This window comes from Mesorhizobium sp. WSM4836 (assembly GCF_055811815.1).
The window spans coordinates 185,975-239,809 of record NZ_JBVVQF010000001.1 but is presented as its reverse complement, the minus strand read 5'-3'; the positions used below and the strand labels follow the sequence as shown (position 1 = coordinate 239,809).

58 protein-coding genes and 3 pseudogenes are annotated in these 53,835 nt (G+C 62.6%); 21 read left to right on the top strand and 40 right to left on the bottom strand.

Annotated elements, in window-relative coordinates; genetic code table 11:
* Positions 1–15: 15 nt before the first annotated feature.
* From corA to AC0L2P_RS01255, 6 genes are all read right to left on the bottom strand, one after another.
* Positions 16–990 (bottom strand): magnesium/cobalt transporter CorA, encoded by a 975-nt coding sequence (corA, locus tag AC0L2P_RS01280; RefSeq protein WP_473499410.1) that lies wholly within the window; start codon positions 988–990, stop codon positions 16–18.
* Between the two features lie 214 nt (positions 991–1,204).
* A complete protein-coding gene (gene ychF / locus AC0L2P_RS01275; protein ID WP_473499408.1) occupies positions 1,205–2,308 on the bottom strand; it encodes a redox-regulated ATPase YchF in 1,104 nt (367 codons plus the stop codon).
* Between the two features lie 110 nt (positions 2,309–2,418).
* A complete protein-coding gene (gene pth, locus AC0L2P_RS01270; protein WP_473499406.1) occupies positions 2,419–3,144 on the bottom strand; it encodes an aminoacyl-tRNA hydrolase in 726 nt (241 codons plus the stop codon).
* 23 nt (positions 3,145–3,167) lie between these two features.
* Positions 3,168–3,812 (bottom strand): 50S ribosomal protein L25/general stress protein Ctc, encoded by a 645-nt coding sequence (locus tag AC0L2P_RS01265; RefSeq protein WP_473499404.1) that lies wholly within the window; start codon positions 3,810–3,812, stop codon positions 3,168–3,170.
* A gap of 266 nt (positions 3,813–4,078) precedes the next feature.
* Positions 4,079–4,828, bottom strand: coding sequence for an SDR family oxidoreductase (locus AC0L2P_RS01260; RefSeq protein ID WP_473499402.1), 750 nt, complete (start codon positions 4,826–4,828; stop codon positions 4,079–4,081).
* Between the two features lie 202 nt (positions 4,829–5,030).
* Positions 5,031–6,275: an MFS transporter gene (locus AC0L2P_RS01255; protein WP_473499400.1), complete on the bottom strand. Its 1,245-nt coding sequence runs from the start codon at positions 6,273–6,275 to the stop codon at positions 5,031–5,033.
* A 128-nt stretch (positions 6,276–6,403) separates the two neighbouring features.
* Here AC0L2P_RS01255 and AC0L2P_RS01250 point away from each other — a divergent pair.
* Positions 6,404–7,284: pseudogene (locus AC0L2P_RS01250) on the top strand (AraC family transcriptional regulator).
* A 5-nt stretch (positions 7,285–7,289) separates the two neighbouring features.
* Here AC0L2P_RS01250 and AC0L2P_RS01245 read toward each other — a convergent pair.
* From AC0L2P_RS01245 to AC0L2P_RS01215, 7 genes are all read right to left on the bottom strand, one after another.
* Positions 7,290–8,225, bottom strand: a complete 936-nt coding sequence (locus AC0L2P_RS01245) for a ribose-phosphate pyrophosphokinase (protein ID WP_254819191.1) — start codon at positions 8,223–8,225, stop codon at positions 7,290–7,292.
* Positions 8,226–8,477: 252 nt separating this feature from the next.
* Positions 8,478–9,098, bottom strand: a complete 621-nt coding sequence (locus AC0L2P_RS01240) for a hypothetical protein (RefSeq protein WP_473499398.1) — start codon at positions 9,096–9,098, stop codon at positions 8,478–8,480.
* Between the two features lie 54 nt (positions 9,099–9,152).
* The gene (locus AC0L2P_RS01235) at positions 9,153–10,304 is read right to left on the bottom strand and encodes a M24 family metallopeptidase (RefSeq protein ID WP_473499397.1); all 1,152 of its coding nucleotides are present in this window, start codon (positions 10,302–10,304) and stop codon (positions 9,153–9,155) included.
* Positions 10,304–11,092, bottom strand: coding sequence for a peptidoglycan editing factor PgeF (gene pgeF / locus AC0L2P_RS01230; RefSeq protein ID WP_473499395.1), 789 nt, complete (start codon positions 11,090–11,092; stop codon positions 10,304–10,306). The genes AC0L2P_RS01235 and pgeF overlap by 1 nt, the downstream gene beginning before the upstream one ends.
* Before the next feature lie 168 nt (positions 11,093–11,260).
* Positions 11,261–12,349 carry a class I SAM-dependent methyltransferase gene (locus tag AC0L2P_RS01225; RefSeq protein WP_473499393.1) on the bottom strand — a complete coding sequence of 363 codons (1,089 nt, stop codon included), beginning with the start codon at positions 12,347–12,349 and terminating at the stop codon, positions 11,261–11,263.
* The gene (gene lgt, locus AC0L2P_RS01220; protein ID WP_473499391.1) at positions 12,346–13,197 is read right to left on the bottom strand and encodes a prolipoprotein diacylglyceryl transferase; all 852 of its coding nucleotides are present in this window, start codon (positions 13,195–13,197) and stop codon (positions 12,346–12,348) included. The genes AC0L2P_RS01225 and lgt overlap by 4 nt, the downstream gene beginning before the upstream one ends.
* A gap of 184 nt (positions 13,198–13,381) precedes the next feature.
* Entirely contained in the window at positions 13,382–13,642 is a 261-nt protein-coding gene (locus AC0L2P_RS01215; protein WP_473499389.1) for a type II toxin-antitoxin system ParD family antitoxin, read from the bottom strand.
* 166 nt (positions 13,643–13,808) lie between these two features.
* On the opposite strand from AC0L2P_RS01215, the gene AC0L2P_RS01210 reads away from it, so the two are divergent.
* From AC0L2P_RS01210 to AC0L2P_RS01200, 3 genes are all read left to right on the top strand, one after another.
* A complete protein-coding gene (locus AC0L2P_RS01210) occupies positions 13,809–14,111 on the top strand; it encodes an accessory factor UbiK family protein (protein WP_473499387.1) in 303 nt (100 codons plus the stop codon).
* Positions 14,112–14,440: 329 nt separating this feature from the next.
* Positions 14,441–14,941, top strand: a complete 501-nt coding sequence (locus AC0L2P_RS01205) for a type III secretion system chaperone family protein (RefSeq protein WP_023678420.1) — start codon at positions 14,441–14,443, stop codon at positions 14,939–14,941.
* Positions 14,942–14,947: 6 nt separating this feature from the next.
* Positions 14,948–15,307 (top strand): tRNA-binding protein, encoded by a 360-nt coding sequence (locus tag AC0L2P_RS01200; protein ID WP_473499385.1) that lies wholly within the window; start codon positions 14,948–14,950, stop codon positions 15,305–15,307.
* Between the two features lie 13 nt (positions 15,308–15,320).
* Here the strand turns inward: AC0L2P_RS01200 and AC0L2P_RS01195 are convergent, their stop codons facing one another.
* From AC0L2P_RS01195 to AC0L2P_RS01180, 4 genes are all read right to left on the bottom strand, one after another.
* Positions 15,321–16,343 carry a glycosyltransferase family 4 protein gene (locus AC0L2P_RS01195; protein WP_473499383.1) on the bottom strand — a complete coding sequence of 341 codons (1,023 nt, stop codon included), beginning with the start codon at positions 16,341–16,343 and terminating at the stop codon, positions 15,321–15,323.
* Between the two features lie 203 nt (positions 16,344–16,546).
* A complete protein-coding gene (locus AC0L2P_RS01190; RefSeq protein WP_473499381.1) occupies positions 16,547–17,962 on the bottom strand; it encodes an ATP-binding protein in 1,416 nt (471 codons plus the stop codon).
* A gap of 51 nt (positions 17,963–18,013) precedes the next feature.
* A complete protein-coding gene (locus AC0L2P_RS01185; protein ID WP_473499379.1) occupies positions 18,014–18,733 on the bottom strand; it encodes a response regulator in 720 nt (239 codons plus the stop codon).
* Positions 18,720–19,247, bottom strand: coding sequence for a MarR family winged helix-turn-helix transcriptional regulator (locus AC0L2P_RS01180; protein ID WP_023719182.1), 528 nt, complete (start codon positions 19,245–19,247; stop codon positions 18,720–18,722). Before AC0L2P_RS01180 ends, AC0L2P_RS01185 begins: the two co-directional genes overlap by 14 nt.
* Positions 19,248–19,488: 241 nt before the next feature.
* Between AC0L2P_RS01180 and AC0L2P_RS01175 the strand changes: the two genes are divergently transcribed.
* From AC0L2P_RS01175 to AC0L2P_RS01165, 3 genes are all read left to right on the top strand, one after another.
* Complete coding sequence (locus tag AC0L2P_RS01175) at positions 19,489–20,382, top strand: branched-chain amino acid aminotransferase (protein WP_473499377.1); 894 nt, start codon at positions 19,489–19,491, stop codon at positions 20,380–20,382.
* A 145-nt stretch (positions 20,383–20,527) separates the two neighbouring features.
* Positions 20,528–20,839 (top strand): hypothetical protein, encoded by a 312-nt coding sequence (locus tag AC0L2P_RS01170; protein ID WP_473499375.1) that lies wholly within the window; start codon positions 20,528–20,530, stop codon positions 20,837–20,839.
* Between the two features lie 188 nt (positions 20,840–21,027).
* Positions 21,028–21,669 (top strand): MBL fold metallo-hydrolase, encoded by a 642-nt coding sequence (locus AC0L2P_RS01165; protein WP_473499373.1) that lies wholly within the window; start codon positions 21,028–21,030, stop codon positions 21,667–21,669.
* Between the two features lie 70 nt (positions 21,670–21,739).
* Here the strand turns inward: AC0L2P_RS01165 and AC0L2P_RS01160 are convergent, their stop codons facing one another.
* The 3 genes from AC0L2P_RS01160 to AC0L2P_RS01150 all read right to left on the bottom strand — a co-directional run bounded on the left by AC0L2P_RS01160 (position 21,740) and on the right by AC0L2P_RS01150 (position 22,984).
* Positions 21,740–22,147, bottom strand: coding sequence for a BA14K family protein (locus AC0L2P_RS01160; RefSeq protein ID WP_473499371.1), 408 nt, complete (start codon positions 22,145–22,147; stop codon positions 21,740–21,742).
* Between the two features lie 182 nt (positions 22,148–22,329).
* Entirely contained in the window at positions 22,330–22,542 is a 213-nt protein-coding gene (locus AC0L2P_RS01155) for a cold-shock protein (RefSeq protein WP_006202521.1), read from the bottom strand.
* A gap of 229 nt (positions 22,543–22,771) precedes the next feature.
* On the bottom strand, positions 22,772–22,984 hold the full coding sequence (locus AC0L2P_RS01150; protein ID WP_006202520.1) for a cold-shock protein: 213 nt from the start codon (positions 22,982–22,984) through the stop codon (positions 22,772–22,774).
* A gap of 490 nt (positions 22,985–23,474) precedes the next feature.
* Between AC0L2P_RS01150 and AC0L2P_RS01145 the strand changes: the two genes are divergently transcribed.
* Positions 23,475–23,867, top strand: a complete 393-nt coding sequence (locus AC0L2P_RS01145; RefSeq protein WP_473499369.1) for a Kazal-type serine protease inhibitor family protein — start codon at positions 23,475–23,477, stop codon at positions 23,865–23,867.
* 145 nt (positions 23,868–24,012) lie between these two features.
* Here the strand turns inward: AC0L2P_RS01145 and AC0L2P_RS01140 are convergent, their stop codons facing one another.
* On the bottom strand, positions 24,013–24,258 hold the full coding sequence (locus tag AC0L2P_RS01140; protein ID WP_473499367.1) for a hypothetical protein: 246 nt from the start codon (positions 24,256–24,258) through the stop codon (positions 24,013–24,015).
* Positions 24,255–24,518, bottom strand: a complete 264-nt coding sequence (locus AC0L2P_RS01135; protein WP_473499365.1) for a hypothetical protein — start codon at positions 24,516–24,518, stop codon at positions 24,255–24,257. Before AC0L2P_RS01135 ends, AC0L2P_RS01140 begins: the two co-directional genes overlap by 4 nt.
* A 367-nt stretch (positions 24,519–24,885) precedes the next feature.
* Between AC0L2P_RS01135 and AC0L2P_RS01130 the strand changes: the two genes are divergently transcribed.
* The 3 genes from AC0L2P_RS01130 to AC0L2P_RS01120 all read left to right on the top strand — a co-directional run bounded on the left by AC0L2P_RS01130 (position 24,886) and on the right by AC0L2P_RS01120 (position 27,164).
* The gene (locus AC0L2P_RS01130; RefSeq protein WP_473499363.1) at positions 24,886–25,068 is read left to right on the top strand and encodes a hypothetical protein; all 183 of its coding nucleotides are present in this window, start codon (positions 24,886–24,888) and stop codon (positions 25,066–25,068) included.
* Positions 25,069–25,078: 10 nt separating this feature from the next.
* Positions 25,079–25,345: a DUF1488 family protein gene (locus AC0L2P_RS01125; protein WP_473499361.1), complete on the top strand. Its 267-nt coding sequence runs from the start codon at positions 25,079–25,081 to the stop codon at positions 25,343–25,345.
* A gap of 184 nt (positions 25,346–25,529) precedes the next feature.
* Entirely contained in the window at positions 25,530–27,164 is a 1,635-nt protein-coding gene (locus tag AC0L2P_RS01120; protein ID WP_473499359.1) for a tetratricopeptide repeat-containing sulfotransferase family protein, read from the top strand.
* A gap of 13 nt (positions 27,165–27,177) precedes the next feature.
* Here AC0L2P_RS01120 and AC0L2P_RS01115 read toward each other — a convergent pair whose 3' ends face one another.
* The 7 genes and pseudogenes from AC0L2P_RS01115 to AC0L2P_RS01085 form a co-directional block, all read right to left on the bottom strand.
* On the bottom strand, positions 27,178–27,531 hold the full coding sequence (locus AC0L2P_RS01115; protein ID WP_473499357.1) for a DUF1428 domain-containing protein: 354 nt from the start codon (positions 27,529–27,531) through the stop codon (positions 27,178–27,180).
* Between the two features lie 78 nt (positions 27,532–27,609).
* Entirely contained in the window at positions 27,610–28,038 is a 429-nt protein-coding gene (locus tag AC0L2P_RS01110) for a VOC family protein (RefSeq protein ID WP_473499355.1), read from the bottom strand.
* Between the two features lie 128 nt (positions 28,039–28,166).
* A complete protein-coding gene (locus AC0L2P_RS01105) occupies positions 28,167–28,340 on the bottom strand; it encodes a hypothetical protein (protein WP_473499353.1) in 174 nt (57 codons plus the stop codon).
* 102 nt (positions 28,341–28,442) lie between these two features.
* Positions 28,443–29,971: pseudogene (locus AC0L2P_RS01100) on the bottom strand (ABC-F family ATP-binding cassette domain-containing protein).
* Between the two features lie 306 nt (positions 29,972–30,277).
* Positions 30,278–30,544, bottom strand: a complete 267-nt coding sequence (locus tag AC0L2P_RS01095) for a hypothetical protein (protein WP_473499351.1) — start codon at positions 30,542–30,544, stop codon at positions 30,278–30,280.
* Positions 30,545–30,619: 75 nt separating this feature from the next.
* On the bottom strand, positions 30,620–33,649 hold the full coding sequence (gene uvrB / locus AC0L2P_RS01090; RefSeq protein ID WP_473499349.1) for an excinuclease ABC subunit UvrB: 3,030 nt from the start codon (positions 33,647–33,649) through the stop codon (positions 30,620–30,622).
* Between the two features lie 114 nt (positions 33,650–33,763).
* Positions 33,764–35,017 (bottom strand): hypothetical protein, encoded by a 1,254-nt coding sequence (locus AC0L2P_RS01085; protein ID WP_473499347.1) that lies wholly within the window; start codon positions 35,015–35,017, stop codon positions 33,764–33,766.
* A 145-nt stretch (positions 35,018–35,162) separates the two neighbouring features.
* On the opposite strand from AC0L2P_RS01085, the gene AC0L2P_RS01080 reads away from it, so the two are divergent.
* Positions 35,163–36,203: a CapA family protein gene (locus tag AC0L2P_RS01080; RefSeq protein WP_473499345.1), complete on the top strand. Its 1,041-nt coding sequence runs from the start codon at positions 35,163–35,165 to the stop codon at positions 36,201–36,203.
* A 200-nt stretch (positions 36,204–36,403) separates the two neighbouring features.
* Here the strand turns inward: AC0L2P_RS01080 and AC0L2P_RS01075 are convergent, their stop codons facing one another.
* The gene (locus AC0L2P_RS01075) at positions 36,404–36,898 is read right to left on the bottom strand and encodes a YegJ family protein (RefSeq protein ID WP_473499343.1); all 495 of its coding nucleotides are present in this window, start codon (positions 36,896–36,898) and stop codon (positions 36,404–36,406) included.
* 194 nt (positions 36,899–37,092) lie between these two features.
* On the opposite strand from AC0L2P_RS01075, the gene AC0L2P_RS01070 reads away from it, so the two are divergent.
* Together AC0L2P_RS01070 and AC0L2P_RS01065 are read left to right on the top strand one after the other, a co-directional pair.
* Positions 37,093–37,557, top strand: a complete 465-nt coding sequence (locus tag AC0L2P_RS01070; RefSeq protein ID WP_473499341.1) for a hypothetical protein — start codon at positions 37,093–37,095, stop codon at positions 37,555–37,557.
* On the top strand, positions 37,467–38,714 hold the full coding sequence (locus AC0L2P_RS01065) for an FAD-binding oxidoreductase (RefSeq protein ID WP_473499339.1): 1,248 nt from the start codon (positions 37,467–37,469) through the stop codon (positions 38,712–38,714). Before AC0L2P_RS01070 ends, AC0L2P_RS01065 begins: the two co-directional genes overlap by 91 nt.
* A gap of 7 nt (positions 38,715–38,721) precedes the next feature.
* Here the strand turns inward: AC0L2P_RS01065 and AC0L2P_RS01060 are convergent, their stop codons facing one another.
* The 3 genes from AC0L2P_RS01060 to AC0L2P_RS01050 form a co-directional block, all read right to left on the bottom strand.
* Positions 38,722–39,237 (bottom strand): hypothetical protein, encoded by a 516-nt coding sequence (locus tag AC0L2P_RS01060; protein WP_473499337.1) that lies wholly within the window; start codon positions 39,235–39,237, stop codon positions 38,722–38,724.
* 157 nt (positions 39,238–39,394) lie between these two features.
* The gene (locus AC0L2P_RS01055; protein WP_473499335.1) at positions 39,395–40,525 is read right to left on the bottom strand and encodes a hypothetical protein; all 1,131 of its coding nucleotides are present in this window, start codon (positions 40,523–40,525) and stop codon (positions 39,395–39,397) included.
* A gap of 6 nt (positions 40,526–40,531) precedes the next feature.
* Complete coding sequence (locus tag AC0L2P_RS01050) at positions 40,532–40,966, bottom strand: hypothetical protein (protein WP_473499334.1); 435 nt, start codon at positions 40,964–40,966, stop codon at positions 40,532–40,534.
* A gap of 729 nt (positions 40,967–41,695) precedes the next feature.
* Between AC0L2P_RS01050 and AC0L2P_RS01045 the strand changes: the two genes are divergently transcribed.
* Positions 41,696–42,634 carry a diacylglycerol/lipid kinase family protein gene (locus tag AC0L2P_RS01045; RefSeq protein ID WP_473499332.1) on the top strand — a complete coding sequence of 313 codons (939 nt, stop codon included), beginning with the start codon at positions 41,696–41,698 and terminating at the stop codon, positions 42,632–42,634.
* Between the two features lie 92 nt (positions 42,635–42,726).
* Here AC0L2P_RS01045 and AC0L2P_RS01040 read toward each other — a convergent pair whose 3' ends face one another.
* The 5 genes from AC0L2P_RS01040 to AC0L2P_RS01020 form a co-directional block, all read right to left on the bottom strand.
* Positions 42,727–43,650 (bottom strand): NAD(P)-dependent oxidoreductase, encoded by a 924-nt coding sequence (locus AC0L2P_RS01040; RefSeq protein ID WP_473499331.1) that lies wholly within the window; start codon positions 43,648–43,650, stop codon positions 42,727–42,729.
* Positions 43,647–44,858, bottom strand: a complete 1,212-nt coding sequence (locus tag AC0L2P_RS01035) for a mandelate racemase/muconate lactonizing enzyme family protein (RefSeq protein WP_473499329.1) — start codon at positions 44,856–44,858, stop codon at positions 43,647–43,649. Before AC0L2P_RS01035 ends, AC0L2P_RS01040 begins: the two co-directional genes overlap by 4 nt.
* Positions 44,855–46,471, bottom strand: a complete 1,617-nt coding sequence (locus AC0L2P_RS01030) for a GMC family oxidoreductase (protein ID WP_473499327.1) — start codon at positions 46,469–46,471, stop codon at positions 44,855–44,857. The genes AC0L2P_RS01035 and AC0L2P_RS01030 overlap by 4 nt, the downstream gene beginning before the upstream one ends.
* Positions 46,472–46,608: 137 nt before the next feature.
* Positions 46,609–47,166 (bottom strand): GNAT family N-acetyltransferase, encoded by a 558-nt coding sequence (locus tag AC0L2P_RS01025; protein WP_473499325.1) that lies wholly within the window; start codon positions 47,164–47,166, stop codon positions 46,609–46,611.
* 126 nt (positions 47,167–47,292) lie between these two features.
* Positions 47,293–48,084, bottom strand: coding sequence for an alpha/beta fold hydrolase (locus AC0L2P_RS01020; protein WP_473499323.1), 792 nt, complete (start codon positions 48,082–48,084; stop codon positions 47,293–47,295).
* 106 nt (positions 48,085–48,190) lie between these two features.
* Here AC0L2P_RS01020 and AC0L2P_RS01015 point away from each other — a divergent pair, with 106 nt between their 5' ends.
* The 4 genes from AC0L2P_RS01015 (at position 48,191) to AC0L2P_RS01000 (ending at position 51,397) form a co-directional block, all read left to right on the top strand.
* A complete protein-coding gene (locus AC0L2P_RS01015) occupies positions 48,191–49,117 on the top strand; it encodes a LysR family transcriptional regulator (RefSeq protein ID WP_473499321.1) in 927 nt (308 codons plus the stop codon).
* A 294-nt stretch (positions 49,118–49,411) separates the two neighbouring features.
* Positions 49,412–50,383, top strand: coding sequence for an MBL fold metallo-hydrolase (locus AC0L2P_RS01010; RefSeq protein ID WP_473499319.1), 972 nt, complete (start codon positions 49,412–49,414; stop codon positions 50,381–50,383).
* Between the two features lie 158 nt (positions 50,384–50,541).
* Positions 50,542–50,937, top strand: coding sequence for an acyl-CoA thioesterase (locus tag AC0L2P_RS01005; protein WP_473499317.1), 396 nt, complete (start codon positions 50,542–50,544; stop codon positions 50,935–50,937).
* A gap of 139 nt (positions 50,938–51,076) precedes the next feature.
* The gene (locus AC0L2P_RS01000; protein WP_473499315.1) at positions 51,077–51,397 is read left to right on the top strand and encodes a hypothetical protein; all 321 of its coding nucleotides are present in this window, start codon (positions 51,077–51,079) and stop codon (positions 51,395–51,397) included.
* A gap of 50 nt (positions 51,398–51,447) precedes the next feature.
* Here the strand turns inward: AC0L2P_RS01000 and AC0L2P_RS00995 are convergent, their stop codons facing one another.
* On the bottom strand, positions 51,448–51,816 hold the full coding sequence (locus AC0L2P_RS00995) for a winged helix-turn-helix transcriptional regulator (protein ID WP_023678378.1): 369 nt from the start codon (positions 51,814–51,816) through the stop codon (positions 51,448–51,450).
* 90 nt (positions 51,817–51,906) lie between these two features.
* Here AC0L2P_RS00995 and AC0L2P_RS00990 point away from each other — a divergent pair, with 90 nt between their 5' ends.
* Positions 51,907–52,512, top strand: coding sequence for an NADPH-dependent FMN reductase (locus AC0L2P_RS00990; protein ID WP_473499313.1), 606 nt, complete (start codon positions 51,907–51,909; stop codon positions 52,510–52,512).
* 74 nt (positions 52,513–52,586) lie between these two features.
* Here the strand turns inward: AC0L2P_RS00990 and AC0L2P_RS00985 are convergent, their stop codons facing one another.
* The gene (locus AC0L2P_RS00985) at positions 52,587–52,979 is read right to left on the bottom strand and encodes a winged helix-turn-helix transcriptional regulator (protein ID WP_473499311.1); all 393 of its coding nucleotides are present in this window, start codon (positions 52,977–52,979) and stop codon (positions 52,587–52,589) included.
* 98 nt (positions 52,980–53,077) lie between these two features.
* On the opposite strand from AC0L2P_RS00985, the pseudogene AC0L2P_RS00980 reads away from it, so the two are divergent.
* A pseudogene (locus AC0L2P_RS00980) lies at positions 53,078–53,811 on the top strand (quinone oxidoreductase family protein); the annotation flags it as partial.
* Positions 53,812–53,835 lie beyond the last annotated feature (24 nt).

Sequence of the window (53,835 nt, the reverse complement as noted above, 5' to 3'; positions counted from 1 at the left end):
CGCGTATTGACGACCCTATAGCCAGCCGCGGCGGCGGAAATACCAGAAGGGCAGGATTGCCGAAAGCACCATCATGCCGATGGCGAAGGGATAGCCAAAGTGCCATTTGAGCTCGGGGATGACGTCGAAATTCATGCCGTAAACTGAAGCGACAAGCGTCGGCGGCAGGAAGATGACAGCGGCGACTGAGAAGATCTTGATGATGGCGTTCTGCTCGATCGAGATCATGCCGAGCGTCGCGTCGAGCAGGAAGCTGATCTTCTGCGACAGGAACGTGGCGTGGTCGGCGAGCGACAGCACGTCGCGCGACAAGGTCTTGATGCGGGCGCGGGTATCCTTGCTCATCTTGGTTTGCGTGGAGGCATGGGCGAGGAAGCCGGCAAGGCGCTGCAGCGAGATCAGGCTGTCGCGGACCGAGGAGGCGAGGTCCTCTTTGCGGCCAATGCCTTTCAACAGCTCTTGGAAGTCGCGGTTGCGCTTGGAAACCTTGGTCGAGCGTGCCTCGAAGATGTCGCGCGAGATCGTCTCAACGTCGCGCCCGGCACGCTCCAGAATGTCGGCGAGGCGGTCGACGATCGCCTCCAGCAGTCCGATTAGGATGGTGTCGCCGCTGGTGCACCCGGTCGCCACCTTCTCGGCACGCAGAGGGAAGGTCTTGAACGCTTTCGGTTCGTGGTACCGCACGGTGATCAGCCTGCTGCCGGCGAGCACGAAGGTAACCGGCGACATCAACGGATCGTCCACCTCGGTCTGCGCAGGCAGAATGGCGGTCATGAAGTAGGCTCCATCCTCGACGTAGAGACGGCTCGAGATCTCGATCTCTTCCATCTCTTCGCGGGTCGGAACGGCGATGCCGAGCCAGGTCTCGATTGTCGTCTCTTCTTCCTTTGTCGGGTTGAGGAGGTCGACCCAGACGACAGTGTCGCTGTTTTGCAGGAGATCGTCGACCAGGCGCAGGCGATCATTATCGACGACGAAGGCCTTGATCATCGCCGGTCTCCCTTGTTGTTGCCAAAGAGGGTTTGTTTGGAAGGGGCGCGTCAGTCAGATCGCACGACACTGGCAGGTGAGGCGCGAGGCCGGTGCAGAGGCCACTTAGACCGCGCACGACGGCCCGTCAAGCAGCGCAGAGAGGCACTGCGACGTCTGCTGTGAAGTTTGTGATCGAGAGACGGCAATGGTAGCCGCTGGGCTCCCTCGCCGGTCAGGTGTTGAACTTGAACAGCATGATATCGCCATCCTGGACGACATACTCCTTGCCTTCGTCGCGCGCCTTGCCGGCCTCCTTGGCCGCCACTTCGCCGCCCAGCCTGACGAAGTCGTCGTAGGCGATGGTCTGGGCGCGGATGAAGCCGCGCTCGAAATCGGTGTGGATGACACCTGCCGCCTGCGGCGCCTTGGCGCCTTTGTGCACGGTCCAGGCGCGTGTCTCCTTCGGCCCGACGGTGAAATAGGTGATGAGCTGGAGCAACTCGTAGCCGGCGCGGATGACCTTGTTCAGGCCGGGTTCATCCAGACCGAGCGTCGCCAGGAATTCCATTTCCTCTTCGTCCGAGAGCTGGGCGACCTCGGCCTCGATCGCCGCGGAAATCACAACGGTGCGGGCACCTTGGGCGGCAGCCATCTTCTCGACAGCCGTAGTATGCGCGTTGCCGGTGGCCGCATCGGCCTCCGCGACGTTGCAGACATAAAGCACAGGGTGCGAGGTCAAGAGATTCAGCCCCTGCAGGATGCGCAGATCCTCAGCCGAGATGCCGTTGAGCAGGATGCGAGCGGGCTTGCCGGCCTGCAGCAGTTCAAGCGCCGCTTCCATCATCGGAAGTACGGTCGCTGCTTCCTTGTCCTTGCCGGCGGCACGCTTGCGGATCTGTACGATGCGGCGCTCGAGGCTGTCGAGGTCGGCAAGCATCAATTCGGTCTCAACGGTCTCCGCATCGGCGACAGGATCGATGCGGCCCTCGACATGGGTGATGTCGTCATCCTCGAAGCAGCGCAGCACATGGACGATGGCGTCGACCTCACGGATGTTGGCGAGGAATTGGTTGCCAAGCCCTTCGCCTTTCGAGGCGCCACGCACCAGGCCGGCAATGTCGACGAACGAGATGCGGGTCGGGATGATCTCCTTCGACTTGCCGATCGCGGCGATCTTCTGCAGGCGCGGATCGGGCACCGCCACCTCGCCGGTATTCGGTTCGATGGTGCAGAACGGATAATTGGCGGCCTGCGCCGCCGCCGTTCTGGTCAACGCATTGAAGAGCGTCGACTTGCCGACATTGGGCAAGCCAACGATGCCGCATTTGAAACCCATTTTTGTCTGGTCCTATCGGGAAATCGAAATTTGATCAGGGCTATGGGCGAAAGCGCCGACGATCGTCAAGCCCTGGGCACTCATACCCGAGGCGCTGACGGCGCCATGGCTCAGTCCTTGCCGCCAAAAAGCTTCTTCAGCATAGCCGCCATCGGGCCGGTTTCGGGCAGCTTGGCCGCCGGCTGTTGCGGCCGCGCCTGGCGGACGTGGCTTTGTGCTCTTGGCGCCTTGGGCGGCGGGCGATCGTCGTCGCCCGTCGGCGTGAGTTTGTCGCGCAAGGCCAGCGTCACGCGGTTCATGAAGGAATTGTCATCGCCCTTGGCAAGCAATCCGGCACCGTCGGCGATTGCGTCGAGCAGCACGTCCAGCCATTCGCGGTCTGCCTTGGCGAAATCGCCGAGCACGTGGCCATGCACCATTTCCTTCACGCCGGGGTGGCCGACGCCGATGCGCACACGGCGAAAATCCTTGCCGACGTGCTGGTCGAGCGAGCGGATACCGTTGTGGCCGCCTGAACCGCCACCGACCTTGACCCGCACCTTGCCGGCGGCAAGGTCGATCTCGTCATAGAAGACAGCCAGTGCCGAAGGGTCAAGCTTGTAGAAGCGCAGGGCTTCGCCGACCGCCTGGCCGGACAGGTTCATGAAGGTCTGCGGCTTGATCAGGATCACCTTTTCGCCGGCAAGCGTGCCTTCGGCGATCAGACCCTGGAATTTCTTCGACCAGGGCGAAAAGGAATGGCGGCGGGCGATCGCGTCCGCCGCCATGAAGCCGACATTGTGCCGGTTGTTGGCGTATTTCGCGCCCGGATTGCCGAGGCCTGCAAAGACAAGCATCGTCGCCTCCGGGCGGGAAGGGGTTACTTCTCTTCGGCGGCAGGAGCCGCTTCGGGCGCAGCCGCCTCAGTCGTCTCTTCCGCGGCCTCCGGCTTCATCGCCGAGGAGCCGGCAATGGTCGCGATGGTGAAGTCGCGGTCGGAGATCACCGGCTTGACACCGGCCGGCAAGGTAACGGCCGAAATGTGGATCGAATCGCCAATATCGGTACCGGTGAGATCGACGGTGATGAAATCCGGGATCGCATTGGCCGGGCAGTGGAACTCGACCTCGTGGCGCACGATGTTGAGCACGCCGCCGCGCTTGATGCCGGGCGACTTGTCTTCATTGATGAAGTGCACGGGTACGTCGACATTGACTTCGGTGTCCCTACCGATGCGCAGGAAATCGACGTGGACCGGGAAATCCTTGACCGGGTCGAGCTGGAAATCCTTGGGTAGAACCTGGATCTTGTTGCCGTCGACATCGATCGTGGCGACCGTGGTCAGAAATCCGCCGCCATGGATTTTGTAGTAAATGTCCTTATAGGTCAGCGCAATCGCCAGGGGAGGCTGCTTGTCGCCGTAAATCACTGCAGGCACTTTACCGTTGCGGCGAACTGCACGGGCGGACCCCTTACCGACCTGTTCGCGCGCTTCGGCCTTGAGCTCGTAAGTATCGTGGCTCATGGCATTTCCTTTCGCGTTGTTCTGGAGCGCTCACGGTCAGCGTGGCTGGGCCGTAAACGTCGAAAGCCGCCGGGCCTGGATATCCGAAAGCCGGCAGCCGCATAAGCAAGCGGACCTTTGTTCGGGATCACAAGGGAAGGCAGCCTTCCGCCGCGTTGCCTCCAAGGGTGTCTACGCGGGTGGCGGCTCTATAGCCGAAGCCGGGAAAGGGTGCAAGTCATGGTACCCGCATCTGGCGGGTGTTCTTGTGTCAGGTCGTGCCGATGTCAGGCGATGCTCAAGCCGCCATCGATCAGCATTTCCGCACCGATCATGAACGGGCATTCGTCCGAAGCAAGAAAGACCACTGCGTTGGCAATTTCCTCGGCGGTTCCGAAACGACGGGCAGGCACCAGGCCGACCACAGCTTTCGCGCGCGCCTTCGCCGCTTCGGGATCCAGCCCAAGTTTGTCGTTGAGTGGCGTGTCGATCGGACCCGGGCTGATCACATTGGCGCGAATACCGCGTTCTATCAGTTCGCCCGAGAGCGTCCGGGCGAGCGAAATCATGCCGGCCTTGGCCAGTGCATAGACATGTGTTCCAGCCATTCCCATATGTGCGTTGACCGAGCCGCTGAGGATGATCGACGACGGGTTCGAAAACAGCGGAACGAGCGCCTTGACCAGGAAGTACGGCCCCTTGAGGTCGACATCGATGCTCCTGTCAAACGCGGCCTCGGTCCAGTCGCCAAGCGGGCGCAGGTCGGCGATACCGGCATTGAGGAAGAGAGCGTCGAGCTTGCCGAAGGTTTCCTCGATCCGCCGCGCTATGTCGTTCTGGGCAGCAGCATCTCCGGCGTCGGCAGCAATGACAAGCACATCACTGCCGAGAATGGTGCGGGCCTCCTCGAGACGGCTCGCATTGGTTCCGGTGATAGCGACGCGCGCACCTTCCTCGATGAAACGTCGCGCCGTCACCAGGCCGATGCCGCTGGTGCCGCCAGTAATCAATGCGGCCTTGCCTTTTAGTCTGGACATAAGCGAATTGCCTTTCCTGGCGCGGAGCGCTGCGCAGCATCAGGGCTGAGCCCGGTGTGTTCAAGTTGAAGGCGTTGCTGACCAAATTTGCCTTCAGGGGTGACCTCTCTAACAGGCTTTTCACCCGGCGTATGGTGAAAGAATCATCGAGGGCGCGGCAACTGCCGCGCCCTCCTATCAATCCCGAAAGATGAACTGATTTTTAGCTGGCCGCCTCCTCCACCTTCCTCGCTTCCTTCATGTTAGGCAGGAGGACCGTGAGCAGTCCGAGCAGCGGCAAATACGAGCAGACCTGGAAGACGAAATCGATGCCCTTCATGTCGGCGACAACGCCAAGCACGGCGGCCGCGATGCCCCCCATGCCGAAGGCGAAGCCGAAGAAAATGCCAGCGATCATGCCGACCCGGCCGGGCACCAGCTCCTGGGCGAAGACGACGATGTTCGAGAAGGCCGAGGACAGGATCAGGCCGATCAGCACGGTCAACACCATCGTCCACTCGAAGTTGGCGTAAGGCAAGGCCAGCGTGAAGGGCAGCACGCCGACGATCGAGAACCAGATCATCGCCTTCTGTCCGTAGCGGTCGCCGAACGGGCCGCCGAGCAGGATGCCCAGAGCCGAGGCGCCGAGGAACAGGAACAGCATGACCTGCGACATCTGCACCGAGACGCCGAATTTATGGATGGCGTAGAAGGTGTAGTAGCTGGACAGGCTGGCGATGTAGGCGTTCTTCGTGAGCACCAGCAAGGTCAGCACCGCCAGCGCGCCCATCACCTTGCGGCGTGGGAAAGGCGAGACGAAGCTTGCCGCCTTGCGGTTGCCGAGGGCGGCGCGCAGCCGGCTGTACCAGCCGCCGACCTGCCACAGCACGATGATGCCGATCAACGAGCCGCCGGCAAACCAGGCGATGCTGGTCTGGCCGAAGGGCACGACGATGAAGGCGGCCAGCAGCGGCCCCATCGCCTGGCCGAAATTGCCGCCGACCTGGAAAAGCGACTGTGCAAGACCGAACCTGCCGCCGGAGGCGAAGCGGGCGATGCGCGAGGATTCCGGGTGGAATATCGCCGAGCCGATGCCGATCAGCGAGGCGCCGATGAGGAGCAGGAAATAATGTCCGGCATAGGCCAGCACGACCAGCCCGATCATCGAAGAGGCCATGCCGTAGGGCAGCGAATAGGGCATCGGCCGCCTGTCGGTGATCATGCCGATCACCGGCTGCAGCAGGGATGCCGTCACCTGGAAGGTGAAAGTCAAAAGGCCGATCTGCCAGAAATCGAGGCCGTAATTGTCCTTCAGCAGCGGATAGGTCGCCGACAGCAACGACTGCATGATGTCGTTGATGCAATGGCAGAAGCTCACCGCCAGGATGACGGTGAAGGCCGTCGCCTGAGCTGAAATGTGGCTGGCCGCTGCCGGCTTGGCATCGGCGGTTGCTGTGGTGTCGGTCAAGGCAGGCTCCGTGGTCTTTTTGGCGGGCGCTCCCGCAGGTGGTCTATAGGCCGGCTGCCTTATACGTTGCTTGTCACGCGACTTCTTTCGTGGTTTGGTCCAATAGTTTCGCAAGTGGGCCATAGCTGATGCCGCATGGCAGGGAAATGTTCAGAGCGGGCGACGCCGATCTCGGGCTGTTGCATGAGCGTCGCTGGCAATGGCTGGAGCAGGCCGTAGGGCCGGCAGTGGCGCTGCCGACCGAATATCCGGAGGGCTATAACGTGCCACGGCACCATCACGGCCGCAGCCAGTTGCTGCACGCGCTGGTCGGGTCGTGCTGGTGACGACGCGGCATGGGCGCTGGATGGTGCCCCCCGACCACGCGATGTGGATCCCCGCGGGCACCGAACATTCGGTCGAGATGCTAGGCGACGTCAGCATGCGGTCCGTCTACGTGATGCCGGAGGCCATTCCTGGCCTACCCGACGGGTTGCGCGTCGTCGGCATCACCGACCTGATGCACAGCTTGATCGTGGAATCGGAAAAGCTGCCGCAGGGCGCCGAGCTGGAGGGGCGGGGCGGACTGATTATGGAGCTCCTGCTGCACGAAATCCCGAACCTGCCGGAACGGCCGCTCGGACTGCCGTTCCCGTCCGACGCAAGGCTGGCGGGACTATGCCGGCGCTTCGTCTCGGCACCGTCACCGCATGCGACGATCGACGAATGGGCCGCTATCGTCGGCATGAGCCGCCGCTCTTTCACGCGCGCGTTCCACCGCCAGACCGGATTGTCGCTGTCGACCTGGCGCCAGCAGGCCTGTCTGTTCGCGGCGCTGCCACGGCTGGCCGACGGCGAGCCGATCACGAGGGTGGCGCTCGATCTCGGCTATGACAGCGTGCCGGCGTTCATCACCATGTTCAAGCGTATGCTGGGAGCCTCGCCACGCGGTTACATGCGGGGCGCCCGTGATGCTGGCGAAGGTGTACGACGAATAAGCGGTCCGGCTCGGCCTGCGTCGCAGCCCTAGCTAAATTAATCGAACAGGCTCGACACCGATTCCTCGGTCGCCGTGCGGGAGATCGCCTCGCCCATCAGTTCGGCGATTGAGATGACGCGGATATTGGCGGCGTCCAGCACTGCCTGGGTCGGCTGGATGGAATCGGTGATGACCAGTTCCTGCAGTTTCGAGGCGCCGATGCGGGCGATGGCGCCGCCGGACAAAACGCCATGGGTGGTATAGGCAGTGACACTGGTGGCGCCGTCGGCAAGCAGTGCATCGGCCGCATTGCACAGCGTGCCGCCCGAATCGATGATGTCGTCGATCAACAGGCAATCCTTGCCGCGCACGTCACCGATGACGTTCATGACTTCCGATTCGCCGGGGCGCTCGCGGCGCTTGTCGACGATGGCAAGCTGGGCATCGATGCGCTTGGCGAGCGCGCGGGCGCGGACCACGCCGCCGACGTCCGGCGACACCACCATGACATTGGCAAGCTGCTTGTATTTCGCCTTCACGTCGCGGGCCATGACCGGCACGGAAAACAGATTGTCGGTCGGAATGTCAAAGAAGCCTTGAATCTGGCCGGCATGGAGATCCAGGGTCAGCACCCGGTCGACGCCCGCCCTCGTGATCATGTTGGCGACCAGCTTGGCCGAGATCGGTGTGCGGCCGGAGGCGCGGCGGTCCTGCCTGGCATAGCCGAAATAAGGAATAACCGCAGTGATGCGCTTGGCCGAGGAGCGCATGAAGGCGTCGATCATGATGAGCAGTTCCATCAGATGATCGTTGGTCGGGAATGAGGTGGACTGCAAGATGAAGACATCCTCGCCGCGCACGTTCTCCTGGATCTCGACGAAGATTTCCTGATCGGCGAAGCGCCTGACACTGGCCTTACCCAGCGGAATGTTGAGGTAGCGGGCGACTGATTCGGCCAGCACCCTGTTGGAATTGCCCGCGAAGAGCTTCATGCACCGTTCCTGGCGAAGGATTGAGAGACTCCGATAGGACTCCAGCCTCTTAGTCGGGCTTTTAGCGGCCCGCGCCGGTATTGCAAGCGTTGTGAATGGGAATCCGCCGGCTAATCTCAATAACGCTTACGGCTTGACGATGCGCCGATACGTCCACTTCGATGCCGACGGAATCGGGGATAGCTCTATCTTTCTGTTTGAGCATGATCTTTTCCGAAACCGGATTCGACCTTTTCGGCGTCATGCTCCAGGTCAGCCAGCGCCACCGCCAAGCCAGGTGGCGAACTGGTCGATTGTCCGGTCGGCAATCGCCTGCATGGTTGCCGGCGCGACCGCCGTCCAGCCTTCGCCGCCACCGACAGAGGGCGCCTTCTGCTGGCCGTTGATGCGATGCAGCCGGTTGCCGGCCGGGTCATAGATGTCCCAGACATAGATGACGGTGGTGTCCTTGCCTTCCGTCATGGTCGAGAAATAGCCCTTGAGCACATGCGTTGGGGTCTGGTCGGTGCTGCCGGCCAAGGTGATGCCGCGCTGCCTGGCGCGTGTCTGAAGCTCGGCAGTCAGAGGTGTCGCGGCTTCTACCGAGGCGCCGACGATCGGCGCCACCTGCAGCCGGGTCCGCGCAATGGCAGCCGCGCTCTTAGCGGGCGGCACGGCCGCTGCAGCGGAAGGCTGCGCTGTACCTGCAGTTCGCGCGGTGCCGGCAGGCTGAGCCGGGGCCGCGGGGGGCGTTGCGGCACTTCCGGCTCCGGAGAGCGATTGCGTCGATTGCGGGGCAATGGCCGAGGGTTCGAGAACGTCCTTCGCATTGGTGCAGGCCGCCAGTGCCAGCGCCACGAGCAATGACACGGTCGTCACGTGCGATCGTCTCATTAGCCTGAAAACTCCTTGGCGACGAACGGCCCTCACACTCTCTCCATTATGGATTCACTGCACGATCAAGTCGAGATCATGGCGGGACAGCGGCTTCGGCTGCGATTCGGTCGTCAGATAGGTGCGGCCAAGCGTCATCGCGGTTTCGGTTTCGGAGTCCATGATGATCATATGGGCGAACAGCGTCATGTTCGGCGCAATCGGTTCGGGATTGCCCTGATAGAACATCGGCATATCCATCCAGGATGGGGTGAAGCGGGCGCCGAGCGAATAGCCGCAGGCATTGAGCCGGTGCTTGGTCAGATTGTGGGCCTCGAGCGTGCGGGCGTGGGCGTCGAATACGTCGCCGAACGTGTTACCAGGTGTCATCGCCTTCTCGACTGCAAGTAGCGCGGCGCGGGCGGCATCGAACAATTCCTGATGTCGTTTCGATACCTTGCCGGTCAACACCGTGCGCATCATTGCCGCATGGTAGTGGTGGAAGACACCGGCCCATTCGAGCGTCAGCTGGTCGTTCTTGGTGAGCTTGCGGCGACCGGCCTTGTAGCGGCAAAGCAGGGCGTCGACGCCGGAGCCGATGATGAACTCGTTGGCCGGATAATCGCCGCCGCCGGCAAAGATCGCACCTTGCATGGCGGCCAGGATCAGCCCCTCATCGCCGCCCTGCTTGATCAGCGGCAGTGCTGCGTCCAGCGCGTCGTCGGCCAGATTTGCGGCTTTTTCCGCCTTGGCGATTTCTACCGGGCTCTTGAACAGCCGCAGCCGGCTGACAATGCCGGAGGCATCCGCGATCTGCCCGAAGGTTTGCAACTGCTCGTCGAGGCGCCGGCCATTATAGGCGGTCAGGCCGTGAGTGTCGTATTCGACGCCGATGCGGGCGCCGAGCAGGTCAAGCTCATTGAGCAGATTGCGCAAGTCGACCGCCGGATTGGCGCCGTTACGGTCTGTCCACAAAACGATGTTGTCGATGATCGAGGTGTGGCGCGCCTGGCGCAAGTCGGCCGAACGCGTCAGCAGCACCATCGAGCCGTCGGCCTTGACCACCAGGCACTGGAAAAAGCAGAAGCCGAAGGTGTCGTAGCCGGTTAGCCAATACATGCTTTCCTGGGCAAACAGCAGGACGGCGTCGAGCTTCTTTTCGGCGATCTCGATCATCAGTCGATCGCGCCGCGCGTCGAATTCCGAGCGTTCGAAATGCAGCGCCATCAGTCAGCCTCCAAAACGATTGCCGAAACCTGCCGCCCGTAGTCGGGCTCGTTGCGATGCGTGCTGCGTCGATAGGAGTAGAAAAGCTCTTCCTCGGCATAGGTGCAGCGATTGAGCCCCTCGGCGTTGACGCCAGCCTTGGTCAGCCGGTCGACCGTGTAGCGGTTGAGATCGAACATCGCGTGTCCGGCATTTGCGGAGGGCGCGAAATAGCGGGCATTGCCGGCATCGGCGTCGGCGAAGCGGGCGACGAATTCCGGTCCGACTTCGTAATTCCGCGGGCCGATCGAAGGACCGAGCACCGCGATGATGCGGCCGCGCCGGGCGCCGAGGCTTTCCATTGCCGCGATGGTGTTGTCCAGCACTCCGGTGAAAGTGCCTTTCCAGCCCGCATGGGCAGCTCCGATAATGCGGGCCTCGGCGTCGGCGAAGAGGACTGGCCCGCAGTCGGCGGTCGACGCACCGACGGCAATGCCCGGCCGATCGGTGACAATGGCGTCGGCCTTGGGCCGCTCGCCGGCAAAAGGCTCCCTGGCAATGACGACGTCCGGCGAGTGAACCTGGTGAGCGGTCAGCAGATGGTTTGCAGGCACGCTCATCCATTCGGCGACCCGGCGGCGATTCTCGCGCACCAGCGTCTGGTCGTCGCTGGAGCCGGTGCCGATGTTGAGGCCCCGGTAGATGCCGCTGGAAATCCCGCCGGCGCGTGTGAAGTAGCCGTGGCGGATGCCTTGCGCCGTTTCCAGCAAGGGCGACCGAACGGGATCCGGTTTGGTCTGATTCAGCATGGCGGCTTTGTTGTCCGTATGGACGATTTCGTCAAGTGAGTTGAAGACCGGCGAGGTGAAGGCGGGCGCATTGAAGGCTGGTCAGTTGAAGGCTGGTCAGTTAAGGCTGGCGCGGTTGATGTCGGCGCTGGTCAGAGATGAGAGAGTGGGAGACGCGGCAGCGAAAAGTCAATCCGTGCTTGGAAACGGCGGAACGGCAATGCCTGCGGGGAGGACCGCAAGCACCTTGAAGAGTTCGCCCATGGCTTGCGGGCCGGCGAGGCGCTCGACGTCGGCCGCGATCTTTTCGCGAGCTGCCTCATCGGCATTGGCGCCGAGCCGGCCAGCCCGTTCGAGAAGGCCCATCTTGAGGAGGAATTCACCTTGCGTTGAGAGGTAGGCATCGAGGCCGTGTGCCCGAACCGTTGCCGCGAGGGCAGCGAAATCGACATGCGCGGTGAGATCGGCCTGCCCCGGATTGGCCAGCACGTCCTCATGACCGTGCTTGCGCAAGGCCTGCAAGGTGTCGCCGATCCCGGGCTGGAGGTGACCGTAGTCGAGAAAAAGGCCGGCGCCGCCAAATCCGGCAAGTCGCCCGGCGATGGCCGCCATCAGGGCGGCGCGGGCTGGCGCCACCTCGACGATCGCGCCTTGCGGCGCATTCTCGGCACCCTCCGGTAGCAGCATCGGGTCGAGCGAGCCGGCGCCGACGAAAAAGCGCAGCCGGTTCGCATCGTCGAGACCGATCATCCTTTCGCGCCAGCCGGCTCCGGCGCGGACGAACTGGTGGATAGGGACCGCGTCAAACAGCTCGTTGCCAACAATCAGAAGCGGCCCCTGCGGTAGTGTGTCGATGGTCTCATTCCAGCCGATGGTGGCCGACGTCCCGGCAAGCGTCCGTTTCTGGACCTCGGTCAACCGCGGACTGGTCTCGATCAAGGCGAACGATGCGCTGGCGGTAAGCGTCGGATCGAGCCGCGAAAGCGTGCGCAGCATATCTCTCATCAGCGTGCCGCGGCCTGGGCCTATTTCGGCGATGGCGACCGGCGTCGGCCGGCCGATCGCCAGCCATGCCTGGTAGAGCCAGACGGCGACCAGCTCGCCGAACATCTGGCTGATCTCCGGCGCGGTGACGAAGTCGCCGGCGACGCCGAACGGCTCGCGTGTCGTATAATAGCCGTCCTGCGGATCGAACAGGCAGAGCGCCATGTATTCGCTGATGGGGATCGGTCCTACCGCACCGATCAGCTCGGCGATGCGGGTCTTCAGGGGTGTCATGCCGGCTGCGGTTTTGTCACCGGCTTGGCTGAAGCCATCGCCCAGATGCCGGCCAGCACCATCGGCAGTGACAGCACCATTCCCATGGTCAGCCAGCTCGTGCCAAGGAGGTAACCAAGCTGCTGGTCGGGCTCGCGAAAGAATTCGACGAAGATGCGCGAGGCGCCATAGCCGGCGATGAAGGCGCCGCCGACAAAGCGCGGCGTCTTCAGCTTGAGCCGCGAATGGGTGAGGAAGCGCAGGATAAGGAACAACACCAGCCCTTCGAGCAGCGCCTCGTAGACCTGGCTTGGATGACGTGCAAATGGGCCGCCATTGGGGAATTCGACCGCCCATGGAACGTCCGTCGGTCGGCCCCATAGTTCGGAATTGATGAAGTTTGCCAGGCGAACGAGGCCAAGCCCAACCGGCACGCCGGCGGCAACCACGTCGAACAGCGACCAAGTGCGGATGCCGCGAGACCGGGAAAACAGCGTCATCGCGAGAGTGACGCCGAGCAAGCCGCCATGAAACGACATGCCGCCCTGCCAGACGGCGACGATATCGAGCGGATTGGCGATGTAGCGCGGCAGGTCGTAGAACAGCACGTAGCCAGTGCGTCCGCCGAGCACCACACCGATGGCTGCCCAGACGATGAAGTCGTCGAGGTCAACCGGCTTCATCGGCAGGGTGCCATCGGGCCACAGTTTTGGGTTGGTGACGAGGCGCTTGGCATACCACCAGGCGAACAGAATGCCGGCGATATAGCCGACGCCGTACCAATGCACCGCCAGCGGTCCGATCCGGACGATGACCGGGTCGATGTTGGGAAAGGGCAGGGCGGCCAGCGGCAGCAAATATTCGCTCAACAGGGTCTCCGGATTCCAACAGGTTCGGGCGCGGACCATGCGGCAGGGTTTTGGCAGGGTCAAGGCAAGCGTAGACAGTCAATTTGCGCGGAACAAAATAGCCTCATAGTCCATCGCGCCGTGCAGGACGTGCAGTATTTCGATTGCATCCGTGCTGATGCGGTAGAAGATAAAATCAGCCGCTTCACCTGGCCTTCTCGGCCAAAGCCTTATACTTGGCCTCGAGGCGATCAAGCACGTCTTCGACAGGCTTTGCCCGCCCCGCGTCGGCGTCGCCAATGCTCTTCGCAAGTACTGCATCGAGCGCGGCAAGGCGCTTCTCACGCTCTTCAACCAGGCGGACGCCTTCGCGCAGCACTTCGCTCTTCGAATTATAGCGCCCGGTGCTGACAAGCTGGTTGACGACGTCCTCGAGGCGATTGCCCAAATCTGCGCTGATGGCCATGATGACGCTCCTTCAGATGCTATCACGCCGATAATAATAGTTATTGGTGACATAAGCTACGCCCAACGGGTCTGAAATGGACCGATTGCCGATGCTTTTGGCGTTCTTGTGTGCTTGCATTCCGCACCGTGCGCCACTACGTCAATTTGACAAGCGAGGATTTGCCATGGCGACCGGACCGAACCGCATTCTCGATGAATTCGCCAAGTTGATGACCGACGCAGCCGGTGCCGCTCAAGGCATGCGGCGGGAGGTGGAGACCGCCTTCAGGGGCCAGGCCGAGCGCATCCTCAACTCAATGGACGTGGTGCAGCGCGAGGAATTCGAGGCCGCTCGCGACATGGCGGCGAAAGCCAGGGAAGAAAACACCCGCCTCGCCGCTCGCATCGAGGCGCTCGAGGCCAGGCTTGCCGAATTGACCGGTCAAGTGGCGCCTGCGGCTGCGGCAAAGCCGCGTGCAAAAAAATAATAAGAAATAATCATTAACTTTTCCACAAAGCCGGATCGCAAAAAGCGCTTTGTCGTGAATCGCTTACCGGTAATGCGTGAATTTTTGTGACAGCGCCTTTCCACATGCGAATGACGCAGTGCGAAAAATTTGGCTGGTCACGCGACTCCCGATCAATAGACTGAATTTGTTGCATGATTCGGAGCAGGGTCATGCGCCGGGCGGTGGGGTCCGGTCCGGGGTCTTTGTGTTGACGAAGTCCTGGCCGTCCGAGTTCTAGGCAGAATTGTTCGAGTGTGCCTCTCCCGCGGAGCGTGTGGTGGCGCTCCCAGAACGACAGGAAGCATTTCATGGAACTTCTCGAACTCGAATTCTCCCGCGAAATCCATCCGGTGGATGTAATCGAGCAGGTGGCGCATAACAACGACTGGTCCTTCGAACGGGCCGGCGACGACGAGATCTCGATTTCGGTTGCCGGAAGCTGGACCGACTACCACGTTTCATTCTCCTGGATGGAGGACTATGAGGCGCTGCACCTGGCCTGCGCCTTCGACATCAAGGTCCCGGAGGCGCGCGCGCTCGAGGTGATGCGGCTGCTTTCGCTGATCAATGAGCAGATGCTGTTTGGCCATTTCGATCTCTGGGAGCAGGAAGGCGCCATCATGTTCCGCCAGTCGCTGTTGCTGGCCGGTGGGGTCGAGCCGTCGAGCCAGCAGGTCGAGGTGCTGCTGTCGTCGGCGCTGGAGGCCTGCGAATGCTATTTCCAGGCGTTCCAGTTCGTCGTCTGGTCGGGCACTTCGGCCAAGGATGCGTTGGCCGGCGTGCTGTTCGAAACCTACGGAAACGCCTGACCGTCGATGAGTTCGAGCGACTCGCGAAAACCTGAGATCAGCTTTGCCGATTTCGACCGTGTCGACATCCGCGCCGGCACGATCGTCGAGGCCGAGCCTTTTCCCGAGGCGCGCAAACCGGCGATCAAGTTGAAAATCGATTTCGGTCCCGTGATCGGGGTGAAGAAATCCTCGGCCCAGATCACGAAATACTATACGCCCGAAACCCTGATCGGCCGGCAGGTGTTCGCTGTAGTCAATTTCCCGCCGCGTCAGATCGGGCCATTCATGTCGGAAGTGCTGACGCTCGGCTTTCCCGATGAAGAGGGCGCCGTCGTCCTTGGCGCGATCGAGCGCCAGGTGCCGGACGGCGGCAGGTTGTTCTAGCTGCGCTGGTTGCTCAGGCGGCCAGTTTACGCTTGGTACCCAGCGCCTCTTCGACCGTTTCCATGAACATTTCCCCGCAGGCTTTCCAACTGTAGCGCATCGCGCGTTGCCGCGCCTCGGCGCGGTCGACATGGAGCGCGGCGAGCGCGGCCTTGCGCAAATCGTTCGACACCGCGCCGCCAACGCCGTCGCCGACGATGTCGATCGGTCCGGTCACCGGATAGGCTGCGACTGGGGTGCCGCTGGCCAGCGCCTCGATGATGACATTGCCGAATGTGTCGGTGCGGCTGGGGAAGACAAAAACATCGGCCGAGGCGTAGATCTCGGCCAGTTCGTCGTTCGGGCGATGGCCGAGGAAATGGGAATTGGGATATCTGGCCTTCAGCTTCGCCATTTCCGGCCCTTCGCCTACGACCACCTTGCTGCCGGGCAGGTCAAGGTCGAGGAAGGCCGGCAGGTTCTTTTCGATCGCGACGCGGCCGACGCAGAGGAAGATCGGTCCGGGAAATCCCAGGTCCTTTCTTTTATCCGGCCGAAAATGATCGGTGTCGACGCCGCGCGTCCATGGCCGGAGCTTGGTGAAGCCGCGCGCCGCAAGATCGTCGGCAAGCGACTGGGTGGCAACCAGCGTGCCCTGTCCTGAATTGTGGAAATCGCGCAGCCAGCGATAGGCCCATGCTTCAGGCACCGGCAGGCGCGCGCTCAGATATTCCGGAAAACGTGTGTGATAGCTGGTCGTGAACGGACGGCCGGCGTTGCGGCAGTGGCGCCGCGCCATGATGCCAAGCGGTCCTTCGGTGACGATATGGATGTGGTCCACCTTGCGCGCCTCGATCAGCTGCGCCACCCGGTGCGGCGTCGTCAGCGCCAGCCTGATGTCCGGATAGGTCGGCAGCGGCAGGGTGCGAAAGATGTTCGGCGTCAGGAAATCCGTCTCGATATCGAAGAATTTCAGGGTCTCCGAGAGGCGCTCCAGCGTGTGGACGACGCCGTTGACTTGCGGCCGCCAGGCGTCGGTGACCATCAGGATGCGCATGGCGGCCCTTTGCCGGAAAGCTTGATTGCCGTGCCGCGGTGCCTGAACGGCAACCACGCCGCCGCTCTGGCCTCGCACCAGCGCACCCGAGCGGGCGCGGGGTCGAAATGAGGCCGCAGGGCCGAATCAAGCAGGATCGCGCGCTTCATTGACGCTCTTCACCATGGTTTCATGACGGGCGGATGAAGGCCGCCTCCGCTCCGTCAGGCCGGAACCTTGATCACCGCCCGCAGACCGCCGAGCGGGCTACGCTCGAGGACGATATCGCCGCCATGGCTGCGGGCAATGTCGCGTGCGATGGAGAGGCCAAGGCCGGTGCCGCTGGCGTCGAGGTTACGGGCCTCGTCAAGCCGCACGAAAGGCTTAAACACCTCCTCGCGCTTTTCGGGCGGAATGCCCGGACCATCGTCGTCGATGGTGACGAGCAGCGAACCACGGCCATGATTGGCGTTGATCTCCACCGTCTTGGCGTAACGGAATGCATTGCCGACGATGTTGGACAGGAGCCGGGCAAAGGCATGGGGGCGCACATGCACATGCGGATCGCCGACAAGCACGGTCGACAGCTTGCGCTTGCGCAGCGCGGCTTCCTCGCGAAGCTTGTCGAAAAAGGCTTCGAGATCGAACCGACCGGCGTCTTCCGAGGCTTCGCCGCGTGCAAAGGCAAGATAGCCTTCCAGCATCGACTGCATGTCGTCGATGTCCTGGTCGAGCGCCTGGGTATCGGCCGCCTTGGTCCCCGCAAGCGCCAATTGCAGCTTGAAGCGGGTGAGGATAGTCCTCAGATCGTGACTGACGCCGCTCAGCATGGCGGTGCGCTGCTCGAGCTGGCGTTCGATGCGTTCGCGCATCTGGATGAAGGCAAAGCCGGCGCGGCGGACTTCCTCGGCGCCGCGCGGCCGAAAATCGCGCGGCATCGGCCGGCCTTTGCCGAAGCTCTCGGCCGCCTCGGCCAGCGTCAGAATCGGCCGGATCTGGTTGCGCAGGAAGGGAATGGCGATCATCAGCAGCACCAGTGAGGTGCCGACCATCCAGATCAGGAAAATATGGGTGTTCGACGCATAGGCCTGGCTGCGGCGCACGAAGACACGCAGCACCTTGTTCTCGAGCTGGACGCGGACCTCGACGATGTTGGAATTGCCGACCGTATCGATCCAGAACGGACGGTTTATCTGTCGGGTGATCTCGGACGAAAGGATCTCGTCGAGAATCGAGAAGAACGGCTTTGGCCCGGGTGGCGGCAGCGGGTCGGGCGGCAGGAGGTCGACCTTCAGCTGCATGCGATCCTGGGCGATGCGGATGACGTTGGCGTAGTCGGCGTCATGCGGATAGGTCTCTATGAGGTCTATAATGGCGGCGATGTCGCGCACCGTGGCCTGCGACAGGCGCTGCGTCACGGTCTGCCAGTGGCGCTCCATGAAGACAAAGGCGACGACCGACTGCAGCATGATCATCGGCGCGATGACGATGATCAGCGAGCGGGCATAGAGCCGCTTCGGCATGTAAAGCGACACCAGGCGCCAGAAACGGTTCCAGGCGCGCGGCACGGCCTTCAGCGCCCGCGTCGCGCGAGCGCTCAAGCCGCCATTTTCCGGCCGTTCGAGTTGCGTGGTCGCCATTCGTCTTTTCGCTCACCGGCGGTCCGGCAAAGGACCGCTGTCGGCGACATTCTATTCCACGCTGAGCCGATACCCAATACCGCGCACCGTCTGTAGCCAGACCGGATTGGACGGATCGCGTTCGATCTTGCGGCGCAGCCGGTTGATCTGGACGTCGATCGTCCGCTCGCCGACCTCGGACTCGTCGCCGACAAGCTCATGCCGCGGTATCGTCTCGCCGGCACGCGCAGCGAAGATCGCCAGGATTTCCTGCTCGCGGTCGGTCAGCTTGAGCGCTTCGCCGCCGCGCTTCAACTCACGCCTGGCGATCTGGAACGTATAGGGCCCAAAGACCAGCTGTTCGACCTTGGGCGTCGTCGCGGGGCCGCCGCGGCGCAGGATATTGTTGATGCGCAGGATCAGCTCGCGCGGATCGAATGGCTTAGGCAGATAGTCGTCGGCGCCGGCCTCGAGCCCGCTGATCCGGCTGTCGGTTTCTGAGAGCGCGGTGAGCATCAGGATCGGCACGTTTTTTTCTGCCCGCAGCGCCTTGGTGAGGTCGACGCCGCTTTCACCCGGCATCATGACGTCGAGCACGATCAGATCGAAGTCGAGGCCGGCGAGCTTGCGCCGCGCCTCGCCGGAATTTCCGGCGACGGTCACGCGAAAGCCGTTTTCGGTCAGATACTGTTTCAGAAGATTGCGAATTCGGGTGTCGTCGTCGACCACCAGCAGATGCGGCGCGTCGTCCTCCGGCGCTGTCGGATGATCAACCCTCTCAATGGTCTCCATGGCTTTTCCCTGACATCTTTGCGGGCACAATGTCGATCTGCGCCCTTAGTTCCGGATTGACCATCGCTTCAAGGAACCGTTCGATAACGGCGCGTTCGGTGGCTCCGGAATCTTCCAATGCAGCATGGATGCGGCGCGACTGTGGCCGCGCCAGTGCCAGCGCCAGCGCACGGCCCTTGGCCGTCGGATAAAGCTCGCGCTGGCGGCGGTCGCGAGGGCCCTGCAATTGCACGATATGGTCGGTGTCGATCAGTTGCTTGAGCACGCGCGCCAGGCTCTGCTTGGTGATCTTGAGTACATCGAGGAGTTCGGCGACCGTCAGCCCGGGCCGGCGATTGACGAAATGTAACACCCGATGATGGGCGCGGCCAAAACCGTAATCGGCCAGGATCTGGTCCGGATCGGAGGTAAAGTCGCGATAGGCGAAGAAGAACAACTCGATGATGGCGAAATCGATGCCGTCCTCGTCGGTGATCGCCGTCCTGATCGGCTCTGCGGCTGCGTGGCTCGTCATCTTTTCTCCGTGTGAAGCAGGAAATTATGTCAGCACTATTGACGTATTTTCCGCGCGATGGTAATTTTTGGCAAGCTTTTCGGCGGATTGCGAACGAAAAGGCAAGCGAAGCTGTTTTTTCCGGAACTTCCTGAGTTTGCCAGACCTTAAATATCCGCCTACGCTTTGAAACAATGGCCGCCTGCAGCGGCGAAACGAAACGACGCAATAATGTGCGGGCTGCCGCCCGCGGGAGGTTACCATGGCATCCGTTCCCTTCGACCAACTGGACGGCTTTATCTGGATGAACGGCGAATTCGTCAAATGGGCCGACGCCAAGATCCACGTCTTGACCCACGGGCTGCACTACGCCAGCGCGGTATTCGAGGGCGAGCGCGCTTATGGGGGCGAAATTTTCAAGCTGACCGACCACACCGAACGCCTGCATGAATCGGCGCGCCTGCTTGGCTTCAAGATACCCTACTCGGTAGCCGAGATCGACGACGCCTGCCGCACGCTGTTGAAGAAGCAGGGTTTCCAGGACGCCTATGTCCGCCCGATCGCGTGGCGCGGCAGTGAACAGATGGGCGTTTCCGCACAGAACAGCCGGATCAACTGCGCCATCGCCATCTGGCAGTGGCCGAGCTATTTCGACCCGGCGCAGAAGCTGAAGGGCATCCGCCTCGACATGGCCGAATGGCGCCGCCCCGATCCACGCACCGCACCGTCGAAATCGAAGGCGGCCGGCCTTTACATGATCTGCACCATGTCCAAGCATGCCGCCGAGGCCAAGGGCTATGCCGACGCCATGATGCTCGACTGGCGTGGCCAGGTGGCGGAAGCGACAGGTGCCAACATATTCTTCGTCAAGGACGGCAAGATCCATACGCCCGAGCCTGATTGCTTCCTCGACGGCATCACCCGCCGCACGGTCATCGGCCTTGCCAAGGACCGCGGTTTGGAGGTGATCGAGCGCGCCATCATCCCGGAAGAGCTTGAAGGCTTCCAGCAGTGCTTCCTCACCGGGACGGCGGCCGAGGTCACGCCGGTCTCGGAGATCGGTCCGTACCGATTCGAGGTCGGCGAGATCGCCAAGACACTGATGAACGACTATTCTGCGGCCGTTCAGCCCAAGCACGCGATTGCTGCAGAATAACGAAAGTCACAGCTTTTTTAATCAGCAAGGGCGGTTTTCGGGCCGCCCCTTTTATTTAAGCGTTTGCGCATTTGACTTTCATTCAATTCGGCGTCTCATGATGGCGTCGGCCCGGGAGGCTGGCAGCTATGGAGGGACTCGAAATATGGATATGAACACGCTTCTTCCGATCATTATTCAGGTGATTACCGGTATCATCGGTGGTCAGGCGGTGGGTGTGGCTATCAAGACTGCGGCGATGGGGCAGCTTACCAAAATCCTGGGCGGCGCTGTCGGCGGCATCGGCGGTGCGGCCATCCTCAACAGTCTGCTGGGCGGCGCGGTCGATCCGGCAGCAGCGGCCGCGGCGGCCGGGACCGGCAGCGCGTTGAACATTCCAAACATCGTTGGCGGTGCCGGCGGCGGCGCCATCCTGACCGGCATCATCGGTGCGGTCATGAACGCGATGAAGAAATAAGCTCCGACGTTTCAGGCTTTTCAAATGGGCGGCTTCGGCCGCCCATTTCGTTTGTCGTTTGTCGTTTGTCGTTGTGGAGCGGTGGACGCCGTTCGCGCGTGTCTCTACATCAGGGCCTGGTTCAAGGTTAGAGCTTTCCTGACGCGTTCGAGGGACGCGCAGCGCTCCGGCAGCGTGAAAGGACGAATATGGGTCAGCTCAACGCCGGCATCGTGCCGGTCACGCCGTTCCAGCAGAACTGTACCATCCTCTTCGACATGGACGACAGACGAGGCGTTGTCGTCGATCCGGGCGGCGACATCGACAAGGTGCTGGCGGCGCTCGAGGACAATGCGATCACTGCCGGCGCGATCTGGATTACGCATGGCCATATCGATCATGCCGGCGGCGCCATGGAACTGAAGGAGGCGCTCGGTATCGAGATCATCGGTCCGCATGCCGCCGACCGGCCGCTGCTCGCCAATCTCGAGCACCAGGCGAAACTCTACGGCATTACCGATCCCGTGCGTAACTGTGTCCCCGACCGGTTTCTTGCCGAAGGCGAGATCGTTTCGTTTGGCTCACACGTGTTTGAGGTCCTCCATTGTCCGGGCCACGCACCCGGCCACGTCGTCTACTATAACCGGGCCGCGAAGTTCGCCCATGTCGGCGACGTGCTGTTTCGCGGTTCGGTCGGCCGCACCGATCTGCCGGGCGGCGACCACGCCGCGCTGATCGCCTCGATCAAGGAGAAGCTTTTGCCGTTGGGCGACGACATCGGCTTCATCTGCGGCCATGGTCCCGGCGGACGCTTCGGCGAGGAGCGGCGGAGCAATCCGTTCCTGATCTGAAACCGCTTGCCGGACACAAAAAAGCGCGGCCTGTGCGACCGCGCCTTTTTCCGGCAGGAAACTGCCTCCGTTAATTGGCGGTGCAGAAATGCTGTTCGCCGTCATAGCCGGTGAACGTGCCGGTACGCGCGTTGAAGCTCTGGTAGCGATCCGAGCAGTATTCGTACCAGCCGCGGGTCCACGGCTCTGCATAGCTTTCGGCATAGGCCACTCGCGGCTGCACGTAATAACGGCGCACCGGGGCAGGCCGGTAGTATTCATCATCATAGGCCGGGTCGTAATAGCGGGGCTGCGGGCTGGCGAGCGCACCGCCGATCAGGGCACCGGCCGCAAGGCCGAGGACGCCGGCGGCAACGGCGTCGCCGTTGCCGTGGTGGCGGTGATGGCGCCATTCATCGGCATTGGCCGCGGGCAAGGTCGCAAGCGTGGTCGCAACGACTGCGGCCGACAGGACGGCAGTCTTGAAAATTCGGTTCATGTCGGTCTCCTTCGTGCCGGCCCGGGGGGATGCGGTCCGGCTTTAGCGAAGATTAATATGCGACCGTGGCTGAACGGGGGCTGAACGAAATTTGACCAGGCGGTTCATCTAACTGGACGGTTCAAGCGTGCGGCAAACACCGCAGGCCAGACCGGCCCACGTCCATTCTGTCCAGGGCTGGTTCAGCCGATCGACAGGTTGACGGCTTTCGGACCCTTGCCGCGCTTGTCCGGCTCGGTGTCGAATGTCACTTTCTGCCCATCCTCAAGACCGGGAAGACCCGACGCCTGCACGGCCGAAATATGGACGAAGACATCCTTTGCCCCGTCGTCCGGCGTGATGAAGCCGAAGCCCTTGGCGTGATTGAAGAATTTGACGGTGCCGGTCTGCGGCATGGGAAGCTCCTTTGATCCCACAAGTCCAGTCTCGGGCCGGCAAATGCCCGGACGGAAATTTGTCCTTTATTTTAGTGCCATCGGCAAGAGAAAGTTTTGCGGGTACCGGCAAGCATCCCGGAACACAAAAGGCGCGACGAAAACCGCCGCGCCTTTACAGAATTCAAGTTCACTCAAAAAGCCTTGCAGCATCCTCACACCCCGAAAGGACGCGCGGCACGCTGTGGTTTCAGGCAGCGCGGAGATTGACCGCTTTCGGACCCTTGCCCATGCGGTCGGGCTCGACATCGAAGGTGACCTTCTGACCGTCGACGAGCGTGCGCAGCCCGGAAGCCTCGATCGCCGAGATGTGGACGAACACATCCTTGGCGCCGCCATCGGGCGTGATGAAGCCGAAGCCTTTGGTAGCGTTGAAGAATTTAACGGTGCCGGTCTGGGCCATTGGGGAAACTCCTTCACCCGTGTCAGTCTTGGTGGTTCCGCCCGCCGCCTGGCGCCGTGGGCAAGTCCCGGTGGTTGCTTCGGCAGTCATGCATTGGCGCATGGTAAAACCCCCCGCCGAAAACGGGGCTGTCAGAGATTCACAGTATCGGGGAAAGGTCGTCCAAAACGTTCCGCTCTCCGGGTCGCAAATGCCCGAACACAAAATTTATCGCACGGAAACGTGATGCTTGCAAGACAGAGCCGCGGGCGGCCCAACAGGCGCATCCCGACGCATCGCACCGATAGCCCCGGTTCTCTACGCGGTCATCGGCCAGACGCCACCCAGGCATGGTCCAGCAAGCGGGACCGGCGCTGTATTGGCCTGGCGCCGGCCGGGTTCGTCATGCCGCCAGTTGCAAACAGGGGTTGCATTTGGCAGCGGAATGACGAGGATCGGCCGGACGCAGGCACCATTTGCGCAGGCAGGAATTTCGAGGGAAGGAACAGTCATGCGGTGTCTTGCGGCAAGCTTTCCGCGGCAGGTCTTTTCCATCCTGTTCCTGTCGGCAATTCTCGCAGCCTGCACCGTCGTGGTCGATGAGGGGCCGCGACCGCCACGGCCGGGGCCGCAATTCTGTACTAAGCAATACGACCCGGTCTGCGCGAGGCGCGGCGGCGACCGCCAGACATTCGCCAATGCCTGCCTTGCCGAACGGGCCGGATACCGCATCATTCGCGATGGCGAGTGCCGCGGCGGTGGTGGTGGCCGTGAGGAGCAGACATTCTGCACCCGCGAGTACCGCCCGGTCTGCGCCCGTCGCGATGGCGAACTGCGGACATTCCCCAATGAATGCGAAGCCCGCGTAGCGGATTATCGCGTCGTCGATGACGGGCCTTGCTAGTGCGCCGACCTGCAACTCGGCCGGACAAGCACCATCACCATCTGCGGGGCCGGCGCAGAGCTCAGCGTCGTTCCCGTTGGGGATGCGCAGGCGATGCGGATCAGCGGCATCATCAGCATGTGAAGCAGCGTGGCGGCGCGTCGGCTCAGTTGGCCGGGTTGTCGACCGGTTCGAGATTGTCTTCCGTGGTGACCCGCTCATAGGTCTCCTGCTCGCTGCGGATGCGATATTGCGGCGAGCCGTCCTTGACCGGCAGCCGACTCTTGATCTGGAACAGCTCCGCGGTCTTTTGGGCAAGGCCGGTGCGGCTCTTCATGCGGACCGTCTGGCCGACGGTGAAGATATGCGCCGGCGTGTCCGTGCGCCGCGCACTCTGCTGGAAGCGGATCATGTGACATTCTCCTGGTCGTGCCGAAGCGCTGCCTCGAGTTCGGCGTGGTCGATGGCGACAAGGTGGCTGGTCGGGCTTTTCACCGTCCTTGCCGGCAGATGGATGAAGGTGGCGACGCGGCGCCAGGCAGGCCACGACATGCCGATCAGTTCCTCATCGTGGTCGATGTCATAGTCGCCGGCCGGCTGCATGCCATCCAGCCCGCCAAGCACGAAAGGTGCCGCGAAATGCGCGATGGAATGGGTGGTGCGAGCAGACATTCTTGTGCCTCGAAGTTCTCGCTTGTGTCTTGAAGTGCTCCTGCCTTGAAGTTTCTTTCCGGCCTGGCCCCGGAAGCGGAGCCTGCATTGCGGTTCCAGGTGTCGGCGATTTGGATAAGTTTGACGGGCCGAGAACCCCTGACGCCGCGGGGCCAAGCATGACCCAAAACGGTTTCATATCAGTAGTCTGAAAATACGGCTTATTCAAGAAGTTTTCGACCTATTGCCCCTACCAAGGTAAAATTACTTTCTATATTATCTGCAGAACGGTGATACGATCCCGGTGCACCTCAAAACTTGTTTGAAGAATTTCCGGAAGAATTCCTCCGGCATTTTGTATTTGTCTAGCAATGGAAGGAAGAGAGTCATGAACTCCGCAAGAACACCGGATGTCCCGACAGTTGCAGTTATTCCCGTCGCAAAGCCGATAAAGGTCTTGTCGCCACGCCTCACGATAAGAAGCGACGAGGCGGCAAGGCGAAGGATTGCCGACACCGACGGCACGGCGCGGCGGGCGCGCCAACTTGCCGAAAGCAACCGCCTGATTTGACGCGCAAGCCATGACGCTCAATTTTCCCAATCCCAGCCGCTCCTATGATCCGGCGACCAGGCGCATTCGTTTCGTCGGCCATGACGGCATGCTCGAAGTCCCGTTCTTTGTCGAGGTTGCGGCACTTTCGGCGGCAAACCCCGCTGCAAGCGGAGCCGAGGCCGAATACCTCAGCGCCTTCGATGCCAAGCGTTCGTCGATTTACGATGTTGCGCGACAGGCCTACTCGCACGGCCGCAAGAACATGTATGTGCTGACGCCGGCCGACTTTCGGTAAGTTCCCCGAATTCGGAGGTTTGCTTGGTAGCGACCGCCGTCTGCTCTTGCACGTGCCGCGGCGATGGCCTAGATCGCGGCAGGGCGGACAACACGGCAGGTTTCCCATCACCAGAGACCCGAGACAACCGGCAGGCGCACGTTACGGCTCAGGCGGGCAGCCACCACTGGGACTTGACCAGCGTGTGCAGCAGGCGCTGCAACTGCACCAGGCGGGGCGCCGGCAGGAAGCCGAGGCGCTTTACCGTCAGGTGCTGGCGCAAAAGGCCAGCCACCCGGCAGCTGCGCATTTTCTCGGGCTTCTGCTGCACCAGACCGGGCGCAGCGCCGAGGGGCTGGCGCTGATCGAACAATCGGTGCGTTTGCAGCCGCACAATCCGGATTTCCTCAACAATCTAGGCACCGTGCTGCGCGACCTCGGCCGGGTAGCGGCCGCCGCCGATCTCTTCCGCAAGGTGGTGGCGATTCGGCCGGACCAGCTGGCGGCGCGTGACAATCTCGGCTCGTCGCTGAAGCAGCTCGGCCAATTCGAAGGCGCCGAAGATATTTATCGCGGCACGATTGGCCGCAACCCGTTTCATGTCCGCGGCCGCGTCGGGCTTGCCGAAACGCTGCAGGAAGCGGGCCGGCTCGATGAGGCACTGGCTGTTTTTCGCGAGGCGCTGACGATCCGGCCGAAGGACGCCGATCTTTTGCACGGCCTGGGCGTCGGGCTGATGGAAAAGGGCAATCTCGACGAGGCTGCGGATCTTTTCAGGCAGGCACTGGCGGTGGACCCCGGCATGGCCAGGGCCTGGCTGATGCTTACCCAGGTCAAGCGCCAGAAGGAGCGCGACGCCGAGCTTGCCCGCATGGAGGCGGAGCACACCAAGACGCCGCAAGGCAGCCTGGCGCGCATGCAGCTTTCCTTCGGCCTCGGCAAGGCCAATGACGACCTCAGGGATTATGGCCGTGCCTTCGACTATTTCGCCGAAGGCAATGCCATTCGCCGCCAAGGCATCGACTATGACGCCGGCAAGACGCGCGGCGAGTTCGAGGCGATGAAGGCGGTGTTCGACAAGGCCTTTTTTGAAAAGCACAGGCCGAGCGGGATCGCCGACGACACGCCGATCTTCGTTGTCGGGATGCCGCGTTCCGGCACCACGCTGGTCGAGCAGATCATCGCCAGCCACCGCCAAGTCTATGGCGCCGGCGAGCTCAGCATTTTGAAGACGGCGGTCGGCAAGCAATTTCCGCTCAGCATGAAGGGCGGCTTTCCCTGGGGCATCGTCGATCTTCCCGACAAGGCCTATGCCGAGGCCGGCCAGGCCTATCTCGACATGCTGCACGCCCGCTATCCGGGTTTTCGGCACGTCACCGACAAGATGCCCGGCAATTTCCTCCTGGTCGGCTTCATCCACATGATGCTGCCGAAGGCCAAGATCATCCATTGTGCGCGCGACGCGGCGGCGACCTGCCTGTCGATCTACAAAGTGCATTTCCGCGGCGACAGCCACCGGTATGGCTACGACCTCGGCGAGCTCGCCGATTTCCACAATCTCTACACCGATATCATGGCGCACTGGCACGCCGTGCTGCCTGATGTCGTCCACGACGTTCGCTACGAGGATTTCGTCGCAGACCAGGAAGGCCAGTCGCGGGCGCTGATCGCCCATCTCGGACTGCCGTGGGACGATGCCGTGCTGTCGTTCCACCAGACCGACCGGCCGGTGCGCACGGCGTCGGCCGCGCAGGTGCGCCAGCCGATGTACCAAGGCTCGGTCGATCTGTGGAAACGCTATGGCGACCGGCTCAAGCCGCTGCTCGACCGACTAGCGTAATGCGTTGCGCGGCCTACAGCTCCAAAAACGGCTGGAAGCCGCCAAAGATCATGCGCTTGCCGTCGAACGGCATGGTCTCCCAGTCCTGCTTGAGACGAGGATCGGCCATCACCTTGGCCATCACCACGTCACGATGCTGCCTGGATTCATAGACGATCCATGAGAAGATGACGACCTCGTCGTCCTTGGCCTGTACGGCGCGCGGGAACGAGGTGATCTCGCCATAGGGCACGTCGTCGCCGACGCATTCGACATAAGCAAGAGCACCATGCTCCTTCCAGACGGCGCCGCCGGTCTCCGCCAGCTTCTTGTAGGCGTCGAGCTTTGCCTTCGGCACGGCAAGTACGAAACCGTCGACATAGGACATCTGACTTCCTCCATGTGATTGTTTTCCTCTCCCTCTCGAGCGGGGAGAGGTGATTTCAGACACAGCCTGTGTGGGATGTTAAGCTGCTTTCACCGGTGCGTTCATTGCCCATTCGATGCCGAACGGATCACGCATATTGCCCCAGCGGTCACCCCAGAACATCACCTGCAACGGCACGACTTCCTCGCAGCCAGCCTCGATGGCCCGTTTCCACCAGGCGTCGATGTCGTCGCTGCCGAGATGGAGCTGCATGGTGTAGCCCTGAGGCTTCACAGCGGCCATTCCATGCTCGGGATAGAAGTCGGAAAGCATCAGGGTCGAACCGTTGATGTGGAGATGGATATGCATTGTGCGGCCCTGTTCGTCCGGCGGATAGGCAAAGACCTGGTCGGCACCGAAGGCCTTTTGGTAAAATTCTGCGGCTTTGAACGCACCGTCCAGCTGAAGGTAGGGCGTCAATCCGCCAAGCACTTTGGCGGCGGGCTGGGTCTGCGGCTGGTCATTCATGTCATGCTCCTCTTTTCGTCTGGTTTGCCTCTGCGAACCACAGGACGAACGAAACGGCGACGATCCTACACCGCCGATGGTTTTTTGGATTCGAAATGGCGCCTGCCGCGATGGCCAACTGCCAGCTCTCAACCTTCGATGCGAATCCGCGGGCTGTTTTGCGCGTCGACGACGATCTCCGGCCAGCCAATATCTTTGCGCAGCTCGATCGGCAATGAAAGGATGGCGCGTTCGCTGCGATAACGGGCGCGAGCCGTCGAGTAACGCGTCACGGCGTGACCTATGGATGACAGAATAGACATGATGCTTTCTCCTCGATTGGCGCCGGCATCACCGTGTCGGCGTCCCAAGGACGTGGCATGCGATCATCATCCGACAGAGCGCCGGATTTTTTTCCGCAATTTTCAACCGCCGGCTTCGGCTACCTCCTGGAAGAAAGCTTCCGGGCTGTCGACCTCGGTCAGCCGCCGTTTCTCGATCAGCCAGAAGCGGTTGCCAACAGCTCGGATGAAGGAGCGATCGTGCGAGGCAAGCAGACAGCTCGCCTGATGTTCCAGCAATTCCGCTTCCAGCGCTTCCTGGCCATCGATATCGAGATGATTGGTCGGCTCGTCGAGCAAATAGAAATGGGATTGGCGAGCCTGAGCGCCAGCATCATCAGCCGCGCCTTCTATCCGCCCGACAGCACGCCGATCCTGCGCTCCTGCATGTCGATGCTAACGCCGGCGCCCGCCAGCAGCGAGCGGGCGCGCTGCTCACCGACATCGAATCTGCGCGAGAGCATCGCCAGCGGCGTGTCGTCGCCGCCGATGCCCGACAATGCCTGGTCGCTATAGCCGAGCACGGTCGACGGCGTCACCTTCACGCCTTGCGCTGCCGTTCGCGGCTCGACGATGGCATTCCGGATCAGGCCGATCAGCCGTGATTTGCCGACGCCGTTACGGCCGAGCAGGACGATGCGGTCGCCCTGGCAGATGTGGCGCTTGCCGGTGCTGAGCAGAACCGTGCCGTCAGGTGTTCCGACCACCAGATCGTCGAGCGTGATCAGCACCTTGGCATGGCTGCCGCGATTGGCGAGCTTGATGGCGCCCGCCGATTTTTCGCGGTGTGCCGGCGCTGCCGCCTCTTCCAGGCGCTCTGCCCGCTGGTTGAGCTGCTTGGTCTTGACCGTCAAAAGGTCGCTGCCGGAATTGATGCCGATGTTGTTGAGCTTGGCCGCCTGCCGGCGCAACTGCTGCGCCACTTTCATGTCGCGCTGGAATCTGCGCTCGGTCGAGGCGTCGACCTCGTCCAGCGCAAGCCTCGCCCGCGAATAGGGCAGCGAAAACACCGGCGATTGTTCAGGGCGTAGAAACAGCGTGCGGTTGGTCGTCGCGTCGAGGAACGCCCTGTCGTGGCTGGCAATCACCACCGGCACCTCACGCGGCAGCGCGTTCAGCCAGGTCTCGAGCTGGCTGATCTTGCCGAGGTCGAGATGGTTGGTCGGTTCGTCGAGAAGCAGGACGTCGGGATCGGTGACCCAGACGCGCGCGATCAGCGCCAGCCTTTGCCAGCCGCCGCTTAAGGCCCGCATCGGCCGCTCGCGCATCGGCTGCGGCACGTCCAGCGAATCGAGGACCACGTCGACGCGCCATTGCTCGCTTTCGGCCTGCTCGGCCGGCAGGGCGTCTGCCACCATCTCATGAAAGCCGTGCTCGGCGAGCGCTGCGGGGATGACCTGCTCGACATAGCCGACGCACAGGCCGCGCGTGCGGGTGATGTCGCCTGATGTCGGCTCCATTTCGCCGGTCAGGCACTTCAGCAAAGTGGACTTGCCACGGCCGTTGGCGGCGACGATGCCGAGCCGGTCGCCGGTGCCGATGGTGAGGTCGAGGTTGGAAAAGAGCGGCGCACTCATGGTGACGCCGAGTGACTTGAGGCTGATCAGGGCCATGTCGATTTCTCTGGTCTGTCCGGAGTGATTCCGGCTGATGCACTTGGACGGTGCGCAGGCTGGCCATCAGGCTCGGCGTTGCAGCACCACGAAGGGCGGACCAAAAAATCGAAGCGGGAAGAAAAACCCGGACCGTCTCTGGTCAGCCCTGCAAGCAAGCTCGCAGGGCAGAGACAGGGCCGCGCTGACGGTGGTGGTCGATATTCACGCAGCCCTCCTTTCAAGACGTTCGAGTATAGGGATTGGGTTACACCAGGGGCGGGGCCGATGGCAAGCGGTTGGTCGGGGCCAACCGAAGGGTGACTATCAGACGGACCTCAAGTGGCCACCGCTTGATCCATATTCCTTGTTCAGATCGAGCAGGAAATGCCCGAACACCGTGCTTTTGCCGAGGTCGACAACGATGACGAGAAGGGTGTTGAAGCGCCCGGTGCCGATCAGCACCTGATCGAACCGGTTCCTTGCGTCTCGATAAACATTCCGAACGTCGTTCAAAGAGGGCAGACCGATCTCATCCAGATCTAGCGCGTTGACGTCCAAGGCAGCCTCTGCCGTAGCGGTGACGTCAGTCATAGGCTCAACAAAGCAAGCCTTGAATTCGTCTTCGTCAAGTTGCCGAGTGAAGACCATCACAACGAATGCCTGTCGCTACCGTCCCGGCCGACCAGTCTTGCCAGGGCGGCGCTTCTCACGACGGGCGTCGGCGGGCTCTTCGTAGGAGCCGATGCCGGCACGTTCGCGCTTGACTGGCTTGTCACCCTCGACCGGCTTTTCGGTCCGCCGCACCGTCATCTCGTCGAGTGAGTTTTTCTTGAACAGCGGCTTGGTCGGCTCTCCGGGAATGCCGAAATCGGAGCCGTGCGCCTCTTCGGCCGACTGTTTCTTGAACAGCGAACGCGACACCGCGCCGGCCGGCGTCGGCATGTCGGTGCCCGGACCCATGGCGTCGAGCGAAGGTTTTGCGAATAGCTGCTTCTTGACCGGCACGGCTCCGTCGGCGCCCATCTCGTCGAGCGCGGGCTTGCGGAAGAGGCCCTTGCCGTCGTCATCGACCGCGCGGTGGATGGCGCGGCCCTTGTTGTGCTTGCCCTTTTCGCGGCCCGAAACCGGGCTTTCCATGTCGGCATATTTGGCCAGCGGGTCGTCGGAGATGGACAGCTCCATCTCGCGCAGCCGCTTGATCTCGTCGCGGATGCGGGCGGCCTTCTCGAAATCGAGATTGGCGGCGGCGTCGCGCATCTGCTTGTCCAAGGCGTCGAGATGCGCTTTAAGATTGTTGCCCATCATCGCGCCGGCGCTGTCGGTGAATTGCGAGATATCGGCGCGGACATGATCTTTTTCGTAGACCGAGTCCAGGATGTCCGAAATGCGCGACTTGACCGATTCCGGAGTGATGCCGTTGGCCGCGTTCCACTCCATCTGCTTTTCGCGCCGGCGGTTGGTCTCGGCCATCGCCCGCTCCATCGAGCCGGTGATCTGGTCGGCATAGAGGATGACCTTGCCGTCGACGTTACGCGCGGCGCGACCGATGGTCTGGATCAGCGATGTCTCGGAGCGCAGGAAGCCTTCCTTGTCGGCGTCGAGGATGGCGACGAAGCCGCATTCGGGAATGTCGAGGCCTTCGCGCAACAGGTTAATGCCGACCAGCACGTCGAAGGCGCCGAGGCGCAGATCGCGCAGGATCTCGATACGCTCCAGCGTGTCGATGTCGGAATGCATGTAGCGCACGCGAATGCCCTGTTCGTGCAGATACTCGGTCAGGTCCTCGGCCATCCGTTTGGTCAGCACGGTGACCAGCGTGCGATAGCCGGCCTTGGTGGTTTCGCGGATTTCGCCGACGACGTCGTCGACCTGTGTCTTGGCCGGGCGCACCTCGACCGGCGGGTCGATGAGGCCGGTCGGGCGGATGACCTGCTCGGCGAAGACGCCGCCGGACTGCTCCATCTCCCAACTGCCGGGCGTTGCCGAAACCGCGACGGAAAGCGGGCGCATGGCGTCCCACTCCTCGAAACGCAGTGGCCGGTTGTCCATGCAGGACGGCAGTCGGAAACCATACTCGGCCAGTGTCGCCTTGCGGCGGAAGTCGCCGCGATACATGCCGCCGATCTGCGGCACGGTGACATGGCTTTCGTCGATGAAGACCAGCGCGTTGTCGGGAATGTATTCGAACAAGGTCGGTGGCGGATCGCCCGGCTGGCGGCCGGTCAGATAGCGCGAGTAATTCTCGATGCCGGCGCAGGAGCCGGTCGCCTCAAGCATCTCCAGGTCGAAGCGGGTGCGCTGCTCCAGCCGCTGCGCTTCCAGCAACCGACCGGCCCGTTCGAGTTCGACCAGCCTGTGCTTGAGCTCTTCCTTGATCGACTTGATGGCCTGGTTCAAGGTCGGGCGCGGCGTCACATAGTGCGAATTGGCGTAGATCTTGACGCTCTTCAGCTCGCCGGTCTTCTGGCCGGTCAGCGGATCGAATTCGGTGATCGCCTCGATCTCGTCGCCGAAAAGCGAGATGCGCCAGGCACGGTCCTCGAGGTGGGCCGGGAAGATCTCGATGGTGTCGCCGCGCACCCGGAACGAGCCGCGGACAAAGTTGATGTCCTGGCGCTTGTATTGCTGGGCGACGAGGTCGGCGAGCAGCGCGCGCTGGTCGAGCCGGTCGCCGATCTGCATCTGGAAGGTCATCGCCGTATAGGTCTCGACCGAGCCGATACCATAGATGCAGGAGACCGAGGCGACGATGATGACGTCGTCGCGCTCGAGCAGCGAGCGCGTCGCCGAATGGCGCATGCGGTCGATCTGCTCGTTGATCGAGGATTCCTTCTCGATGTAGGTGTCGGTCCGGGGCACATAGGCCTCCGGCTGGTAATAGTCGTAGTAGCTGACGAAATATTCGACGGCGTTTTCCGGGAAGAATTTCTTGAACTCGGAATAGAGCTGCGCGGCAAGCGTCTTGTTGGGCGCCAGGATCAGAGCGGGGCGTTGCGTCTCCTCGATCACCTTGGCCATGGTGAACGTCTTGCCTGAGCCGGTGACGCCGAGCAGCACCTGGGTGCGGTCGTTGCTGTTGACCCCCTCGACCAGATCCTTGATCGCCGTCGGCTGGTCGCCGGCCGGCTCGAAATCCGAGACCATCCTGATGGCGATGCCACCTTCGGATTTCTCAGGCCGGGCAGGGCGGTGCGGCGTCCACAGCACGCCGTCCTTATGCAGCGGATTGCCGGATTCGATCAGCGCCGACAGCGCCGCTACGGTGGCGGTGACGCCGCCCGAGGCCATGGTCTCGGCGTCCTCCAGCGAAATATCGAGGCCGGCGACAGGGTTGAGACCGGCCGCAGTACGCTCCCGCGCCGAGGCCGCGCCGCCCATCGAGGTGCCACGTGCCGTACGGCCGGGGGAAGAGGAGCGTTCCGGGATCTTTTTCGCCGGCTTCGCTAATTTGCCGCCGACTTTGCCGGAAACGCGCCCTTCCTTCTCGGCTTCCTGCTCGATCTGCTCGGCCCAGTCGGCGATCGAGCCGGCCAGCGGCGCGCCGGTGAACTGGGCCTGCGGCGCCTCGGCAAAGCCGCCCTTGCGCAGTGGCTCCGACGCATCCAGGAAATCGGTCAGCGGACTGCGCCGCTTGGGCGGCGAAGCGCGATCGTCATTCGCCGGCGGCGGCGTTTTCTTGTCGGAGAGTCTGGCCATGGCCCGAATATGGGAGGTATCGGCCAAAATGGAAAGAGCGGAGTGGCGCGTGGCGCGAGGCGCAATTTGCCTCCTGACAGCAGGCTGTCAGGAGGCACCCTCCAAGTTTCCTCCTCAATTAAACCAAAGCGCGAACGTCAGAAACCCGGCGCCGCCGAACTGGCGCTGGATCTGGTTGAACTCCTCGCTGGTGAGAATCTTGCCGCGCTCGAGATAGGGCGCGATGGCCGGGCCGGTGATCGACAGCACCAGGTCGAAGGGCTTCGGCTCGTCGAAGAAGCGCTTCATGTTGATGCCCTTGTCGGCGATGCGGAAATGCGGCAGCAAGCTGCGGCCTTCCAACAGATCCTCGGCCATGGCTAGGGCGGCGAGCCAGGCCTGCACCTGCTGCTCATTGATTTCGAGACCGGTCAGCGGGCTGGCGCCCTTCTGCTGCGGCCCGGGCAGCCATTCGCGGTCATTGTCGGTTTCGGCGCGGATGGCTTTCCAGTCCTCGCGCGACAGCCGGATCATTTCCATGAGATGGCGGCGTGCCGCTTGCCGGCGCTCCGGCTCGACCACTTGCCAGTTGATGAGATGCACCAGGGAGATGAAGTCGGCGAGGCGCCATTCGGACGACAGGATGCCACCATTCATGCCACCGTCCAGCGGCACGAGCGTATCCTGCAGCGGCAGTTTTGCGCGCGGGAACAACATGTGGAAGGAGCCGTCGAACGTGTTTCTGAAATCATGCGCCAGCCAGAAGTCGGCCTGCGCCATCAGGAATTCGGCATAGCCCTGCAGCCAATAGCCGTCGGCGCAGTCGAAGCGGAAGGCGAGGGCGGCATCGGCATCGGCCGGCGCGCCGCCCGTACCCGACAGAGAGGCCATGATAGCCGCGGCGCTTTCGTCCGGCGCGATCGTGCCGTCCTCGTTGAGGTCGATGCCGAGGCGGGTGAGGTCGATGACCATGCCGATCTCCGCGTCGGCGGGTACCGAACCCAGCGTGGCTGCGGATTTCTCCAGCCGGTCGCGGAAGGCGACGAGAATGGCGCGGAACTGTTCGTAGGTCAGCGGCTCGGGATTGGCATTATCCGGCACCGGCAGCCGCATCAGCGGCAGCATGAAGGATTGCGGGCTTTCGAAACCGTGGCGGTGCAGGCCGCCGGCCAGGATCTCCAGCGCGGTGAAGAATTCGCCGGCGCCGGCGGCGTAGGTCGCTGCTGGATCGCCGGGCGCGGTGGCTTCCAGAGCGGCTAGCGCGCCGTCGCGCTCGGCCACGGTTTTTGCCTCGAACAGGGCCGCCGCTTCGGGAGCCGCGGCGCTGGCTGAAGCCAGCGGCAGGAGAAGAATGATGGCGCAAGCCCCCAGCCTGGAAAAACGCTTCATCGTGATCGCCCCTTTTTGTTCGCTCCGCAGTGGATCATACACGCATTTGGTTCGCTGCGCCTGTGGCCCTGTGGTTCACCCATAACAGTCGACGCTTCAATCAATCCGGCGGACGGTCTACACAGGGCAAACGATTGGGCGTCGCGTGTCGAATTATCCGCTTTCCTACAAACTGTCGTGGCTGCCGCGTTTTCTCCGGCCTTCGCTCAATGGTGACGCGCGCGGCTTTGCTCCGGCGGCCGCAACCCTGCTCGAACCGCTGCCGGCGCGGACGGTGCGGTTGGCTTTCGTCGGCGATATCTCGGCGGTGGCCAATCGCAGCGCGCCGGACTGCGACCCGGCGATCGCGGCGCTGTTGGCCTCGGCCGATCTCGTGGTCGGCAACTGCGAAAGCCCGGTGGTGGAACGGCCGAGCGCTGTTTTGGGTACAAGGCTTGGCACGCACCACGCGATGAGCGAGCGGTTCCTTGTCGAGGCGCTGGCCGCCGCCGGCATCCCGCGTGAAAAACTGGTGCTGTCGCTGGCCAACAACCATGTGCTCGACCAGGGTATTGCCGGCTTCGACGAGACCGTCGTCGCGCTGGAGCAATTAGGCGTCCGCACGATCGGCACTGCGGCTCCGGTCGAGCGGTTTGCGGTTGGTTCGCTGACCATAGGCCTTGCCGCCTTTACCTTGTGGCGCAATGCCGACGCGGTCCAGTTCGCTGGCCGTGTCTCGATGGCAAGCGATCCCGGACAATGGCCGCGCGATACAGTTGAGCGTGTCGACCTCCTCTGCGCGGTGCCGCATTGGGACTGGGAATTCCGGCATTTTCCGCGCGCGAAAACGCGGGCACTGGCGCGGCTTCTGTCCGAACATGGCGTCGGCCTGGTCGCCGGACATCATGCGCATGTCGTGCAGCCGATCGAGCGGATCGGCAAGGTGCTGGTTGCCTATGGGCTCGGCGATTTCATCGGCACCGCCTTCGCGCGCCAGCCTTGGCCCGGCCGCATCGGCGCCATTCTCGTCGTCGACATCAGCGACGATCCCGGCACGCGCGGGGCCATCGCCGCCTACCGGCTACATGCCTTTATGCGGCTGCGCGCCGGCGACCGCGAGCGGCTGGTGCCGGTCGAAACGTTGAAGGGAAAATCGAGGCAAAGGGTTCTGGCCCGCCTTGATGCGATCTTCGGTGCCGTGCGCTGACGCCTGCCCTGACGCGGTCCACCAAACCGGCTATCCCTGCTGGCCAGGAAAGGAATTTCTTCGAGCTGCCGGATATCTCCACGCGCCTCGACTACACACCAAGCATGTCCCCGATGATCGTCGACATGGGCGCGATGCTGGTGACGGCGGCACTGGTGATCGGGCAAGGGACGAGGAGGCGGGTTAGTCCGGCTGGGCGGTCAGCAATCGAAGCCGCGTTGGCTACGCATGTAGTCGACCTCTTCCTTCGACATCGACTTGAACATCACACAAACGGTGAAACTGCCAACCTGGTGACCGTTTCTGGTGTATCCCCAGTCGGAAATATCGTCCCGGTTGAATTCGATATACTGGCCAGCCACGACGTTGTGGACACTATGTGGCTCATTCGCCAATATCCCCGCGAATCCGGTTTCGGTCCGCTGGAACGGGATGACCCAGAAGTGTTCGGTCACATCTCCGTCCTTGATCATCACCTTCAGTTTGAAGGTGTCCGTTCTAGGTGGCGGTGTCTGGGACAATGCCAGGAATTCATCCAGGCTGGCACGTGCCTGTGCAGTTGCCACCGCCATATCTGGATCGTCAGGCGCGACTGCGACGACGCTGTCGTCGCCCTGACTGGAGTCCTGAGCCTCGGCAGATATCGGAGCAAGCGCTAGCATCAGGGACAGTATCGCGCGGGACAGGTGCTTCATGGAATGGGCGCCCTTATAATGCTCAGCATCATCATGGATCCGTTCGGATTTTCAATCATAGCGCGAAAGATACCTTGCTTGCAACCGTGGAAATGCTGCTCCTGATGCCGCAACTGCCGCTCTAGTTTTGCTACGCACTCCGGCTATGGTTCTTGCCGGAAGCTCGCGCTATCCCTGAGGCAGCGAGGGGTATCATGATCGAAGAACGAAAGAGGTTTCGCCTGTCGCGGCGGCTGCTGCTGGGTGCGGCGGTGGTCGGCGGGGCGATGCTGTGGGGCGGCACGACCGTGGCGCGGTTGGCGCGCGGTCCGTCCGGGCAGAAGAATTCCGGACGCATCGCCGACATTGACGGCATCGACCTGGCGCAGAAGCCGCTGGAGGGCCCGCCAGCCTACGATCCGTCGCTGCCATGGCTGACCAAGGGCGGCGACATCAACGATGCCAGCGGCCTGTCGATGACGCCGGTCTACGGCGTCGTCGAAGTCAGCGAGGAAGACCATGTCGCGAGCGCGCTCGCCTTTGCTCGCACCAATGGCCTGAAGTCTCGATCGCGGCGGTGCGCCATTCGATGGGCGGCCACGCCTTCGACGACAACTCGCTGGTCCTCGACATGCGCAAATTCAACAAGGTCAGGGTCGACCCAGCGGCGAGAACGATGACCTTGCAGCCGGGCGCACGCTGGCACGACATCCAGAACCTCTTGCACCCGCGCTTCGCGGTCAAGGCGATGCAGTCGACCGACATCTTTTCCGTCGGCGGCTCGCTGTCGGTCAACGCGCATGGCATGGACCACCAGGCCGGCTCGGTCGCCGGCTCGATTCGTTCGATGCGGGTGATGCTGCCCGACGGTTCGGTGACCACCTGCTCACCGGCCGAAAATACCGAGTTGTTCCGCCACGTCGTCGGCGGCTACGGCCTGTTCGGCGTGGTGCTGGAGGCGACGCTCGACATCGTCGACAACGCCGTCTACCGGACCTCGCGCGAGATCATCAAATCGGACGACTTTCCAAGGTTCTTCGCCGAGGTTCTGGAGCCAAACAGGACGATCGGTCTGTTTTATGGGCATCTGTCGACTGCGCCGGGCAATTTCCTCGAGCATATGATCGTCTACCGCTATGACAAGGTGGCCGACCAGCCGCCGGCCGACCAGCCGGCAATCGGCGAACCGGGTTCGGTCGGGCTCAAGCGGGTGATCATCAACCTGGCGAAATGGGGCAGCCTGTTCCAGGAGCTGAAATGGTTCACCGAAAAGACGCTGGAGCCGCAATTCGAGAGCTGCACGGTGGCGCGGACGGCGGCAATGGCCGAGGGCGAGGCCTGCCTCGTCACGCGCAACAATCCGATGCACGATTCCGTGCCGTATCTGTTCAACGATCTGCTCGACGAGACCGACATCCTGCACGAGTATTTCATCCCGCGGGCGGCCTATAGCCGGTTCATCGCGGAAGCGCGCGAGATCCTGCGCAACCAGAGCCTGCCGGTCCTCAACGCGTCGGTACGCATCGTCCACAAGGAGGATGTGGCGCTGAATTATGCGCCGGAGCCGGCCTATTCGCTGGTGCTCTACATCAATCAGCCGACCGACGCCGACGGCAATGCCAGGATGCGGGCGCTAACAAGGGCGCTGATCGATGCGACGATCAAGCATGGCGGGCGTTTTTTCCTGCCCTACCAGCTTCACTACACGGGCAAGGAGCTGCTGGCCTCCTATCCGGAACTGCCGTCCTTCCTGGCGAAGAAGCGGCAATACGATCCGGACGAGCTGTTTTCGTCGACGTTTTATCGCGCCATCAAGGCATTGATCGGCACGGCCTGAGCGGCGGCTATAGACCGTCAGGCAGCTTCGCCGCCAGCCAGTTCGCCGAACGCCTGGCGATGCCGATCGTTGCCGATGCGGCGCGGCCGAGATCGGTCTTGACCACGGCGTAGCCGGCCTTCGTGCGGTAGAGCACGGCGCGGCCGCCATCGACCGCCGCTTCATAGGCCACCGGCCGGACGGCTTCCGTTTCCGTCGCCGTTGCCTGCGTTCCGACCGCGGCACTGGGCCGATGGCTCAGTTCCGGTGGCAGCGGGTCTGTCGCGGCCGTGCTGGCCGTCGTCAATTCGGGGTCCGAAGCGGTCGCCGCGAACTGCGATGACGAAGACCAGTTTTGTGTCCGGCAGATGCCGGAGACCAGCGGATAATCGAAATTGCGCTCGTGCAGCATCTGGCTTTTCATCGCCGCTTCGCATTCGGCGATGGTCGACCATTTGGCGGGCGTCTCGCCGATATATTCGCAAAGCCTGGCGTCGCAATCGCAGCCGACGATGGTCATGGCGACAAGGGCGGTCTTGATCACGGTCTTGTCCCTCCGAGTTGCCTGGCGATGTGCGCAAGACAAGTGCTACGGCATCATCAATCGTTGCGGAACAAGGCGGGATTTGGCCGCGATTGTGGAATGAGCGTGACGGAGCATCACGCAACGTCTTGCCGAGGCCAGCTGTGACCGAAAGGCCTCAGTAATCGTAGACGTGCTCGAGCCTGGCGCCCGCGCTCATCAGCGTCGGCAGCACGATGTGCAGCTTGCGCACGGCGACGGTCAGGCCGGTGCGTCGCGTCGAAGGCTCCGCCGGAAGCGGGTAGCTGAACAAGGCGCGTGCGCCTTCGGGAACATTGATCGCGTCATTGGAAAGCATGGTGACCATGATCTCGTCGTTGCCGCCGATCTCGACGAAGGAGATGCCCTTGCCGATCAGGCGCGGGATCATGTCGGTGAACACCTGGTAGCGCCTGGTGACGAAGACCGCGCCGTCGGCGCCGAGATCGCGCTCCAGCAAGGTGTCGGTCTCGTTGCGCATCGCCTCGCTGACCGGACCCTTGGCCCAGACGTGAATGTCGAGCAAGGCCGGATCGGTGGTGGCGGCGAGCGCCGACTTGATCAGATCGGCGTAGCCCTGCTTGATGGTGTCGGCGAGTCCGAAGGCGAGCTTGCGTTCGCTGGTGCGGAAGGCGCTGTCGTCCGCTGCCGGCTGCACGGCAAACAGGCCGGCACGCTTTTCGGCATAGGGAAACTGGTACCACGGCACCTGGTCGAGAAAACCGGCATAATCGGCCGCCACCTTGGCCTGGTAGATGTCGACGGCGGTACGCTTGCCGGCTGCCGCTTCGGTGACGCGGCCGACCGTATTTTCATAGGCCCACTGGATGGCGTGTTCGATGGTGTGGCTGGTGCCGATGACCACCAGCATCTGGTGATTGTCGAGGTTGAACTTGTAGGTGGAACTGGCGCGGATGACCATCGCATAGTCCTGCCAAAAGCGGCCGATATAGGAGAGATAGGGAAAACCGCTCGGTTGGTTGTTGTCGACGAAGCCGGCATATTCGCGGGCGGCGTAGACGATGGCCCATTCCGGATAGGTGAGAAAGGTCGATTCCTCCGGCCGCTGGTAGCCGGGGATCTCGGCACGGATCTCGTCGGCCAGTGCCTTCGGCGGGGCACCCTCGGTGGCGCCCGGCAATGGTGTTGTGTCCAGCGACGGCGTCGTGAGAAAGCCGTAGGCCAGCCCGGCAATCGGGATCAACACGAGAATGACGACGAGCCAGAGGATCGCCTTGATGATGCGCTTTATCAAGCGGAACAGGAACATGGCCGGTCAGGCCGTGGCGAAATGGTCGTGCACGCGTTTCGATAGCCAGAACCCGATATAGACGGCGAAGCCGCCGATGACGATGTGCGGCAGGTTGGCGAAGAAGCGGGCCGGGAGTTCGATGTCGTTCAGGGAGCGGAAGCCGTTGATGAAGATGCCGCCATCGAGGCAGCCGGAACCGGTGACCAGGCCGAGCACGCCGTCGAACAGATAGACCGAGCCGAACAGCTTGAAATAGAACACCGCCTGGCGGTACGAGATGAAGGCGGCGGCCAGCGCCCAGACGCCGGAGAAGGCGTGCAGCAAATCGTCATACCATTGCAGCGAGAACAGGCCGAACAGATTGCCGCCGGCATTGTTGAAGGCCGGCACATAGCCGATGGCAACAACACCGAAGAACAGGAAAGCATAGGCAACGGCAAGCTTCTGGAAGAGCGTCATGATGTCCCCCTGCCGTCAGGCTCTCAAACGGGCCACGACGGTAAATGGATAGTAGCTGATTTTGGCGCTGGGTGAAGCGTCGCCGGCAAAACCGTCGGGCGGGGCCACAAAGACAGTCGGCGCCGGGATTTCTCCCAGCGCCTCCCTGTCAGATCAGGACACGGTCGCGGCAGCAACTCCCGAAAGATGTCGCGCCATGCCGGCCTTGATTTTGACGGTCCTGCCAGTCGCTACCCGAGGGCAGTGTCCGTTCCGGACCACGCTGGTCTCCGCTCTTGCGAGCTTTGCCCAGCGCGCCATCGAAGGTTTTTGCCGTCCTTCATGGCAGCATCGGTCCGCCGTCGGCGTTCGCACGCTTTCCGCGGCCCCGTAGGTCTCGGCGTCCATCCCTCGAACTGGCAAGCCTGTTCTCGTTCAGGGCCGTACGGGCCTCAGGAAATCCGCCGTTCCGCTTTGTCTTTCGGCAATGGCGATCGGTAGCCGCCTGAGATGGGTTTAATGTACGCCGGATAAGCGTTTGGCGAAATCGCCGCGAGCCTGTGGATAGCGGGATTATCGGGGACTGACCTGCCAAGATAGCGACTTTCCGATCTCTGCCGCCCGCCGGGATTTACCGCCTCTATGCCGAACCGCATTGCCGGACATTCGATCTTGCCTAGCGGGCCGGCGCGGTCTTCAATGCCGGCAAATGATTGGAAGGCGTGTTCGATGGCCTTGGGGAGGGCGGGCTTGAAGGTCGCGGTGATTCTCAATCCGATCGCCGGCGGCGGCAGGCTCAAGCGGCATTGGCCCGAGATTGCGGCTTCGCTGAAAAGACATTTCGGCGATTTCGAGCTGCGTGAAACGCAGGCCGAGGGCGATGCCGAACGGCTGGCGCTCGACCTTGCCGCCATCGGCTTCGAGCTGGTGATCGCGGCCGGCGGCGACGGCACCGCCAGCGAAGTCGCCGACGGGCTGCTGAAGGCTTTCCGGGAAAGCGGCCGGACGGCCGAACTCGGGCTGCTGCCTTGCGGCACCGGCATCGACTTCGCCCGCGGGCTCGGCCTCTCGAACAATGTTGATCTGACACTGAAGCGGATTGCCGAGGCCAAGCCGCGCAAGGTCGATGCCGGCTGCATCAGCTATGTCGACGACCAGGGCGCGCTGGCCAGCCGCCATTTCATCAACATCGCCAGTCTCGGGCTTTCCGGCGCCACCGACCGTGCCGTCAACGCCGACAAGCGCAAGGGCAAGGTTTCGGCCAAGGCGTTGTTCTACTGGCGCACGGTCTGGGAGTTCCTCCGCTACCGGTTCCAGGAGGTTGCGATCACCGTCGACGACGGTGCCCCGGTCGAGGCGCGCATGGCGCTGGTGGCGGTGGCCAACGGCAAATTCTTCGGCGGCGGCATGATGATCGCGCCCGACGCCGAGCTTAACGACGGCGAGTTCGACATCGTCATCCTGCGCGCCGCCGGCAAGCTGAAGCTGATCTGGGACATCCGCCTGCTCTATGGCGGGCGGCACCGCAACCATCCGGCGATCACCATCCTGCGCGGCAAGAAAGTGGTTGTCGAGCCGCTCGGCGATATGCAAAAGAACGCCGCGCTGATCGACATAGACGGCGAATCGCCGGGTCGCATACCGGCGACGTTCGAGATCCTGCCTGGTGCCTTGATCCTCAGGTACTGAATCAAGCTGTTGAGACTCTGATTCAGGCGATTCCAACTTTGCTTCCGACGATCTGCCCAATCAACTGAAATGAATTAATAATCCGGCTAATCTCAGACTTCGAGCTTAGCCGGGAAACCGGATGCTCGCAGGTCGGTGCCGACCGCGTCCTCGAGTAGCTTCACGATCATGGTCGACCAGGCATTGCCGCCATAGGCCTGCCTGCCCTGCTGAAAGATGGCGTCAACATGTGATGCGAGCGCGAGCGGCACGCCGAATTTTTCGCCCATGCCGAGCGCGAAGCCGAGGTCCTTCAATGCCAGGTCCATGGTGAAACCGATGTCGTAGGAGCCGTTCAGCACCAACTGGCCCTCGGTCTCATGGACGAAGCTGTTGCCGGAGGAGGCGATGATGGCGTGATAGGACTGGGCAAGGTCGAGCCCGCCTTTCTTGGCCAGCATCAACGCCTCGCCGGCGGCGACGAGATGGATGAAGGCCAGCATGTTGGTGATCACCTTGATCACCGCCGCCGAACCGACTGGACCCATCAGGAACGACTTTGCGCATATCGCCTCGATGGCCGGGCGGTGGCGCGCATAAAGCGCTGCCTCGCCGCCGACCAGAGCCGTGAGCTGTCCGACGGCCGCCAGATGCACGCCGCCGGTCACCGGGCATTCGAGCGTCTCGACGCCTGCTGCTGACGCCAGTGCTGCGAGCCGCACGATCTCGTCCTGGCCATTAGTCGACATCTCGATCCAGCTGCCGCCGCTGGGCAGGCCTTCGAGCAATCCGCCGGGGCCGGCCAGTACCGCCTCGCTGACTTTTGGCGATGGCAGGCAAGTGATGGCATTGCCGGCGCGAGCAGCGGCCTCACCCGGACTCTTGGCGGCATCGGCACCAAGCATCACCAGCCGCTCGACGGCCTCGCAGTCGCGGTCGAATACGGTGACGGCAAAGCCTTTGCGGATCAGGCTGGCGGCGAGCTGGCTGCCGAGATGGCCAAGACCGATGAAAGCATAGCTCTGAAGCGCGCTCACGGCATCAACGGCGTCTGCATCATCTGCAAATGCAGGTCCTTGCCGGTCCATGGATGCGCCTCGCAGACGGCTTCGTCGAGCTCGACGCCGAGGCCTGGCTCCTTCGACGGGATGACATTGCCGTCCTGCCATTCGATCTTCTTCTTGAGCAGCTTCGCGTGGAAACCGTCCCACTGTTTCAGCGATTCCAGAATGAGGAAGTTGGGCAGCGTCACCGCAAGCTGGATGTTGGCGGCGCCGACGATCGGCCCGCAATAGCAGTGCGGCGCGACCTGGATGTGATAGGCCTCGGCCATGGCGGCGATCTTCTTGGTTTCGAGAATGCCGCCGGAGCGGCCGAGATCCGGCTGGAGAATGCTCGCCGCGCGGTTCTCGATGACGCGGGCAAATTCAAATTTCGTGGTCAGTCTCTCCCCTGTTGCGATCGGGATAGACGTGCCACGCGCCACCTGAGCCATGACCTCGGGCATGTCGGGCGGCACCGGCTCCTCGAACCACAGCGGGTCGTAGGGTTCGATGGCGCGGGCGAGGCGCAGCGCACCCGAAGCGGTGAACTGGCCGTGCGTGCCGAACAGGATATCGGCGCGGGTGCCGACCGCCTCGCGGATCGCCTTGACCATGCGGGCGGAGAGGTCGATGTCGACGAGGCGCGGCTGGTGGCCGTCGAATGCGGTGTACGGGCCGGCCGGGTCGAGCTTGACCGCGTTGAAACCCTGCTCGACATATTCGAGCGCGCAGGCTGCAGCCAGATCGGGATCGTTGTAGACGTTCTTGCCGCGGGCGTCCTCCGAATGGACGCTGCCGCTGTGCGGGTAGAGGTAGGTGTAGGAACGCAGCGTTTCGTGGATCTGGCCGCCAAGCAGCTTAAAGACCGGCTTGCCGGCCTCCTTGCCGATAATGTCCCAGCAGGCGATTTCGAGCGCCGAGAAACAGCCCATGCCGGACACGTCGGGGCGTTGGGTGAAGCCGGACGAATAGGCGCGGCGGAAGAAGTTCTCGACATCGTGCGGATCGCGGCCGATCAGATAACGTTCGGCCATGTCCTCGACCATTTTTGCGGTGACATGGGCCGAGAAGGTGGCGTTATAGGCTTCGCCATAACCGACGACGCCGCCATCGGTGGTGAGCTTGACGAAAATGAAATACTTGCCGCCGATGCCGGGCGGCGGATTGCCGACAACCCAGGTCTTGACGTCGGTGATCTTCATTTCTGATCCTCCAGAACCAGTTCGGCGCCCTTCCATCCGGTCATGATCGCGGCGGCGTTGGTGTTGCCGGTTATGTTATCCGGAAAGATCGAGGCGTCGATGACGCGCAACGCCTGGATGCCGTGCACTCTGAGGCGCGGATCGACGACGGCGCGCGCCGCGTCCGGCCCCATGCGGCAGGTCGAGGCCGGGTGATAGACGGTGCCCGAGCGCTTCCTGAAATCCTGAATGAGATCCGCATCGGAGGTGATCGATGGACCCGGCAAAACCTCTTCCTCGATAATCTCCGCCATCGCCGGCATCGAAGCGATCTTCCTGACGAATTTCACAGCCGCCAGCATTTCGGCGACATCCACTTCGGTCGAAAAGGCATTGGCAACGATTTTGGGATAATCGCGCGGATTGGCGGAGCGGATCATGATTTCGCCGCGGCTCGACGGCCGGCAATTGGAGAGCCCGATGGAAAAGCCCGGCCATGGATCGGGCGTCAGGATCGGCCGTTCGCCGCTCTTCGGAATGACGGTCGAAAACGCCTGGAAATAGAGCTGCATATTGGGCCGTGCCGCCGCAGGGGCGGTGCGGAAGAAGCCGCCGGCATTGTTCATCGACAGCGACAGCGGGCCCGAGCGCAAAAATACGTACTGCATGCCGACCAGCAGCTTGCCCCACCACGGGCGCAGGATCTGGTTGAGCGTCGGCTGCTTGCCCTTGAAAGTGTAGTTGATGCCGACATGGTCCTGCAGGTTTGCCCCGACATTCTTGTTGGCGTGAACGACAGGAATGCCCAGTCCACCAAGCAGCGCCGACGGGCCGACACCGGAGAGCTGGAGAAGTTGCGGCGAATTGACCGAACCGCCCGACAGGATGATCTCGCGGCCGGCGCGGGCGGTCTTTGTCTCGCCATTCTGGAGATACTCGACACCGACGGCGCGCTTGCCCTCGAACAGGATTTTGGTCGCCAGCGCATTCATCTCGACGCGGACGTTTTTGCGCTTCATCGCCGGGCACAGGAAGGCGCGCGCCGCCGACATGCGGCGGCCGTTCCTGGTGGTGATCTGGTAGACGCCGACGCCTTCCTGCGAGGCGCCGTTGAAATCCGGATTGAGCGGCAGGCCGGCCTGATTGGCGGCGGCGAGATAGCGCTTGGTGAGCGGATGGACGGAGGTCGAGCAGTCGGTGACATGCAGCGGCCCGCCGACGCCGCGCCATTGGTCGGCGCCGGCCTGGTTATCCTCCAGCGCCTTGAACGCGGGCAGCAGGTCGTCGAAGCCCCAGCCGGGATTGCCGGCCGCTGCCCAAGCGTCGAAGTCCTCGCGCGCGCCCCTGATCCAGACCATGGCGTTGATCGAACTCGAGCCGCCGAGCAGCTTGCCGCGCGGCCAGTGGTCGGCATTGCCGGCAAGACCGGGGTCCGGCTCGGCCTTGTAGTTCCAGTTGACGGCCGGGTCGAAGAAGGTCTTGCCGTAGCCGAGCGGCATCTGGACGTAAAAGCGACGGTCGCTGCCGCCGGCCTCGAGCACCAGCACCGAGAAGCGGCCGGAAGCCGACAGCCTTTCGGCCAGGACCGAGCCGGCCGAACCGGAGCCGACGATGATGAAGTCATAGGTCTGCATGGTGGCGGTGGCAGGCTCCGGAATTTGGACTCTACCCTAGACTTGGGCGCGCCGTCGCGTCGCCGGACCTTCCGGCATCGCTTGTGAAAAAAGCGACCGGCGCGCGACCTGAAGCGGTTCTGCCTCGCGCGCCAGACCTATCGCTGTTTGAATTCATAGCGCATGATCGGGCGGGCCGGCGTCCTGCAAGCCACGACCCTGAACCCGGCGCGCACAAAGGTGGAGGCATATCCGCTGCCGGAAGCACTCGGCGATATTTCGGCGTCTAACGGATAGGCTTCGAGCGCAGGCGCATTTGCCCGCCTTGCGAGTTGCACTGCCTGTGCAATCAGCTGGAATGTCACGCCACGCTTGCGGTATTGTTTTCGCACGTAGAGGCAGGACAGAGACCAGACCGGCCTGTCGTCCACGCGCTTGAGCTGCCATAGCCGATCGAGCCAGGGCAGGGCATCTCGCGGCGTCACCTGGCACCAGCCGACAGCCACATCGCCGTCGAAAGCAAGCAAACCTGGAGGCGGACCATGCTGGACGGCTTGCCGGAACGCTGCCTTGTTTTCCTCGCCGGGTCTCTTTCGATAAGAACGACCGATCCGCCCGTACATACACCAACAACGACTGCAGACGGCGCTGTCACCGAACAGGTCCTCGAGCGCCAGCCACAGATCGGGCGTTAATGGGCGAATGCTGAGTTCCATGTCAGCCGTCATCCGCTACCTATCTTGCCCAGTCTAGTCTGAGCTGCGCGTTAGCGCATCATAGGTTGCGGTCCATGCGGTGATATTCGAAGCGAGGGTTCGCTCAGCATCGCGCCGTGCTCCGGCTCAGCGCAGAAAACCGAGTACGGCCTCTATGAATTCGGCAGGGTACTCGACGTTCGACAAGTGGACCGCGGGCAGGACAACCAGTTTCGCGCCGGGCACCGTCGCCGCGATCAGCTCGCTATGGCTGGCGGCTGTTACCGTGTCGTGCCGGCCGGCGATCACCAGCGTTGGCCTGGAAATCAGCGCCACGGTTCGGCGAAGGTCCGCATCGCGAACCGCCGCGAACAAACCAGCCAGGCCTTGCCGGTCGATAGCCAGCAGCATGGCGCGAAATTCTTCGATGACGGGCTCGTTGGCCGCCAGCATATGCCCGGGGAACCAGTTGCCCAGGAACATCTCGGCGGTTTCCGACATGTCCGGCGCCTGCAGCACGGCCGCAATCCGCTCGTCAAACTGCTTTGCCGGTCCGAGGTAGGACGAGGTGTTGCTCAGGATCAAGCGCTCGATCCGCTCGGGCGCGTGGATGCCGAGCCACTGCCCGACGAAGCCGCCTAACGACAGACCGAGGAAATGTACGCGTTCAATGCCCAGGGCGTCGAGCAACTCGATCACGTCGCGGCCAAGCCGGTCGAGCGAATAAGCGCCGACCGGAACGCTCGACCCTCCGTGGCCGCGAAAATCATGGCGCAGAACATGGAAATGCTTCGACAGCTCGTCGACCTGCATGTCCCACATCCGCAGTGTGGTGGCGATGGAATTCAACAGCATCAGCACGGGCTTCCCGGCGTCGCCGTCGATGCGGTAGGCGATGCGTGTGCCATCGCCGACGGTCACGAAATCCAGCTCATTCATGGTGAAGACACCTTCCTTCTTGGAGCGTTGAATGTGGCAAAGCCTAGCTGCGGCGCGCTTTTGATGATATTACAAAGATAGGATCATCTCTGTAATAGAAGCTGACATGGCCGAATTCACCCTGCACGACCTGCAATGCTTCGATGCCGTGGTCCGCTGCGGCGGCTTTCAGCCTGCGGCGGCCATGCTGCATCGCTCGCACCCGGCGGTGTTCGCTGCCGTTGCAAAGCTGGAGCGGCAACTCGACCTCGTTCTTCTGGATCGCGGCGGCTATCGCGTGCGCCCCACCGAGGCAGGGCTGTCGTTCCATCGCAGGGCACAATCCCTGCTGCGCGAGCTGGAGGGCTTGCGGCTTCATGCTGCTCAGCTGTCAATGGGCGAAGAAAGCGAGATCCATGCGGTGATCGGCGACCTGTGCCCACGCCCGCAGGCACTGGGCATCCTCGGATGGTTCTTCGCCCAGTGTCCGGGCACACGCTTGCATCTGCACTTCGAGGCGGTGGGCGGCCCGTGGGAACGCCTCTTCGATGACGAAGCCGATTTGATCCTGCACTGGATCGACAAGAGCGATCCGCGGGTGGAATGGATCGATCTGTGCAAGGTGCCCTTCGTTCCGGTAGTGGCTTCGGGCTTTATGCCGGCGCGCATCAAGCACCCAATCACGCAGGATCAGATGCACGCGTTCACCCAATGTGTCATGCGCGACACGGCCCGCCATTCCCCGCAACAAGACTACTTCGTGATCGAGGGTGCGCCTCAATGCATGGTGGCCGATCAGGGCATGAAGAAGGAAATCATCCTGCAGGGCCTCGGATGGGGCCACATGCCCCGCTTCCTGATCGAGGAAGAGCTGCGCGACGGACGCCTGCAATCCATTGCCAGTCGTCATCTGCCAGGCCGCACCGAGGAGTTGGTGGTGGCGCGCCGCCGCGACCGGCCGCACGGGCCGATCTCGAACCGTCTGTGGGATCATATCGAGCAAGAGGCGCCGACATTGCGTCGAGCGCTCGAGCCGCGGAAGCCTGTCCCGTAGCCGAAGCCAGGCTCGGCATCGAGCGTGTTCTTCGAAGCCGTTCAGCGGACGGCCAAACCAGCGGCCTTAATCGCCACATTGATTGCTGCATAATCTGCAGCGCTGAACTGCATCCAATCGCTATTCCCGTTGTTTACGAGGCGCATTATTATGCCGCGAGGAGGTCGCCATTAGCCGTGCTGACCCCGCCCGAAGGTTTTCCACTTTCCGTGGGCAGTCCAACGGCCGGCATCCGCCCTGACAGCGACGACGTAGCCTGCGACTAGCTTCATCTGCAATTCGAAGGACAAGACCATGAATATCGACCGTCGAACGTTCGGCCTCGGCACTCTTAATGCCGGCGCCCTGCTACTTTCCCCGATCAGCCTCTTTGGGACCAACGCTGCGGCTATCGCCGCGCCGCCTCCGGCTTCGCTTGCGAGCGCCCACAGGTTCATGCTCGGCGACCTCGAGATCACGGCACTGAGCGACGGCTACCTCAATCTCGGCCTCGAACTCTTCCCATCCGCCGATCCGGCTGCCGCTGAAGCGCTGCTGGCAAAGGCATTCCTGCCAAAATCACTCCCGACCTCGGTCAATGCTTATCTTGTCACCAGGGGCGACAAACGGGTGCTGATCGATACCGGCACGGCATCGGCGCTGGGGCCCATACTGGGACATCTACCTGAGGCGCTCGCCGCCGCCGGCGTTAGGCCGGAAGAAATCGATACGGTCATCATCACCCACCTCCATCCCGACCATGCCAACGGCCTTGTCGGTATTGGCGGCAAGGTCGCCTTCCCGGCAGCGGAAGTCGTGCTTGCCGCGCCGGAATTCGCTTTCTGGCACGATGATGGGATCCGGTCCAAGGCGCCCGACCAGATGAAGCCGTACTTCGAAATAGCGCGCAAATCGCTGGTGCCTTACCATGGCAAGGTCCGGAAGATCGAAGGCGAGGTCGAGATCGCACCCGGGATCAGCGCGTTGCCTGCGCCTGGACACACGCCGGGGCATCTCGCGCTTCGGATTGGCTCTGGTGACGCCAACCTGCTGCTCTTCACTGACGTAATCCACGCCTCCGCGCTGCAGTTTGCGCATCCGGAATGGGCAATCGCCTTCGACGTGGACCAGGAGGCCGCAATCGCCACGCGCAAGAAGGTGCTCGACATGGTGTCGGCGGATGGCCTGCTCGTCGCGGGTATGCACCTGCCCTTCCCAGGCATCGGTCATGTCATCCGCGAAGGCAACGCCTACGCCTACGTCCCGACGCCCTGGCCCGCTTTGTAAGGCGCCGCCTATTGGTAAGCTCTCGGACGCGCCAGCTTTCTCACCTCGGCATAGAATGCATCGCCGAACGTCAGGCCGCCATACCATGCAGTGGCGTTGACCTGCCCGTGGCATGACGATACGGGATCGGGACAATCGGCTTCGAGAGGATTGGCCAGATGGTGCACTACGCGAACGGGCAGCCGATCGGCGACCTGACGCTGAGGACGCTGGCCATGCCTTCCGACGCCAATGCGGCGGGCGATATCTTCGGCGGCTGGGTGATGGCGCAGATGGACCTCGCCTGCGGCATCCGCGCCGCCGAGCGCGCCAAGGGCCGAGTGGTGACGGCGGCGGTGAAGGAAATGTCCTTCGCCAAGCCGATGAAGATCGGCGACACGCTGTGCATCTATACGCATATCGAACGCGTTGGCCGCACCTCGATGACGCTCAAGGTCGAGGCCTGGGCGCAGCGCTATCTCTCCGACCTGATGGAGAAGGTCACCCATGCCGACTTCGTTATGGTCGCGCTGGACGGCGAAGGCAAGCCAAAGGCGGTTCCGGCCGAAGGCTGACCGGCCTAATTCCAGAAAACGGATTTAAACAGCCGTCTCTCCCGCGCGGGGATGCGGGCAGCGATCCGGCGTGGTTTTTGACCAGCGGGTTCCCGCATGCGCCTGCAGCGCGACCGGCGGGATCTTGGGAGGAAAGACAATGCGTCAACACATGCTGAACACTGCCCTTGCCGGTCGCTTTGCAGCCGTGCTCTGCCTGTCGTCCGCAAGCGCTTTTGCCGAGGTCAAAAAAGGCGATCCAGGCGCCACCTGCACGTCGGAAAACCGCACCATCAACGGACAGGCGGCCAAGTGCGAGATTTGCTCGGCGACGAAATGCGACACCAGCGGCACGACGGTGAGCAATTGCCGCAAGGAGACGACCACGACCTGCACGATTGGCGGCAAGGTGGTCAGTCCCAACCCGAAATGGAACCGGATCGAGAAGCTGCCGAAGAGCAAGATGCAGTTACAGCAGTAGGGCTCGTCCGGAGGAATCCCGACAGGTTCAAACCCTTGCAGAGCAAGGGTTCAGCTGTGCATGGCGTCGAATTTTTCGCGCGCGGCCTTGACGCGCTCAGTGTTCTTGCGTGCCCATTCGCCGAGCGCATCGACCGGCACCAGCAACTCGTAGCCAAGATCGGTCAATTCGTAGTCGACCCGCGGCGGGATGGTCGGGAACACGGTGCGGGTAACGAAGCCGTCGCGCTCGAGCCCGCGCAAAGTGGTGGTCAGCATCTTTTGCGAAATGCCGCCGACGGCGCTGCGCAGCTCGTTGAAACGCAGCGGCCCGTTGCCGAGCTTGCCGACGACGAGCACCGTCCATTTGTCGCCGACGCGCTGCAGGATTTCCGAGATGGCGCGGCAGTCCTCGGTGCGGTGCGGGTGCCTTGGTAACAAAAAAGTGCCTCCTTGCACATTGAGCGGCCAGTTACTCATATAGCTCAGGTATCTAAACGATACCAGTATTCCTGTAAGGAGAGCCCCTGTATGTCAAAACCCAAAATCGCCATCATCATTGGTTCGACCCGCGCGGCGCGCTTTGCCGACGTCCCGGCCCAATGGATTGCAAAGATCGCCAAGTCGCACGCCGACATCGACGTCGAAGTCGTTGACCTGCGCGATTTCCCGCTGCCGTTCTTCGATGAGGTCGCATCCTCCGCCTGGGCACCGTCGCAGAACGAAGTGGCGCAGCGCTGGCAAAAGAAGGTCGCCGGATTCGACGGCTTCATCTTCACCGCCGCCGAATACAATCATGGCCCAACGGCCGTGCTGAAGAACGCCATCGACTACGCCGCCAACGAGTGGAATAAGAAGCCGGCTGGCTTCGTCGGCTATGGCAGCGTCGGTGGCGCGCGCGCGGTCGAGCAGCTGAGGCTGCATGCGGTCGAGTTGCAGATGGCGCCGGTGAAGTCCGCCGTACACATCGCCTGGGCCGATTTCCTTGCCGTCAAGCAAGGCGACAAGAAGCTCGAAGAGTTCGAGCACCTCAACCAGGCGGCAACCGCGCTGGTCAACGATATTGCATGGTGGGCCAGGGTGCTGAAGACGGCGCGCCAGGCCGATGCCGTCGCCGAGGAAGTCAAGGCGGCCTGAGAGCAGGTTCGAACAGTCCTCCCAAGGATTAATTCTCCCAAGCATTGGGGCGGCGCATGCGCCGCCCTTTTTGTTCACACGGCATGAGCGTCCTGCGCTTGCCTTGGCTTGATGATGCAATCGGCAAGGCGGTCCATCTCATTCAGCTCGTCGGCGTGATGCTGGCCCCACTGGCAAAGTGCCAGCAGGATGGGCTCGAGGCTGAGGCCGAGCCGCGTCGCCGAATACTCGACGCGCGAGGGCATCTCGGCAAAGATCTCGCGGCGGACGAGGCCGTGCTCTTCCATTTCGCGAAGCTGCTGGATCAATACTTTCTGGGTGATATCGGGGATCAGCGCCTGCAGCGCCGACAGCCGCCGGGGGCCGTCGAAGAGATGGTAGAGGATGACCGCCTTCCAGCGGCCCGAAATCACTTTCAGCGCGCGCTCCGCCGGCAGCATCGGCAGTCTTTTGGAGAGCTTGGCCATGGTCACCTCCCGGTCAGCAGCGGACAAATCGGTGTGTAGTCGAGGCCAGGCAGATAGTGCCAAACAGCGGCCGATGCCAATAGCGACCGGTGCATGCGATGAGAGCCATTCAACTGAACCGTTTCGGCGGGCCCGACGTTCTCGACATAGTCGCGGTGCCGAAGCCTGAGCCGCAAGCCGGCGAGGTCCTGGTCCGCGTTCGGGCGGCCGGGGTGAATTTCTTCGAAGTGCTGATGCGTAGGGATCGCTATGCGGTGACGCCTCAACTGCCGATGATCCCTGGCGTCGAGGCCGCCGGGATCGTCGAGGCGCTCGGGCAGGGGGTGGACGCTTCCTTGCTCGGCACGCGCGTCGCCGCGCCATTGTTCGCCTCGAGCCGGCCGTTTGGTGGCTATGCCGATTATGTGACGATCGACGCAAGCCTGGCCGTGCTCTTGCCGGATGCGCTTTCTTTCGAACAGGCCACGGCATTGATGGTGCAAGGGCTGACGGCGCTGCATCTATTACGGCAAAGCCCGCCGGCCGGCAAATCGGTGCTGGTCGCCGCTGCCGCGGGCGGCGTCGGCTCCCTGCTTGTCCAGCTTGCCAAGCGCGCCGGCGCGAGCCGCGTCGTCGCGGCAGCCGGCAGCAAGGCCAAGCTCGACCTTGCCTTGTCGCTGGGGCCGACGCTGCCGTCGACTACAGCAAGATGGACTGGCCGGAGCACGTCCGGGCAGCGACAGGTGCCGCTGGCGTCGACGTCATCTATGACATCGTCGGCGGCCCCCCGCCCGCGGCCGCGCACGAGGCCCGTGCGCCGTGTGGAGGGCTGGTTTTTTGCGCACGGGGCAGATAAAAGCTGGGCGCCCCGCAGATG

Excerpts from the sequence above, each read along its gene's own strand:
- AC0L2P_RS01025 (WP_473499325.1), bottom strand. The coding sequence starts at position 47,166 with ATGGAACTCAGCATTCGCCCATTAACGCCCGATCTGTGGCTGGCGCTC.
- AC0L2P_RS01210 (WP_473499387.1), top strand. The coding sequence starts at position 13,809 with ATGGCGACCGGACCGAACCGCATTCTCGATGAATTCGCCAAGTTGATG.
- AC0L2P_RS01185 (WP_473499379.1), bottom strand. The coding sequence starts at position 18,733 with ATGGAGACCATTGAGAGGGTTGATCATCCGACAGCGCCGGAGGACGAC.
- AC0L2P_RS01155 (WP_006202521.1), bottom strand. The coding sequence starts at position 22,542 with ATGCCGCAGACCGGCACCGTCAAATTCTTCAATCACGCCAAGGGCTTC.
- AC0L2P_RS01160 (WP_473499371.1), bottom strand. The coding sequence starts at position 22,147 with ATGAACCGAATTTTCAAGACTGCCGTCCTGTCGGCCGCAGTCGTTGCG.
- AC0L2P_RS01030 (WP_473499327.1), bottom strand. The coding sequence starts at position 46,471 with ATGCAGACCTATGACTTCATCATCGTCGGCTCCGGTTCGGCCGGCTCG.
- AC0L2P_RS01020 (WP_473499323.1), bottom strand. The coding sequence starts at position 48,084 with ATGAATGAGCTGGATTTCGTGACCGTCGGCGATGGCACACGCATCGCC.
- AC0L2P_RS01015 (WP_473499321.1), top strand. The coding sequence starts at position 48,191 with ATGGCCGAATTCACCCTGCACGACCTGCAATGCTTCGATGCCGTGGTC.
- pth (WP_473499406.1), bottom strand. The coding sequence starts at position 3,144 with ATGCTTGTCTTTGCAGGCCTCGGCAATCCGGGCGCGAAATACGCCAAC.
- AC0L2P_RS01150 (WP_006202520.1), bottom strand. The coding sequence starts at position 22,984 with ATGGCCCAGACCGGCACCGTTAAATTCTTCAACGCTACCAAAGGCTTC.
- AC0L2P_RS01130 (WP_473499363.1), top strand. The coding sequence starts at position 24,886 with ATGAACTCCGCAAGAACACCGGATGTCCCGACAGTTGCAGTTATTCCC.
- AC0L2P_RS01135 (WP_473499365.1), bottom strand. The coding sequence starts at position 24,518 with ATGTCTGCTCGCACCACCCATTCCATCGCGCATTTCGCGGCACCTTTC.
- AC0L2P_RS01235 (WP_473499397.1), bottom strand. The coding sequence starts at position 10,304 with ATGGCGCTGCATTTCGAACGCTCGGAATTCGACGCGCGGCGCGATCGA.
- corA (WP_473499410.1), bottom strand. The coding sequence starts at position 990 with ATGATCAAGGCCTTCGTCGTCGATAATGATCGCCTGCGCCTGGTCGAC.
- AC0L2P_RS01070 (WP_473499341.1), top strand. The coding sequence starts at position 37,093 with ATGATCGAAGAACGAAAGAGGTTTCGCCTGTCGCGGCGGCTGCTGCTG.
- uvrB (WP_473499349.1), bottom strand. The coding sequence starts at position 33,649 with ATGGCCAGACTCTCCGACAAGAAAACGCCGCCGCCGGCGAATGACGAT.
- AC0L2P_RS01055 (WP_473499335.1), bottom strand. The coding sequence starts at position 40,525 with ATGTTCCTGTTCCGCTTGATAAAGCGCATCATCAAGGCGATCCTCTGG.
- ychF (WP_473499408.1), bottom strand. The coding sequence starts at position 2,308 with ATGGGTTTCAAATGCGGCATCGTTGGCTTGCCCAATGTCGGCAAGTCG.
- AC0L2P_RS01110 (WP_473499355.1), bottom strand. The coding sequence starts at position 28,038 with ATGAATGACCAGCCGCAGACCCAGCCCGCCGCCAAAGTGCTTGGCGGA.
- AC0L2P_RS01245 (WP_254819191.1), bottom strand. The coding sequence starts at position 8,225 with ATGAAGCTCTTCGCGGGCAATTCCAACAGGGTGCTGGCCGAATCAGTC.
- AC0L2P_RS01075 (WP_473499343.1), bottom strand. The coding sequence starts at position 36,898 with ATGAAGCACCTGTCCCGCGCGATACTGTCCCTGATGCTAGCGCTTGCT.
- AC0L2P_RS01215 (WP_473499389.1), bottom strand. The coding sequence starts at position 13,642 with ATGGCCATCAGCGCAGATTTGGGCAATCGCCTCGAGGACGTCGTCAAC.
- AC0L2P_RS01085 (WP_473499347.1), bottom strand. The coding sequence starts at position 35,017 with ATGAAGCGTTTTTCCAGGCTGGGGGCTTGCGCCATCATTCTTCTCCTG.
- AC0L2P_RS01050 (WP_473499334.1), bottom strand. The coding sequence starts at position 40,966 with ATGACGCTCTTCCAGAAGCTTGCCGTTGCCTATGCTTTCCTGTTCTTC.
- AC0L2P_RS01010 (WP_473499319.1), top strand. The coding sequence starts at position 49,412 with ATGAATATCGACCGTCGAACGTTCGGCCTCGGCACTCTTAATGCCGGC.
- AC0L2P_RS01170 (WP_473499375.1), top strand. The coding sequence starts at position 20,528 with ATGGATATGAACACGCTTCTTCCGATCATTATTCAGGTGATTACCGGT.
- AC0L2P_RS00985 (WP_473499311.1), bottom strand. The coding sequence starts at position 52,979 with ATGGCCAAGCTCTCCAAAAGACTGCCGATGCTGCCGGCGGAGCGCGCG.
- AC0L2P_RS01140 (WP_473499367.1), bottom strand. The coding sequence starts at position 24,258 with ATGATCCGCTTCCAGCAGAGTGCGCGGCGCACGGACACGCCGGCGCAT.
- AC0L2P_RS01115 (WP_473499357.1), bottom strand. The coding sequence starts at position 27,531 with ATGTCCTATGTCGACGGTTTCGTACTTGCCGTGCCGAAGGCAAAGCTC.
- AC0L2P_RS01205 (WP_023678420.1), top strand. The coding sequence starts at position 14,441 with ATGGAACTTCTCGAACTCGAATTCTCCCGCGAAATCCATCCGGTGGAT.
- AC0L2P_RS01065 (WP_473499339.1), top strand. The coding sequence starts at position 37,467 with ATGGGCGGCCACGCCTTCGACGACAACTCGCTGGTCCTCGACATGCGC.
- AC0L2P_RS01265 (WP_473499404.1), bottom strand. The coding sequence starts at position 3,812 with ATGAGCCACGATACTTACGAGCTCAAGGCCGAAGCGCGCGAACAGGTC.
- AC0L2P_RS01005 (WP_473499317.1), top strand. The coding sequence starts at position 50,542 with ATGGTGCACTACGCGAACGGGCAGCCGATCGGCGACCTGACGCTGAGG.
- AC0L2P_RS01260 (WP_473499402.1), bottom strand. The coding sequence starts at position 4,828 with ATGTCCAGACTAAAAGGCAAGGCCGCATTGATTACTGGCGGCACCAGC.
- AC0L2P_RS01145 (WP_473499369.1), top strand. The coding sequence starts at position 23,475 with ATGCGGTGTCTTGCGGCAAGCTTTCCGCGGCAGGTCTTTTCCATCCTG.
- AC0L2P_RS01180 (WP_023719182.1), bottom strand. The coding sequence starts at position 19,247 with ATGACGAGCCACGCAGCCGCAGAGCCGATCAGGACGGCGATCACCGAC.
- pgeF (WP_473499395.1), bottom strand. The coding sequence starts at position 11,092 with ATGCTGAATCAGACCAAACCGGATCCCGTTCGGTCGCCCTTGCTGGAA.
- AC0L2P_RS01035 (WP_473499329.1), bottom strand. The coding sequence starts at position 44,858 with ATGAAGATCACCGACGTCAAGACCTGGGTTGTCGGCAATCCGCCGCCC.
- AC0L2P_RS01175 (WP_473499377.1), top strand. The coding sequence starts at position 19,489 with ATGGCATCCGTTCCCTTCGACCAACTGGACGGCTTTATCTGGATGAAC.
- AC0L2P_RS01000 (WP_473499315.1), top strand. The coding sequence starts at position 51,077 with ATGCGTCAACACATGCTGAACACTGCCCTTGCCGGTCGCTTTGCAGCC.
- AC0L2P_RS01105 (WP_473499353.1), bottom strand. The coding sequence starts at position 28,340 with ATGTCTATTCTGTCATCCATAGGTCACGCCGTGACGCGTTACTCGACG.
- AC0L2P_RS01195 (WP_473499383.1), bottom strand. The coding sequence starts at position 16,343 with ATGCGCATCCTGATGGTCACCGACGCCTGGCGGCCGCAAGTCAACGGC.
- AC0L2P_RS01200 (WP_473499385.1), top strand. The coding sequence starts at position 14,948 with ATGAGTTCGAGCGACTCGCGAAAACCTGAGATCAGCTTTGCCGATTTC.
- AC0L2P_RS01225 (WP_473499393.1), bottom strand. The coding sequence starts at position 12,349 with ATGACACCCCTGAAGACCCGCATCGCCGAGCTGATCGGTGCGGTAGGA.
- AC0L2P_RS01240 (WP_473499398.1), bottom strand. The coding sequence starts at position 9,098 with ATGAGACGATCGCACGTGACGACCGTGTCATTGCTCGTGGCGCTGGCA.
- AC0L2P_RS01095 (WP_473499351.1), bottom strand. The coding sequence starts at position 30,544 with ATGACTGACGTCACCGCTACGGCAGAGGCTGCCTTGGACGTCAACGCG.
- AC0L2P_RS01125 (WP_473499361.1), top strand. The coding sequence starts at position 25,079 with ATGACGCTCAATTTTCCCAATCCCAGCCGCTCCTATGATCCGGCGACC.
- AC0L2P_RS00990 (WP_473499313.1), top strand. The coding sequence starts at position 51,907 with ATGTCAAAACCCAAAATCGCCATCATCATTGGTTCGACCCGCGCGGCG.
- AC0L2P_RS01165 (WP_473499373.1), top strand. The coding sequence starts at position 21,028 with ATGGGTCAGCTCAACGCCGGCATCGTGCCGGTCACGCCGTTCCAGCAG.
- AC0L2P_RS01190 (WP_473499381.1), bottom strand. The coding sequence starts at position 17,962 with ATGGCGACCACGCAACTCGAACGGCCGGAAAATGGCGGCTTGAGCGCT.